Here is a 48,579-nt window from a genome sequence, read left to right as displayed (position 1 = left end):
CTCTAGTGAATAACGGAAATTTCACCCTTTTTAGTTTAAATGTTTCCTCTGAAATGAGACGAATAAAATGGGTTTTAAACTGGCAAGATTCTTCTGTTAATTTTAATTTAACTATAATAGATCCGAATGGATCAATTTTAGATATTCAAAACTTAAATACTAGTGGTATTGTACCAATTTTTCTCTCTAATCTCAAATCCGTTCTTCTTGATTTTCCTCAACAGGGTTTATGGTACTTTAACCTAACTTGGAATAATATTTCAAATCCTGAGATCATTAAAAGCCGGTTATTAACGTATGATCCTCCGATCTATATTCAGTCAATAATCCAGTATAATTCATCAGAAAATTCTATCTTAATGAATCAGATTAAGGAAGTTAAAGATGCAATTAACTCTCAAACAAAGGATTTTCTCTCAAAAAAACTTACTCAATTAAATAATTCCATAGGGAATCAATCAGTAATATTTTTAATTAATGTTACAAATAAGAATCCGCTTTTTACTTATCACAATATTACTCCTTATTTATTAGGTAATTTTTCTCTCTATAATTTAACAATTGAATGGATTCCACCCGTAGCATCGAATTTAACAATTGGCCAATTCCTAGTTTTTCAATTTAACCTTACATTTCTTGAACCAACTCTTCTCCAAGGAACACTTTTTTTCAAAGTTAATTGTACCGAAGGTTATTATGATGCTATTGCCCAAGATGTTGCTCTAGATTATCGGGTAATCACTGAAAATGTTACTATTGAAACATACCTTGAAAATCAAACCATTACAATAATTGAAAATCAAACCATTGTTGTTACAGAAAATCAGACGATTCAAACAACTATTGTATCTCAAATGATGACTATGGTCACTAAATATACGTACAATAAACAGGTATTTGATACTCTGAAATGGGCAGGTTTTTTCATCTCATTAGGATTAATTATGTCTTTTCTTGCGGTCTATGTTTCAGCACAAGCAATTCGGATTCGAAGTTTTGCCAAGATGTTTCGTTCTAGATTATTCCCTGATCAATCTGCGTTAGAATTAGCCTTACAAGAGCAAGGTATCGATGTTTCTCCAACAGAATTATCCGCTGTTATAGATAGTACGGTGAATCTTGACCAATTTGGTGAAAATATTTTCTCTCTAACTGGTAAACGACTTACTCCCGAGGATCTAATTCGACTTACCTCAGGAGTTGCTATTGATCAAATTATTAACCGATTAAGTTTTGTTACTGGTCTTTCCCCATCAGAGATCGCTGAAAAATTACAAGCTGCTCCTTCTGTCGAACATTTAATACGTGAACTAAATCTTGACCAAGAAAAATTCTTAGATATCATCACGAAGGATGAGCAGGTCATAAAGTTCCAAGATAAAATTTCCTCTTTAATTGGTCCTAAAGTCATTATCCAATCTGACGTTGTAGTGAATGATGATATAGACATTTTCGCCTTTAGAGGAAAAATCCGTCGAAAATTTAGCTAACCTGAAAAAATTTTCTCTTCCAAATACTTCTGTTGTTCTGAACTCACTTCACGAAAGATTTCTGTATTATTAGCTAATTGTGAGATCATTTCTGTTGTAGCTTGGAAATCTTTAGCACTTTTTACACTTGGATAGTTATCGAGAGTTGGAATATCATATTGAGTGGCAATCTTGTTAAATTCAGAATCATCTCTAATCATCCCTAAAACTGGATATGAAAAGTTCTGCATAACTTGATTGATCCATCTTTCACTTAATACCTTATCCGTTATTTTATTAAAAACTAATCCACTGATTGATATCGCTGGTTTGGCATATGCATTGTAATCAATAAGAAAATTCTCCAAGGCATGAATTTCGTCCTGTATTTGGTCTATTTTTGCTTTATTCACATCGATTATTCCAACAATTAAGTTTGAATTGAGTAACGCAGCCAGTTCAAAGTATTTCTTAATCTTTGGCTCAATCAGAGGGAGATCATAGAAAATAAATTTGGTTCCTGCCTTTTCAATTGTCATAGTAATTTTCCAGATGTTTTGAGCTAATTCCAAAGTTTCTGATCTTGATAAGGTAACGGAAACCGCTCGTTCAAATACAGGGATCATAAAAAATAATGGTTCGGTAGTTTTTTTATGTACAAACTTTGAGGGGAAACAGCACTTAGACCAATCTGGGTTTTCAGTCGTTTTTAATTCAGACAATGCTGTTAGTTCTCCCAGACGCATTAAAATTTTATCAGTAGCAAAAAATTGAATAGTGGAATACATCATTGAAAAATCAAAAACACTTGCAATAGGAAAATCGGGTTCTAGACCTGGATGATCTTTTAAATACTTCTTAACAAGTTCATAACTAAGTGTTGCCATAACAGGAGTTTGGGAACTCGTAGTGCCAGTGGAAACATAAGTTATTTTTAGCATCTCTCTTACCTATTAAGTAATGCTACTATTTCATATTTTTAAACGCTCACTTTTCAAATCAATCTAGAATTCTTTTAGGTCTTCAAAAATTTCTTTATTTTTTTCCCCTCTCCTATTTAAAAAGAGGAAATAGTTCTTCTTCCTTCTCTTTTCTTTTTTTATTATTATCTTTCAGTTTTATTTCCTATAAATAATTCAAAAGTTTTAAAATTCCTCATTATTTAATTCCAATTGGTGTTAGTCATTCCACATCGGTTTTTTGATTTTATTTCGCCTATTTATGATCTTCTTATTAAGGGTTCTACTCCTTCTGATCTCCTAACCTTTTTAAATCTTCAAGGCAACGAAAAGGTTTTAGAAATTGGCACTGGTACAGGCCGAACTGTTCAAAAAATTTCTTCGTTATGTGATCAACTTTATTTGCTTGATCCATCACAGCTTATGCTGAATAGAGCGAGGAAGAAAATCCCATGTGCAAATTTTTCAATAGGATATGCGGAACAGCTTCCTTATCCCAATAATTTTTTCGAACGAATATTTGCTGTGGATTCCTTTCATCATTGGAATAATCATCGTGAAGGCCTTGCTGAAGTCTATCGGGTCTTATCGTCAGATGATGGAATTTTTATTGTATTTGAATTTGATCCAAAATCACGTTTTGGTCATTTCGTCAGATCAATGGAAATGTTTTTTCGTATGGGGTCAAAATTCTTTACTCCCAGTGAGTTACGAGTTTTATTTGAAAAAGAATCATTTACAGTGACACATCAGCAATATATTGATAGTATGACTTATGCTACCATTGCTCAGAAATCAAAATAACTTCACCTTTCATGATCATTGAAAGGTTTCTTTAGTTTCACATAAAATAAGTATTCCTGTTTTCCCTTTATGATTTCAACTTCTTGATTCTCTTTTAGATTCCAATTTTCAGTTATTAGGGCTGGAATGATTAATTGATTTTTGGCCATGATTCCTTCATAACTGTCTTCTCCTTTAAAAGAGGGGGCTGGAACTCCACGAATTCTACTTCTAACTTGTTCTTGAACCATGATTGTTCCTGAAATCAATTTTCCTAATCTTTCTTCAAGTTCTTCTCTTTTTTTAAACCCAACTAATACAGCGAATTCTTCTCGAGTTATAGGCTTCAAATTCTCTTTAAAATGAGTCCATTTATCTAATGATAATCGTTTAACCGAACTCCCTTTGATATTGAGATTCTTAATTGAAGTTTTCATATCTTCCTCTAGACTCCCTTGGTTTATTTTAAAGAAAAGTCTACTGCCTCTCCCTTTTTCCCGCTGTTCTTTTACAATTTGTTTTAATAATTCATGCCGATTTAAATGAAAGATATAGACTCCAACTTTATTTTGTAAGTTCCTAGAGAAGGGAAATCTTAAAATTAAATCATTTTTGTGAAAATTAGATAGTTCTTGTTCTTGTACAAGCTTTAAATTATGGGTAACTAAGTAAAATTCATTAAAATTTCTTAACTGCTCTGGAGTTGTGATCTCTCGAGCTTCTTCAATGACCTCTGGAATTAGGGCTTTTCCCTCTTTAATTCGTGATTCAACCAATCCACTTGATAGAGTTAACTTCCCTGTTGAGGTTATAATAGAGATGATACTAACAAATAGACTACCGACAATTAAGGAACCTGTTAATAAATCTAGTTCCATTTGATCTAAAAGTATGAAAATAAAGGTTAGGAGAATCCATTTTGAGGAAATCAAGAAACTAGAAAAAAATAGAGAATTTAATAACTTTATAGGATTAAGAATAATATCTACATAATTTATTTTAACCTGACGCAAATAAAAGAGGAATAAATCGAAAAATCCAACACCTAAAAAGAATAAAATACCAATTTCTTTAAAACTTCGTAATTCCCTTAGATTAAAGAAAAAAAAAACTAATACAGCTAGTTTCCATAGATTTAATATAATTTTACTAAGATAAGGAGGTAAATTAAAGATTAATTCCTGAGAAGATTCCTGAGGAGAGATTATGAACCATACAAGAAAAGTTAGTGCCAGTAATAGTATCATTATATCTTGAACTTGAACCTCCGAGATTACAAGGGCTGATTTTTGATTATAAATCCAAGATGTAATTAACCATACCATTAAATACCCCTGTGTTCCCCCCTCCAGTCCTATTTGTGATTTTCTTTGTGCTCGGATTCGTAAAAAGACCATTATTAAAAAGTTAAGGCTTCCAAGAAGAATGAAGAGTTCAGGTTTTTCTTGAAGGAAAGTTATTAATAGCCAGAGCAGTGCAAGAATAACTCCAATGGTTGTCAAGCGTGAGGGTTGGAATTCTTGAAAATCTGATTTTTTAAAGGATTCTAATGACATAGATGAATGAAAGACAGTTCATTTTTTAACATGATATATCTCGGAAACTCTAACTATGGGGAAAAAATAATTTATGGAAATCCAAGATAGACAAGTATGGAAGTTATCTGATAATGACAGTTGATTTATTGGCACAAAACTATGTTTCCTCAAAGGAAATCGATACTATTCTTTCACTAGCCTTAAAATTAAATCGACCGATTCTTGTTGAGGGTCCTGCAGGGACAGGCAAAACTAGCGTGGCGATATCTATCGCTGCAGCTCTTCAATGGAAATTGTTTCGCATTCAGTGTTATGAGGGTATTTCTGTTGAAAATGTAATAGGTGAATTTGATTATAAAAAACAACTTTTAGCGATTGAGCTGGCTAAACACTCTAATAATGATTCTGACTTAGTATTGGATAATATTTTCACACGTAAGTATTTTATTGAGCGTCCACTATTTGAATCCTTTATCAATAATGAGCCAAATGTTCTATTAATCGATGAAATCGACAAAAGTGATGAAGAATTTGAAGCTTTACTCTTAGAAGCACTTGGTGAGCGTCAAATTACTATTCCAGAACTTGGAACATTTAAAGCTCAAAATGATCAACAATTAGTCATTTTAACGAGTAATAATTCTCGTGATCTCTCAGAACCTCTAAGAAGGCGATGTCTATATTTATATATTGATTTTCCAACCCGTGAGAGAGAAAAACAGATACTCGTTACTCATACAGGTTTGGAACTAGATAATCCTCTTATTCATGGTATTTCTGGCATTGTGAGTCAAATTCGAAAACATGATCTTAAAAAACTCCCCAGTATAGCTGAAACAATTGATTGGGCGAAAACATTAATTTATTTAGGCTATAATAATCTAGATAGAGAGATTTTAAAACAGACTCTTTCAGTTTTACTCAAACATCAAGAGGATATTGAAAGACTAGATCCTCAACTTTCAGAAATCCTTAGATTGGGAACTAATTAAAATGTCTATAATTCTCAATTTTGTTGCTAGATTGAGATATTATGGATTAGCTATTTCTCCTGCCGAAACCATTATGGCTCAAAATGCCTATCAACTAATTGGGGTAAGAAACAAAAATAATTTATGCCTTGGATTACGAGCTACCTTGGTGAAGAGACATCAAGATATTAAGATTTTCAATCATGTTTTTCAATTATTTTTCGGCAATGTGGTACCAATTGAAGATACTTCTCATAACATTGAACGATATAAAAAAGGAGAGATGAGATTTCTTAATCGATTACGAAATATGAATGATTCATATCTTCTTCTTGGACAGGCTCTATTGGAAGGACGTATTGAGGATGCTCATGGTATTGCAACCCAAATAAATATAATGGGAGAGGGGACAATCGGATCAGGAGGATCTGGAGGGTCAGGATTTACAAAATCGCTCATTCTCAATCTTCAACGGTTATTTCGATTATCTTTTGGAATACCTGTACCTATTCATGGCTTAACTTCTGAGCAACGGGATTCGATTCCTTTACCAACATTGAATTTAGCAAATAATCTGTATTCTTTTGAATTAGAAATGTTATCAGCTCAAGAACTACAACAACCTGTCTTCACTGAACCTATGGCAGATAATATATCTCAAACGAATCAATTTTTAGATTATGATCTAAACTATATTTCTACATCAGTTAGCAATGTTAAGCAACAATTAATTGAAATTGGCCACATCCTCGCTAGTCGAGAACGTCGTAAAAGGAAACAAGCACTTAAAGGGAAGGTAGATTTTCGGAGAACATTTCGGAGGAATCTGGTTCATGGTGGGACTCCAATTAATCTCATGTTTCGTAAAAAAAAGAAACAAGATCCTGAAATAATTATCTTGAATGATGTAAGCGGATCAACAAGCTGGGCAGCCTCCTGGTTTTTTGTAATTTGTTATGCGGCTAGAAATGTCTTTAGAAAAATCCGCATATTTGAATTCGATAATACTACAGTAGATGTCACTAAAGCATTGGAACTAAAGACGATTGACCGAGCACTTTTTGCACGACAAAATTGTTGGAAAAAAACTATTCGGCCTAGAAGAATTCATTCTGATTATCAATCTTCCTTTGAGGATTTATTTAAACTAGTTAATGTTAATTCTATTTCCAGAAAAGCTTCTATTTTATTATTAGGAGACTGTCGAGATAATGAGGGCACTTGGCGTTCTTCTGGTCCAATTAGTGCTGAACTACTTGAAAAATTAGTCTTAAAAGTTAAAAAAGTGTTAATTTTAAATCCTGAATCCAAAGCTTTATGGAACACAGGTGATTCCATTGTCAATTATTATCAGAATGTTGGGGCTAATGTATTCCAAGTAAGCACCATTCGTGATTTAGCAAGATTAATATTTGAACTGGAAGGTTAATATGTTACTTCGGGGCTTTTCTTAGAAGTTTGATACTTATTATAATAAATCCTAGGAAAAAAGTAGCTATACAAAATAAATAGGGAAAAGAGAAAGGAAATAATGCATAGAAAGAATTACCTACATTCAGAGGATAGAGTAGATCCATTTCAGGATAGAGAATAGCATCTAGAAATACATGTGAAAAAGTACCAATGAAACTACTTATCAGTGATTGAAAGAAAGAATATTCTCGAAAGATGAAATCGAAAGATGAACCAACATTCTTTTTTGCAAGAATTTTATTCAAACCCCAAGAGCTTATTCCTATTAAAACTCCTAGGATGAAAGAACCAGTAAATGAATGAAGTGGTCCATGAAGAGGTAGATTTGAGTTTGGAAAAAGGAATATCGCAGAAATTCCTTCCACGTCTGGAATAATACTTCCTACAAAAAGAGCAATAATATCTAAATAAGGAAAAATAGCAATAAATAAGAAACTAAAACCAAAATGAAATGGTGTAAAAGGCAATTTATTCCCCTTTCAATAAAATGATTTTTAATAACCTGATCTAAGAATGATATTAATGTCTAGTTATGATAATTTTAAATAGCTATAAAGGTGTCAAGTTCAACATTAATTACAGAGAGATTACAATGCCCTACACTCTAGCAGTGATATCTGACATTCATGCTAATTTAACTGCTTTGGATACAGTTCTAGAGCATATTAAACAAGAATATCCTGAAATAATCGAGATTTATTGTCCAGGAGATCTTGTTGGATATGGCCCTGATCCTTCCGCCGTTATTGATCGAATATTAAAAGAGAAACATGTAACTGTTATTACTCGTGGTAATCATGATCATGCAGTCGGTGGTGGTGGGCGAGATATTGCTAAATTTAATCCCTACGCTCAAAAAGCGATAAACTGGCAAGTTGTAGTTCTTTCACAAGAGGAAAAATCATTTCTATATCAGCTACCAAATTCTCGGACATGCATTCATGGATCGTTCCCTGCAAGAATAGCAATCGTTCATGGATCCCCAACCTATCCATTGGATGAATATATTCTTCTTGGGACGTCTCAGCAGAAGGATCTCTTTCCCTTTATGGATCTCTTTGAATTGGATATTTTACTCTTAGGACATACTCATATTCCATTTATTGACATTCAGATTTCAAAGGATTCAGGGAAAAGAATGATAATGATGAATTCTGGAAGTATCGGTCAATCTCGTGATAGAGACCCTCGTGCTAGTTATGGGGTAATTGATGTAGAAAAAATGAATGCAGAAATAATTCGGGTAGATTATGATATTGATCTGGTTGAAAGAAAAATTATTGAGGCTAGTTTACCCGAGTACCTTGGACAACGATTACATAAAGGAATTTAAGAAAGTTATCTAATTATGGGGGGCCTATCTATGGTTTTTGCTTTTTATTCTCCATATAATATAAACAAATAAATAAAAGGGAGGTGAAAGAAACATATCATAGGAGTTGTACTCATGGCCAATGATGAAGAAATGGATAGCATTCGAAAATATAAAATCATATTGGCAGGGGATGGTGCAGTAGGCAAAACAACTCTTATTAATAGATTTATTACAGGAAAGTTTGCGGCTGATTATAAGGCAACAATTGGGGTTGATATTTTTTCCAAACGTTTTAAGGTGGGAGGACAACATATTAATCTACAAATTTGGGATATAGCAGGACAATCATTATTCAGAAGTTTTCGAAAAAAGTTTTATTCCCAAGCTCGAGGAGCTTTACTTGTTTTTGATTTAACAATGCCAAGTAGCTTAGATAGCTTAAATAACTGGATTTCAGATATTAAAGAAGTAACTGGAGAAATTCCTTTGATTTTAATAGGAAATAAGTCTGATTTAATGGAATTACGTTCAATTACAGATGACAATATATCTAATTTTTTATCGCAATCAGAGATTGTAGATCATTTCTTGACCTCTGCAATGACTGGTGAAAATGTAGAAAAGGCATTTCATGAACTTGCATTGCATATTATTGCCTAATCTCTTCTTTTTTTAACTTGGTAGTGACCAGACAATCGCTTTCTTCTCCCGGGAGATTGTCTTTTTAATTTGTCCTTTTGCAGCAAGCTCTGCAAGAGCTGAGGGCATTTTGTCGGGACATTCGGCTAATCCAAGTAATGTTGCTTCATCGATAAGTTGTTTGGTTGTAGCTTCATGCATATCTTCTAATAATAAAATTATTAATTGCATGACCTTTTCTTCATCTTTAAATGCCACAAGATATTCCTCATTAAGTCAGCATACTAATAATTTCTTCGAGTGTCGCAATGAAGATTTCTATTTCCTCTACTGTATTATAGAGATACCAACTTGGTCTTAGTGTTCCCTCATTAAGATTGATTGTATGATGCCAGTAATGAGCACAGTGGTACCCAGATCTAAGAAAAATATTATTCATTTCATCCATGAGAATTGCTACTTCATGGGGATTTATTCCTTTAAGATCTATAGCAGCCAATGCAGCTCGGTGTTTCGGATCTTTTGGGCCTAATACTTGGATTTTTTTCCCTAAAGTTTCTTCTAATCCTGTAAGCATTTTATTTGCTAGGTGAACTTCATATTCTGCAATATTTTCCATTCCTACCGAGTTCAAATAATCAATTGCTGCTCCTGAACCAATGGCCCCCGCATAATCTTGAAGACCAGCTTCAAATTTTGAGGGTGGATTAAGCAATTCAATGTTAACTTTTCCTGAATTTAATGCTTTTACATCAGAGACGGTTTCTCCACCTAGAATAAGAGGTTCTAATTTTTCAAGTAAGTCATACTTCCCATATAATATCCCCACTCCAGTTGGTCCGAGCGCTTTGTGCATGGATGCTCCAAGTAAATCGATTTCCATTTTCTGAACATCTATTGGTGTATGGGGGAATGATTGGGCCGCATCTAGTTGGAGAATCCCCTCATTTTCATGTACAATTTTACCTAGCTCTTTCACAGGAATTTTAGCTGCGGTCACATTACTTATATGATTTAGGCTCGCTAAGAAGTTTCTAGGAGAGCATTTTTCTACAACTGAAGTAAATTTCTCTATGTCAAAGACACAATCAATGTGGGTTGGAATAATAATTAGATTAATTTTACCGAGACTTTCAAGACGTACCCACTTAACCAAGTTTGAATTATGTGATTCTGAGGTCGTTATTATAGTTGGTTTCTCCTTTGAGTTTAGGTTTAATATATTACCACCTAAATTTAAAGCTTCAGTGGTATTCTTTACCCAAACAACTTCTGATGCATCCTTAGCGTTGATAAAAGTAGCTATTTTTTTCCGTGATTCATTATACAACCTTGTTGTCTCTCGTGAAAAAGCATGGGGACTTCTACCAGCACAGGCAGTATAATGTGAGTAATAATCAACTAAAGCATTAATTACTTGCTTAGGTTTTAAAGACATACAAGCTGAATCGGCGTAAATAATTGGTTTCCCATCTTTTAATTCATGAAGAGCGGGAAAGTCTTCGCGAATACTTGAAACATCTAACATTCATTTGAACCTCTTAGATTTTAACATTTAGATTAGTGAACTACAGTGGTCCATATTATTCATCTTCTTTTGCAACAGTTTAGTCAGTTTTAATTTCTAATTCTAAAATATCTGACCTATTGATAAAATATTCTACAACCGATTAGAAAATATCAGATTTTTATCTTTTAGTGAGTGTTATACAATTTTTTAAAATAATCTTTTTCAAAAAAGCTTTTCATTTTCTCTAGTGGGATATCATTAATAAATACATACCAAGATTTCATTGAATAAACAAGGATGTAAACTCAACAAACTAATTACTGTACCAGAAAGATTAAATCATAATTCAATTTGTATAGTTTTATGGTTCATTATGTAATTGAAATGAAAGATGTTGAAAAATCTTTTTTCCTTGGAACAGAGAGAATCAATATCTTCACAGACCTGTTTTATCAATGCAGAGAAAACAGTTTTTCATTAATAAAAGGTCCAAGTGGTTGTGGAAAATCTACTCTTATTGCATTGATAGCAGGATTAACCTTAGTTAATTCAGGAAGTATTAGAGTTTTTGATCACGATCTTCATGCTATGAATACAGAATCATTGGCAATTTTTCGCTCTATGACTATTGGAATAGTATTTCAAATGGGTCATCTAATTAGTAGTTTAACAATTAAAGAAAACATACTTTTGCCAGTAGTTTTAACAGAACGAGATGAATATGACTACGAACAGCGTGCAAATAATTTAATGAAAGAATTTTCCTTGATCCATAGAAAAAATTCTCTTCCTCGTCAAGTAAGTGGAGGAGAATTTCAAAGAGCTGCTTTCGTTCGTGCTTTAATTCTTGATCCTCCTTTACTACTTGTTGATGAAGCAACTTCGAATCAAGATCAAAAAACAAGACAAGTAATTATCGATAAACTCACAGAATTAAAAGGAAAAAAAACTATTGTTGTTATTAGTCATGAACCCGAAATTGAACCTCTAGCTGATCAAACTCACATCCCAATCCATGGATGTTTACAGCAAATATAGGGGATAGAATTGGGTAATTTAACGCTTGCTTGGAAAAACATATCACGTAATCCACAAAGGTCACGAATTTTTATATTTACTCATTCTCTGTCAATGGCGACTGGAGGTATATTCTTTTTATTATCAAAAGGTTTATACTCTGAAGTATCTTCATTTCAAATCAAATTTAATATTAGTATTTTAAATCTAATGACTAGATATTTAGAATTTACACAGTTCTTTGCCCTTCTTTCTTCAATATCAATTGCTAGTGTCTTAGCATCTTTATTAACAGTTTCCCAGATGGATGATTTCAGTGTGCTTTCTGCCCTTGGTGGAACGTTTAAAAAAATACAACGAATCCCTCTTACAAACGTTTTGTTAATTAATTGCTTTTCAGTTCTATTAGGAGCGATAGAGGGATTGATTGGAGGACTTATTTTTCAAATTTTACTTGGATTTAATATAAACCTTACTATAGGAAAAATTATTGATTATTTTATATTTGTTGCTTGGTTCTTTTTTCTTTCTATTGCTGGAACCTATCTTATCTCTGGTTTTCTAATTAATATTTTAATTAAAAGAAAATTCCAAGAACTGGCTCTTAGTCAATATGCGATTGAGTCAAATTCTGATCAAAGAAGAATACTAGGAATATCAACTAAGAAAAAGCCTGCTTTTTTACTTGGGTACTTATTTCAAAAAAGGTTCAGGTTGATATCTCGTGTCGTAATTTTTGGAATACTGACTTTATCCTTAATTAGTTCTTTTGGCTTGCTTGGTGGATCTATTATTCAGGAAACCTCCAATGAATACATTAATCATGGGTTTTCATCTGACGTAATTATCATAACTCCTTCTTTGGATTTATCAATCCTTCTTAAAGATCTCTACAACCCTTTTAATAGAATAAATTTCAATTTTTCAATGAAAATAAGTAGCGAATCGATTTCAGAACAATTTATTAAAGAGATTCAAGAGGAAAATAGTTCCTATGAGAAAAGATGGTTTTCATTGGGTTACATATATTTTATTCCAGGTATAAATTATGAGGATATTTGGACTGGAGCAGAAAATACAACTTTTCCAAGTTATTTTTGGGTTATCGATGAAATATCAACAATCTTCCAATATTATTCTTGGAAACTTCCATATGATTCTCCTCCAGAGTATCAACCTATAATCATCGGGGATGGGTGGAAATATCTCGTAAGGAAAAATACTATTACCTCATTAATTCCAAAACAAATAAATGGTATTGATCTTTCCGTTAAACGCTTTGAAATAGAGAAGACAGTCATTGATCCTTTTGCTAAAGGTCATTCAATTTTTTTATGGAGATCCAGTATGCTGGAATTATATCCTGAATTATCTGTAAATTTTACAAATGTATTATTTGTTAAAAATCCAACAAGAAGGGTTTACACCTTAATTGAAAACTATAATTTGCATTGGTTTTCTTTAGAACCTTTTAAACAGCTTTATCATGAAGATACGAGGAATTACTGGTTTTATTCTAATCTTGCATTTACCCCCGTATTTGTTTCAGCTTTTCTTTCCCTTTCTACTTTTCTTGTTATACTTTGTAATGTTTTAAATCAAGATCTTTCTATTATTAGGGCTGTGGGTGGTCGAAATCTCATTATTCAAAGAATTTTATTATGGATCATAATTTTTCTGTCTTCTCAAGGTTTTTTTTACGGAATAATACTCGGATTTTCGACTTCTTATTCTCTAATTATATCCAATCCTGCTTTTCCTGCCCTTTCTTCTTGGTTAGTTTTATTTGGAGCATCAATTATTGTTGGTCTGGCAATATACCTGTATGTAAAACAACTCGCTAAAAAAATTATTTAATTAGAAAACAGTCGGTCTAATTGCCAACGTTTATTTTCAACCATTTTTAATCGTTTTTTGGATAAATGAGGAAACAAATTACTGGGCAGATCGGGAAAAGTGTCACGGACAGCCTTCAAACAAATAGCTTTGCTCCAAATTTCTGGTTTTTTCAGAAATCTTGTCTTTCTCCGTGATATAAAATCTCGTGCTAGTAATAAAACACGTTGTTTAATGTGAAATTTTTCTAGTTGTGAATAATGAGTTAAATTTAACTCCTCATTCATTGTTTTAACACATATAACTATAAATGAGGATTCTTGTATGTTTTGTTGCATAATCTGATATTTTTTACGGAGTTCAGGAATAGAAGAAAGGATCTTGAGTTTCCACTTGATTATCTTTGGCTTATCAACATGAAGGCCAAAATCATGGTTAATCTCATTAATTACAGACTCAAGAATTGTTAAACCTAAAAAATTCAAATATACCTCAATAAATCCTAAATAGGAATTAATCCGATTTTGGAAACTTCTTACGCCCAAATTGATATCAGAATCTCGGTAACAAATTGTAATCTCATTCAACCAAAGTTTTGGGAAAAATCGGCAGAGTAAGGATGAAACTCGGGAGTTTTCTTTAAAACGTCTGTCAAAATGCGTTTCTTGATGAGTTATCTGATTGTGTAATAATGCAATACGTGAAGGAAAATTTTCGTTATTTTTTAGTATTTTTGCTGCCAGGATTGATCCTGTGAAACTAATTACTTCATTTTCGTGATTTTGATAGAAATCATCGTGACAAATTTCATCTTCCCATTTAATTTCATTTCTTCTTAGCACTTTTTTATTCCATTCCTTTTTTATAATCAATATTTATATTATACATAACTTAATATTTAGGTGCTTAAAAAGTTTTGTATTTTATAAATTATTTATATACTTCTCACTTTTTTATTATAATAAAAGATATATAGTCAAAAAAGTTTAGATCTACAAATATCTCCCTCTTTAATGACCCTTTTAATCAAATTCTTAGTAATTTAGCAAAATTTGACTTTAATTGAGCTTTTTTGAGGAGAATTTTTTTAGTTTGCTTAATTAAGTTCTTTTTTAAGTTAGAATCCTTTGGAATAGGAAGTAAAAGCTCATTAATTCGATTTCCTAAAGTTGAAATTGTAGCTTGGATAAAAATTTTAGATTTTATCTGATTCTGACAAATCTCAGTGTTTAAAGCCCAAAATAGTAAGTATTCATTAAAGAACTCAGAATTAAAATTGACTCGAAATTTTCGTATATGGGATTGGATTAGAATCTTGGTTTCATATGGGGTAACTAATGCACATCTCCCAATTAAAAAGGTTCCATCATTGACAAATAGAATATCTCCAGCTTGGATATCTTGTTTATCCTTATATTTGTTCCAGATTTCTTCAGAGACCTTTTTGATTGGATTGAGATTTATTTCCCAGTTAAAAATATCAGAGGTTCGTATAAAAGGGATTTCACCTGTTCCATAACTCTTTACTCCTATTTCATGTCCACGATTGACTTTAATAATTTTAGCTTTAACCAGATCACCAAAACGGATTAATTCAAATTTATCTTTATTAATTTCTTTCAATTGATTTTTAATATCTGGATTATAATATTCAGGAATTAATATTAGGTTTTTCAGTTCATTAATGTTTAATACAAATCCAAATTTAGACGAATCAGGTAAAGATCCACTATTTTTTAAATAAATCTTGTAATTATTAATTACTTTCGAGATATCGGAATTATTATCCTTATCATATAGTTTAATTGATTCTATTATTCCCATAAAGAAAGAGTAATTAACAGGTGGTGGAGATTTTTCAAGAATTAAGATATTTGTTTTTACAAAAGTATAAGGTAAAAATGTAGCCTGAGGACAACTAATAATAGCTAAAATTGTTGAGCATTTTAAAATAAATTGAATAATGTACCTATCAGATGGATTTGATAATACACCTTCAGGTAATATAATTATCATTTTCCCTCCAGATTTCAAGAATTCTAAACAACGTTCAATAAATAAAATTTGAGGAGCTTGGGATTCTCTCAATGCTACTTTTTGCCAATCACCAGTATTAGGGTCTTTTTGCCATTTAAATCCTAGCTGAAACTGCTGAAGAATTTCTTTATCATTAACAGGAATTTTTGCTCCAAAAGGGGGATTTACTAAAATCAAATCAAAGAAATTAAAGTTAATGTTTATTTTTAGTTGATCAGACCATGACTGATAAGTTGAAAGGGCATTACCTTCAATAATTCTCTTATTATTAGATCCAAGGAGAATTAAATATAGTTGAGTTATTTTTGCAAGAAAATTATCTTTCTCTATCCCCCAAATTGAATTATATCCATTTAAAAACGCATTGATGAGAATATCTCCTGTACCACACGCAGGATCTAATATTTTGATATTATTATTCGAATTGATTAACCCCAATAGTAATTTAATTATAGGGGCTGGTGTAAAAAATTGGCCTTTATCACCTCTTAAATTAGATCCCATAAATCGTTCAAAAAGAACTCTAAAAATAGTTTCCTTTTTAGAAACGATAGAAATGTTTTCTAATTTTGAGACTACAAATTCCAGTGATTTATCATCAAATTTTATTTCATCTCTGGGTTCCATAATTGTCGGATATTTTTTATGGATTTCTTTGAAGAGAATATTAATTCTTTGTTTAAGAGTAAGCTGATTGGGATATTTTGTTTGGAAAAAAACTGGTTCTTCAAATTTCGTTTCCTGTTCATCCTTGAGTTTACATATGAGTAAAAATAGCATCTGCTCTACTAAAAGGTCATCTTTAGTTGTTCCAGCTAAATTTCCTGCTAAATAGTTTCGGATTTCGATAAAAATTGAATCAGCTTCATAAGAGTCAATTAGATCTTTTCGACATATGAAATTACCCGAAAGCACCCGAATGAAACCACCAAATAAATAAACTCTTTATATTTAGATTAAACTAAAATATTGTTGATTATCATCAGTAGATTTCATTAAAGTAAGATTCTTATGATTTATGATTAGCAGTACTCTTCAAGAGATTTGATGTGATTGAATTGTGTCCTCCCATGCTTGATTTTCATTTCGAAGTCAGGAAGCTTGAGGACGAAAATGTACCCCTTTTTAAAAAATTTAATGAATTAGAAGTAAGACATCTACTTAAAGAATTTTTCGGTTTAGATGATGATCGTTTTTTTGAATTTTATGAGGTAAAACGTCCTGGATATGGAATAGATCGTTCTATTCCAGTTTTTTCACCTTCCCCAAACCATGAATACTTTACTCTTCGAGCATTTCCTAAACCTGAAATTGGAAATGAGCCTGTGTTTAATCAAGCTGTTTATCGAAGAGATCGTGTAAAAACTTTAATTGCTGCACTTCGAGATCATTATCCTGCTACTTATTTTCTTGATACACGTGACTTTTTATTAATTTTACAGCGTTTTGTTTTTTCTCCTGTTTGTCAATTTGAGAACATGTCAGAAATAAAAGAATTACTAGAAATAATTTATCTAGCTTCTTCAGCTTGTATTCTATTAGACTTCAATGAAAATCACTGGTTAATAAAGGGAGATGGAAGACTAATTTACACTGATACTGATTATATGGGCCCTGGTCCCTTAAAAGACAGTCAAAAAGCTTTAGAAGAAAATTTCAACCAGTCTATGATTTTTTTCAATGAAAATAATTGTCATCTATTATCTGATGCTCTTCATCAATTATCTAAGAAAGAAACTGGGCATTTAAATTTTGTTAGAGACTTTATTAAGACTCTAGAAACATACTTGGTGAATTGGAAATCAATTGATATTACTTCAGAATCTCTGAAGAAGAAAATAATTTGTTTGGAGCAGGTGGTAAATAATACAAAGCTTTAACCACTTGATTTTAACTGGAAAACCAGGTACTGGAAAGACTACTCTAATTATAGAATTATTGGAATTTCTTAGGACTAATCATCCCCAATGGAGAATAATTGGTTTTTATAGTAAAGAAGTGAGGAAAAAAGGGAAGCGAATTGGATTTGACCTAATAAGCATTGATGGGAAAAGAGGTACACTTGCTCGGACAGATGAGTTTTTTACTGGCATTAAAAAAACTAAATTTGGTCGATATTATCTTAATTTGGACGAACTAGATAAATTTTCTTCAAAGTTAAGTATGAAGGCGGATCTGGTAGTTATCGACGAAATCGGGAAAATGGAAATAATGTCATCAAAATTCAGATCAAATGTTTTGTGGTGTTTTCAGAACTCACGTGTCTTGTGTACTATGGGTCAGTTTTTTAATCCCTTTATTGACCAAATTCTCCAATTTCCGAATATCATAATATATACTATTACGAATGAAAATAGGAAAATTTTAATGACGAATATTCTTAATCAAATATGTGAGGATACTGGTTGAAATGAAAGAATTCTTTTTATTCGATTGATTAGTTCTTCATTACTTGACCAAGGCTTTTTTACGAAGTCAAGAGCTCCACATTTTAAACCCCGCTCAATATCTTTTTTAAAAGTAAGTGCTGAAATAAACACAACTGGAATTTTTGAAAAGCTTACTCTTTCTTTGATAAATTCACAAAAATCATATCCATTTATTCCAGGCATTTTAATATCTAGGAGAATTAAATCTGGTAGTAATTCCTGATTATTATATCGATTTATAAGAATAGAAGTTGCTTCCTTTACATCGCTTGCTGTCAAGACCTGATAATTTTCACCTGTTAATAATAACGTTAGTAAATCTAGTGTATCTTTTTCATCATCAACAACCAAAATAATAAAGGATAAATTAGTTGACATTACTAGTAAATCTCCAAAATAATTCTTCATAAATTTTTAATATTTTAACCGATTTTGTAAATTCTTTATGCTTTTAAGTGTCAATTAGAGATAAAATTCACCTGTTGGCTGAAAACCAAAGCTACGAATAAAATTTATCGATACTTCATTTTCTTCAAAAACCTCACAGATTAGCTCATCAACAGAATTTTGTATAAAATACTCTGCAGCACGGACTGCTAATGAAAATGCTATCTTTCGTCTTCTATATCGGGGATCTACTCCAATTCCTGCTATGACTCCTTGATGTCCTATTTCTTTATCAAATTTTATTAATGGTTCAATTGTAAGAAAGATGAATCCTACGAGTCTTCCATACAATTTTGCTACAAATGTTGATTCTTCATTAAAAAGAGTAACATCTTCATAAGTTAAAGATCTATAGGGATCAGGTGCAGTAATAAATGAACGATTATAAAGACGTATAAATTCCTCAGAGTCAGTGTCTAATTTTAGATTTCTAATTTCTATTATGGAATGATACTCATCATCTCTAATAATTTTTTTAATATTTTCGATTGCTTCTAAACCTTGATCAAAAGTCATTTTCATGACTATAAACTTATACTTTTCTTTTTGTAATTCGGTACTTATAGTTTTAGTTGTATCTTCTCGTAAAAAAAGACGACGCAACTTTACTGATTTTCTCTCATCTTGATTTGAGCTTGTTGGTTGAGAAGGCATTATTTTACCCTTTTAAAAGATACACAAAAGTCAAAAGATAATGAATAAAACTATTTCGCTTTTACCTTCTTTTCAAATGAATCGGAATGGTACTATAGTAGATGCTCATGTACATCCAATAAGGTCGTTAGCTACAGGAGAATCTATCATTAAAGAAATGAAGGAGGCGGGTGTCAAAAAAGCAGTCTTATTAGCTCTTGATCTTGATAAGAATGTTTTAAATGACGATATTGAACTTAAAAATCAAATAATACAAGATTTATGGGCATATTCTCTTTTTATTGACCCTGAAAAGCTTATTAATGTTATGTATCAAATGTTAGACATTGGTACTACTCCTAATTCATTAATAGCAAAATTGGTGGCGGATTTCCCTGAATTTTTTATTGGATTTGGTTCAGTTAATCCAAGAAAGAATGAGGAGACCGTAAAAAATCGGCTTGACGAGATTAAATCATTGGAATTAAAGGGAATAAAACTTTTACCAACTTTACAGTTTTTTAAACCAGGTTCCACCTTAGAGATAATAAAAAATAGACATCAGAGACAAGTAAATGCGAATATTAAAAGAATCTTCTCTTTTGCTAAAAAAGAAAACATTCCTGTTCTTATTCACCCTGGAAAAGATCCTGGTCCATGGGAAATTCATACACTCCGTTGTGTTCAAGATTCACACCCTAAAATCTGGCGGAATATTCTCAATCGTTTTAAAAATAATAAATTTATACTTGCTCATCTTGGATGTTATGGATGTGATTCCTATGATGATACTTGGTTGAATGAAGCAGTTAATTTAGCAGCTTCCTTACCTAATCTTTATCTTGACACATCAGCTGTTCCTTATCATCTTGAGAATAAGCAAATAGTCAAATTGATACGAAAAACATGTTCTTTTGAGAAAATTATATTTGGTTCTGATTCACCTGTAGTATATAGGTCTTCTATGTTACATAGCATCAAAATTATCGAAAATTCACCTCTATTAACAGAATTAGAGAAAGATTTAATACTTTTTGGGAATGCGCTTGAATTTTTAGAACTTTACTAGGCAAGGTAGATTTTTTTGTTCAAAGTTTGTGTTCTAGGATCAACGAGCAAAGGTAATTCAACATTCATTAAAATTAATACTACTTCTTTTTTAATAGACGCTGGAATTAGTGCACGAGTAATATCAAAACGGATAAGAGAAATCGGGGAAAAAATGAGTGATTTAGCAGGTATTATTATCACTCACGAACATAATGATCATATCAAAGGCATAAAGGCTTTAGCTAAAAACAATCGAATTAAATGTTATTTATCTGACGAAACTTTTGGTAAATTGAAAAATAAATTAAAAAATATTGATATAGAGCTGATAGAAATTGGAAAATCTTTTAGCTTAAGTTCCTCCAACTTAGAAATTATCCCCTATGAGAGTTCGCATGATTCTGTTGACCCATTAGTGTTTCGTATTGATTATCATCAAATTCCATTGATTGGTTATATTACTGACTGTGGTTTTCTCAATACCTACCTGATTGATGGATTTCGTGGTGTTAAGATTTTATTTATTGAATCAAACCACTCTTTTGACCATCTTTTACAGAGTTCTTATCCAGAATTCCTAAAAGTGAGAATTCTTGGTCGGAAAGGCCATTTATCAAATTGGGCTGCTGGAGAATTCATTTACGAGGTTAAACCACAAATAGCAATACTTGGTCATATTTCAGAAGAAAATAACAGTCCTGAGGAAGCATTAGCTGAAATAGAAACGGTCTTAGCTGTCAAAGAAAGGTTCAATCTTCCTTTTCTAGTTATTAGTCCAAATGGTTCACGAAGTACTGTGATAAAGGGGAAATTATAAAGGGAGATTCCCTATGTATTGGATTTGAATCTATGTTTTATCCAATCATACCATGTAGTACGAAGAATAAACAAAAATGGGAAAATAACCCAGAAGAACAAAAAAAGAAATCCTACAGGCATTGATTCGATAGCAATTGCATTTTGAGGTGCATTTGGACCTTCAAATATAGGAATACCTAATGGTACTAAGATCATAAGTGCTATTAATCCGAGTCCTAGTAATAATGAATTAAAAATGGCTAATAGAACATTGACCCACCATAAGAATAAATTATTAAATAACCACGTTATTTGATTTGTTGAAAAAGCAGCTGTCCATAGTCCTTGAGTTGCATCTCCGAGGAAGCTTCCTTCTAACACTTCTATCATATTTATATTAAAAAGCATCTTCGAAACGCCAAGAAATGCTGTTCCTATAAAGAATAAGATCTCTGCTATTACGAAATTTACAATAAATCTGACTATATCCGAATTGCGATTGATTACGACCATCTAATGTCATCCTTTTAGAATTGTCAAGAAATTGCCAACATAATTAATCTTTTAAACTATAAAAAGTGCTATGATTAATCTTTATTAAAATTTTCCTGAGCTAAGATTTATTTACTGTTCATTAATTACTTTTTATCCTTTTTATTCTTCGAATATTTAAAATTATAGCAATTAAAATGCTTTTTTGGTAGGTTAATCCTATTGTTCATTAAATAATAGAAGAATAGGCCCTGTTTTTACAGATTTAAGGATCAAAAGCTGATGTTTCGTTCTTATAAATCTCACGTATTGAAATCAATTCTCCCTTAGTCAGAGTCAAAATACCTAATTTATCAGCTAATTCTCTTGCGGTACCAGAAAATTGATTTGCTACAACCATAATCTTGGAAAGATTAGGAGCATTTTCTTGTAATCGTTCTGCTTCTATAATAACGTTATAACCACAAGACCTAGACCAATCTTTAACAACAACACCAATTTTTCCAGAGAAATCTGTTCTATTATCGCGTGAACCATCTACTAAATAAGAAAAACTTAACTCACGATCATTTTTACCAATAACTGTGACATTAGATTGAAAATCAAAATTTCTAAAATTTAAAAAATCTTGAACAAGCTCTGATAACTCATAATCCATCTTTCTTGAACCCAACCTTTGTATCGAGTCATTTAATTTGGTGAATATTTATTATGGACTAATCCTTTAAAAATATTACCAGTTAATTCTTAGATATTACCTAAATAATACGTATTAAATCTTTCATCAAATTCCTTACAATTACATGAAGAATATTTTAAAATTTCATATTTTTTGTCGGTTTTAAATCCATAAAGAGAAAAATAAATTCTAATTCAAATAATGAAGAAAATTAAACAATTAAGATGATAGCTCCGTTCCACAGTGAATACAACGCTTGTGAATTGTGTCCTTTGGATATTCTGAATAACATGCTGGACATTTTATTGTTGTAGATATCTTTGGCTCAGATCTATGTGATATATTAGCCATTCCCTCCCTTTTAATTGTTCCTACATTCTCTTCAGATTGATGGGTTTTTCTTTGAAAAATATTTTGAAAAAAAATTCCTAATTTATTTTTATACAATTGGTAGAAAATTGAAACAAACCCTGAAAGACCTAGAATTAAAAATAACATTGCAGCCACAAAATATGCTGAGATGGTTTCATACAGTATTTGAAGATAAAAACATATTATACTAAGGAATATAAAAAAAGTACTTGATAGAAATTCTCTAAGATATTTTTTTTGCTTTAGAAATTCTTTCAATTTGTGAAATAGGGGATTTTTTGTCATTTTTAAATAAGATTCCTATTATTTGTTTTTATGGCTTATTATAAGTGCAGTAATTTCCTAAACTCGTGCCCTAGATTTTTTCGAATACTGATTTAATACCTGGCTCAATACCTTGGAATATACTAAAACCAAATCTTGTTTCTCGATCTGTAATTTCCCCTGCAATGTTTGTTTGCATTATTTGTTTTATTTCACTTAAATTAGGTGGAAAACCTGTATGACCCAAAGCCCAAATTAATTTAGGATATGCAGCTTCTGGAATCATGTTACTACCTTCAATAACTCCTCTTGCTAACATTTCTCTACCAGTTTCATATACTCTAAGATGACAATATCCCCATAAAGGTTGTACTACCATCACAATTGGAATTTGCTCTTCCTTTGCTCGATCAAGTGCGTTATATAATTCTGTACTGACATGGCCGAGTCCTGTACCGATTATAACAACTCCATGGTATTTTTTGTCAATGACTGAATGTAAAATGTCAGGATTCATTCCAGGATAGAAATATAACATTGCAACACGAGGGTCAATTTTTACATCCAATAGAAATTTTTCAGGTAAATTTCTAGGTTTAACTGGTCGAAAGTATGTAATTTCTTGTGTTAACCAATCAATTTTTCCTAAAGGGGGGACTCCAATACTACGAAAAGTGTCTCTACGACTGCTATGCATTTTTCTTACTCGTGTTGGCTGATGTAAATAGTCATACTTATGTGAAGTAGAACCTAACATACATACAAGAACCTCTCCACAATCAGCATACCCTGCAACAGTAGAGGCATTTAATAAATTGATAGCAGCATCAGATGATGGCCGATCTGAACTTCTTTGAGATCCAAGTATGACAACGGGAATCGGTAGGTTTTGTAAGAAATAAGAAAGAGCTGAACCAGTATAAGCCATCGTGTCAGTGCCATGGCCTATAATAACACCATCAACTCCCCTTTCTATCTCTTTTGCTACTTCCTGAGCTGTCTTAACCCACCATTCAGGTTTAAAGTTTTCGGAAAGTATCTCAAAAAGAGTCCTTGGAGTTAAGTTTACTCTTGATTGGATTTCTGGTACAGCTGCGAATAGTTCTTCAGGAGTAAATGCAGGTAAAACTGCACCTGTGCGATAATCTAATCTGCTTGCTACGGTTCCACCCGTTCCTAATAATGTAACATTTGGAATTTGTGAATTTCGTTTGACCTTTATTGATGGAAGCCTATAATTTCCTTGAACTTCTCCAACTTTTTGAAATTTGATATCTTTTGTTATTTCTATACCAATATTATAGCCTGTATCTAAAACTCTAATAGTAATAAAGTCTTTTGCTGTAAAAGCAGCTCTTGGAAGGAGTATTCCATGAAATCGGGCTCCATTTGGCTTTGTAAGAATAATTTCAGACCAAACTATAAGGTTATTATCTTCTAGTACCTTCCGGACTTCACCAGAATAACCAGGTAAATAATCCTTTTCTTTCTTCATTAATTAATCCCTCCAATCATTTTTTCGATTGCTTTAGCAATTTGCTCACTTTTTAACATTGGAAAGTGAGTTTTTATAACATAAAACATCTTTTTTCGATTATTTTGGTTTAATGAGTTTAGTGTCTCATCTAGAATGACTTTTAACTTTCTATATTGATCTAGAGAAATTTCTTGGATAAAAATGTCGTATTTTTCTTTAATTTCATCATATGAATATCCACTATCTATTTTAACTAAGATATCTTTTAATGAGTCTTTAGAAATTTTATTAGTAATTAAATCCCGAATTAGGTTAGTGTAACCGTGTTTGCTAAGAACTTGTCTCCCTAGATTTTGTTGATGTATTATACAAGAAATTTTTTGAAAATGTCCAAGGATTACGCGTGTATTTTCTGGGTACTCCTTTACAAGTGTCGTGAAGTCAGAATAAAATTCATTATCAAAAAGAAAATCCAGGTCAAATACATCTATTGGAAAATTAGCAAAAAGCTCCCATGGTTTGATTAAATCAACTGAATGGAACTTCATTTCATCAGATATTGAGATGGGAGGTGTATCTGTATCACTATACATTCGATCTTTTCCATGAATTACTCTCAGAAACTCATTATTACCAGTTATGGAATTAACTCGTCTTGTTTCTTGTGGTATACCTTCCAGAGCCTGAATCATTCTTTCACGAAGGCGATTTAGTGCATGAAGGACTGATTTCTGATCACCTTTAATAACAACAAACGCATCTTTTTCATGTAAATTTAGCACCTCATTTATTCGGAGTAGATCAAGCCAAGATGCTGGATCATCTGAATGAGTCATGTTTCTCATTGGAATTCCAGCTATTAATTCACATCTGTCAAATAATTCTTCGCTGAATGTTTTTTCTGGTTGAACCTGTCTTATAAATATCCCTTTACATTTTGGTAAGCGAACAGCGAAAGCAACCATTGCTTTTGTAAGATCCCTAGTTGCAGATGAAACATCAATAAAATTAGGTTGAAAATCATTCTTATTAATACCTCGTTCCAACAGATCATTTTTTATATCAAGGAGGGCGAGTTGACGAAAAATTTCCCGGTCAACATATTTTTTGATTTGTCTAAAATCTTGAATCCCTTTTAGTTCAACTCTTGAACCCCCACTGACAGAAATGTTTACATCCTGTCTAATAGTTCCTATACCTCGTTTCCCAACTCCAAGTATTCGAAGTGATAATCCAATAAGCATTCCAAGTTGTAATAATTCCTCAGGAGTAGTGCAATCTTCATGATTGGTAATTATTTCAGTCAAAGGTATTCCTAAGCGATCTAAATTAAAATAAACGTTTCTATCTGATCTATCATAGAATCTAACACGTCTTGCAGCGTCTTCCTCTATTAAAACGTTATTAATTCGCACATTTTTATCTTTTAGATTAATAAATCCATCACGGGCAATAATAGCCGTACGTTGAAATCCTGTAGGTATTGATCCATCTAAATATTGTTTTCGATTAAAAATAATCTCGTCTACGGGAGAAGCACAATTGAAAAAACTGCTAATCTTAAATCCATTTTGAATGGTTTTCATACATGGCATAAAAGGAGGAGTTTCGTCCATTTCATAAGTACAGATATTATAGTCATTAAATGTTTCATAAATGACCCTATAGGATTTTTCAAACTCAACGAGCATCCCTGAATCAAAGTCCCCCATTTCCCCTAGAACTGGTCTAAATCTACGTTCAAATAAATAATCTGGTTCAAGATGAGCTGGAAGTAGTTGTGGTTTACAATGGCAGAAAAGTTTTCGATTAGAGATTAACTGGGCATGTACTTCAAGACCTACCTTTAATCCAATTTCTGAATAGTTATAGTTTAATTCTTGAGTTACCATAATTACAACTCTTTCTGTTCTAGGCAAGGATAGTTATGTATTTTATTTAGAAAGGTTTTTTTCTAATCCAGATTTAAATTTTATAGAAGGATTATTTACTAAAATCAATCCATTATTAAATAATATAATTTCGATGTTGAAAAGAATGGTGGAATGCTTTTTATAAATCAATTAATTAATATGATATAGGAAGTAAGGTGTATTCCTAAGATAAGACTAGCTTTTAAAGCTTAAGGATAATTAATCCCTTAAAAGAATCATCTAATTTTTATATTAGGCTGATTATTTGAAATTCAAACCGTTAAAGCGGAGAATTATTTCGGAATGTCGTTTAATCAAAAAAATAGTGAGGAAAATTTCACTGGATTTTCAGAAGTAGAAATAAAGAAACTTTTACGTCGAACAGGCATTCCACGTATTTCGAAAGAAAGTATTGACACGTTAAATAAACTTTGTAGTGGTAGAGCAAAGCAAATTGCTGCCAAAGCTGTACAAATTGCATTAGAGAATGAACGTGATGAAATTATTGCTGATGATATAACACAAGCTGTTGGATTATCCTCACCTCTAATAACTTTTGAATCATCACCTGAGGACCCACTTGTACATTATGTCTGGTTTCTTAGCTCTGGTGGGACTTGTCTCCTTAGACGTTCTTATTCTGGTCTCGAATTTCCTGATACTATTTTTGCTGGACTTTTAACTGGAATTTTAGACCTTATGTCAGAAGTTACAGGTAGATTAATTGAAAAGTTCTCAACTGATGATCTCATAATTCATATACGAAGAATTGGAGACATTACGGTAGCTGTAATCTGTGATAGTGATCGTGATGAACCGATTGATGAACTTACAGATTTATTAGCTGTTCGATTTAAGGAAGTATTTTCAGAAGAAATCCAAGAAAGTGTTATTGATACCTCAGTATTTGATGAATTCACTCCAGTATTGGATGCTCTAGTTTCTTCAGCAGGATTGAAAATACCTCAACAGATGAGTAAGGTAAGGAGAGAGGGAGCAGCGTTATCTGATAGGCAAATTGAAGAAACCATTGATGCTGCTGCACTTAGAGAAGCAATGAGAAGAGCAAAAACTCAAATTCAAGATTTTGCAATATTTAAAAAAGATGAAGATAAAACCACAATACCAGTAGAAGGATTGCTAGATGAACCACCTGATGTTCGTGAAATTAAAGCAGTTCTAAAACAAGCTTCACAGGACTTACGTACTGAGTTAAATACTGAATCAAATGGTTCGGAGGCTAAAGAGGTATTACGGAATGAAGTCATGAAAGAATTAACATCAGATTTTCCTGAAGCATTCCAAAAACAAACAGTTCTGAAGAAAAAGATTCCTTCTGTACCTCCTAAAAGTATCAAAAGTAAACCAAAAAAAGTGAAAAAAAGAAAAAGCAGAAGAAAGAAATAAATCAATAATATAATTAGTAACTTTTTCTTAATTCTAATTCAAAATTTTTTCCTTTAGGATATAGATTAAATATTATTGAATCAATTGTTGCACGAGTCCTTCTTAAGTATTCAATTTCATTGAAAAGTTGTTTTTGAAGATATTTATGAGAATTAGTTCTTTTGAGGTCTCCAAAAAATTGATTTGCGTTTGAACTTAACCAAAATCTCAAAAAAGTGTTTTGCCTATTAAATTTATTAACATCTTCAACTTCATATGTATTCCAAATTCTTTCTAAGAAGGAAGATATTTTTTTCCCCGATTCAAGGGCCAATTCTACTGCAGTTTCAAGCTCAACCATAATCTTACTGTTTTGAGGATTAATAATAGGTATAGGTAAATTCTTTAGATCATTAATCCTAATTTGAGGGTAACGGTTTTTACCAGATGATCTTATAATATTGAGTTCATGACCAAGATATGTAGCAACTGATGATGCTAAGAATCCTAAAATAAACTTCAATGTATAAGGTTGTTTTATTTTATAAATGATATGTGTATTACGAAGAGAAAAATATTGATTTTCATCTAATGTACAAATAAATCTATTCGCAGATTGGCGTAGAATTAATTTAGGTTTAAGAAATCGGTTAATGTCTCCAGAAATTAATAAAACTCTTTTTCCATCAGGGCTATAGTTTTGCCGATTTTCATATAACTCATTTTCATAAACTTTATCAAATCGACAGAAGCTATTAGGCTGATCTGGAACCCAGAATAAAATGAAGGAGTCGGGAAGGCCATGACTACCATCAATTACTGGATGCCAATTGGGATCAAGAGGATAACGCGATAAAAAATTAGTTTTAAGCAATTTTCCATATTCTAATCCACACTTTATAGAAGCAATCCTTCCTAATGGAATAGAATTTTTTAATACTGATGAGAGTAGAGTTGGATCTTCTTGATATTTAAAAAAATAATTTAGATTTTTCATAAAATCCATTTGTCTTATTATTTTACAAGTAGACACTTGAGAATATTGGAAAACTAGAGTATTTTGGTCTTTTGGATGAGTTTTTTTTAGAACTAGTATTCCAAGATCAACAATTGCTTTTGGTCTATAATCATAATTAATTAGTAAAAATTTAAAAGAATAATTTTCAATTAAATGTTTTCTAACATGTTTATATGATGGAAGATCAAAAAAAGAGTTGTCTAATACGAATCCAAGTAGTCCTCTAGGCTTTAAGAAGTAATCAAGACAGATTCCAAGAAAATAGAGATATAAATTATCTCTTCGTCCAGTATATTTTCCTAATCGTTCATTCAATATTTTTTGGGTTTCTTTATTGATAATATTTTTAATAAATCGACTATGTAAAGCTAAATATGGAGGATTAGATAAAATCACATTAAATTCGTTTTTTAATTTACTATTCTTTGAAATAAATTCTTCTATAATATCAATTGTTGAGAAATAATTTTCAGATTCATTTGCTTCTTGACCACAAAATTGATTTAATAAAATCCATCCCAGTTTAACTGAATCTTTATTATAATCATTTCCTGAAATGCAAGAGTTAAGGATATCTGATCTAAGAGATAAAAGGGAAACCTTTTTGGAAGTACTCTTAAGGGAGTAAAATGCTAGCCATTCTAAGGCAAAAATCAAGAGAATCCCAGTTCCCATAGCAGGGTCAAATAAATGGAATTCTTGCAAGATATCATTATTTAATAAATAATTTCCTAAAGTACGTTCTATTAGCTGCATAGTAAGATCAATGGGAGTATAATAAGCCCCCTCTCTTGATTTATTGGAGTTTTTATCTAATGATGGGTAAATATTCAAAAAATCAATGATTTTTGAATCTATTAGCTTTAATATATTAATTTCGTTTGAATCTGGGGTTTTAAATAGTGTTTTAAGAAATTCAGGATTAAATTTACCCTTATTACTCAAAATAATTTTTAAAATTAAATTATTCAAGTTGTTAGATGAAAGAAAACGTTGAATGTGAATTAATTGATTTCTTTCTTGAATTTGTTCCTTGAAATATGATGATATTTCATCTGAAAATAAAATTTTAACTTCTTTCAATTGCTGGATTACTAGTGGAACAATTTGACTATAAGGTTTTTCTGAATTTTGATAGTATGATTCTAGTAAATGATGTAATTCCGGATTTGGATAATTTTGATTCGAAAAAAGTTCTTGATCAGTGAAGGATTGCAATTTAGTTGGATTAAGGACGATCGAAGCAATAAATAATGAATCTAGAGGAGAAAATAGAGGACTCCACCATATAAAATCGCTGATTTTGGATTTTGTAAAACAAAAAAGCTGAGATTTGGGATCTAAAACAAAAACCCATTTTACAGAAGTTTCATGCAAAATCTCAAAAATTGTCAACAATTCAATAGAATTTGAATAAAATAACTCAGAAATATCACTAGTAGATCTTAAAAACCCTAATTCTTGATATATTCGGATATTTATATTATTAATTACTTTTTTATGAATAAAATTCTCTTCAATAATATTTATAATGGAATTTTTTAAAGTCTGATAAAATAACTCTTCCTTATAGACATCTTGACTTGTGAGAAGCACATCAATAACATCTAGGATGATTTCAATTTGAGAGGAAATCGAAATGGAATGAAGCAAACTTTGGGGTAGAGCATTATACATATCTTGGAATCTCAATTAAAGTTAAATTTGTGTAAAAAGGTACTTAATGATAATTATTAATCTTATTATTGATTATTCACTTCATTCGACTTTATTAATTCAGAATAAAATTTACTGGCAAGATTTCTTAATGTTCTATCCCTATCGTAAAGTATTACCTGTTCAAGAGTGTTAAGAACACTTTCCAGATTATTTGTATCAGCAATTTTCCAAAGTTCTTGGATTGCTTCCATTCGAATAATCATATTTTCCGCTGAGGTCGCTTGACGTATTAGAAATGATAAATCAGTTTCATCTTCATTTAAATGATTATTGGCATCCGGATGAACAAGTAATGGTAAGGTAATCGTTACTGTAGTACCTCTGTTGAAACCCTCAGAAAAAACTGTTAAAGTACCTCCATGATCTGAAATTATTTGTTTGGTTAGAAATAAGCCTAATCCTAACCCACTTTGAGAAGAATGAAAAGTTACAAATGGTTTACCAATTTCAGGAAGTTGTGAAGTTGTGATTCCTACTCCTGAATCTTTAATTTTTAGTAACATTAACTGATTATTTAAATCAGTTGTTAGAGATATATTAATCGTTCCATGACCCGTGAATCGTATTGCATTGTCTAAAACATTACGTAAAGCTTGAATTATCCGATTTCGATCAAAATTAACTATTAAGGGGATTTGAGGATATTCAACTATCAAGTGTACTCTGTATTGTTGTAGAAGAAATTCAATTCCTTCTAAGGCACGTTGTAATGTTGGGATAAAATTTTCTCCACGTAAATTACATTTTAATCGTCCCTGCCTAATTAAAGCGATGTCATTTAAATCATCTGTCAAAGAAACCATTCTGTTAATATTTCTTGACAAAACATCTAAGAATTTTAGCTCTAAGGTTTCCTTTTCTTCTTCACTTATGTCTTTTTCGATTCTTTTTTTATAAAAATCAAGATATGCCTTCATATTTGCAAGGGGTGTTCTTAAATGATGTTGCGATAAGGTTAGAAAGTCAAATTTCATTTCCTGCAATTCTTTTATCGAAGAAAGGTCAACTAGGACTCCCTGAATAATATAATCTTTCCCCAAATAGACTTTTCGGACTAAAGCATGTACAGGTATTCTTGTTCCGTCTTTAGCTACCAGATCAAATTCTGCTTTTTGTTCAGGTAACTCTATATAATTATCGGCCTCAACATTACCTTTGATCAATTCTCGTTTTCCTTCAATTAGAAATTGACCAATTTTTTTTCTATCTTCTGGTGCTACGAAAAATGTAGGCATAGCTTTCTTTGCATCAATTTCTTGTCTAGTATATCCTAGTCTTTCCACAAATGCAGTGTTATAATAATCAATAACACCATTTTTGACAATAAAAATAAAATTTGGTGCTTTTTCAATCAAATATTGGTACTGGGATTCTGTGAGTGATACTTGTTGAGCAAATTTCTTTAGTTTACCAATATTTCTAACAACAACGATATGATGTTTTAAATCTAATCTACCAACTCGTATTTGGATCCAAGTGGAATCACCATTAATGGTTTTGGCTCTCCATTCAGTTATTGGAGGGAGGTTATAATCCTTCTTTTCAATAATTTGAAGAAGTCTGTCATGTTCTGAAGGATCTAGAAATGATAGGAACTCCTGGATAGATACTTGTCGGTCTTCTGAGAGATTTAAATCATTCTTATACTTCTTATTATAAAATACAGGAAGTAAATCCTTAAGGACAATAACCCCTACAGGTAACTTATCCAATAGGTCCCTATCATATGGCCCTTTTTCTGGTAACTCCATCAGCTGAATACCTTTATCCGAAGTGTTTTCATTATGATTAGCTCAGATAAATAGGATGCTTTTTTAGCATATATAAAATATTAATTCTTTAAGTTTTATTTAGAAGTTTGTGATATCATACTACATAAAATCATTTAGAGCGAATATTCAAGGATTGGGTTAATATGGAACTAGATGAGAAAATAAAGGAAATTGAGGCTAAGGGGAATTATATTGAAGTTTTTAAAGAATTACAAAAATATGAAGCTCAGTTAGCTGCTCATTATAATCGATTGGGATCAATATTTGGAGAAAATTTACCAAACCTAGAAGGAATCTTAATTGGCTTGGGAGAGATTTCCATGACTGCTGCGACTTTATTGAGAAAATGTATAATTCGATTAGAAGATGAATCAATTGAGACTCCTCCTACAGATGTAACAACTAGTATCCCAACCTCTACTACTCCGATAACAACAGGGGCAACCAGAGACCGTGATAATATTTTTACAAAGGGAAATCTAAAGGAAATCACAGTTGAAGCGTTAGTTATCACTGATTCAGATAAAATAGAAAATATTCCGCTGAAATTTTGGTATATAAAAGAAGGAAAAAGTGAAGTAATTGAGTTTTCTAGCTCGAGTAATGAGCCATTTGTTAAGGTGTTAATAAAAGTGTTAGATCAAATAAAAGCTTCTACAACAGAAAAGTTCTCAATAAGTCCATTAGGTTTTGAGGAAATGTTGCGTCATCAGTTTGAATCTTCACTTGGTAAATTGGTTAAGCTCTATGGTACTGAATTTACTTTGATAAAACTCTTCACCTAAGTATTTACTAGTTTCTTACTAATAAGTTTTTAAGAGGACCTTTTCATTTATAATCAGAGTCCCACGACTGTTTTGAATCGATCAAAAAGAAGTGAAATAGTAATGAGTATTGATGAATTAGAAACTTCAAAGACAATAAGTGTTACAGCTGACCTAGCTGCAAGCTTGGTTCAATATATGGATTACCTTATTGAACGCGGGTATTATTCGACGCGAGAAGACATCCTACGACAGGCTCTCATTGATTTGTTTTTTGATAAGTTTGAAATCAGTCTAATAGACCTTGAACCAGATTTATTCGAATTTCCAGATGTTGATGACTTAGATACTGAGGAATAAATACCAAATACTACTTTTCATATAGGTTTCGTTTTATGATAGACTTACATCTTTATGGTCATTTGAAAAAATTATATGACCCAAATTTATCTTATTTCACTGATGAGGGAGTAAAAATCGCTTGGAAATCGGATGAGACTGTTGAAGAATTAATTTTACGCTTAAATTTAAGTATTGAACGAATTGGAGAATGTTTTATCAATGGTACAGTAGTAAATGATCTTGAAACTACAATAGTACCTTCTAATGCACGTGTTGCCATCTTTCCACTTGGAATGCACTTATTATGTGGTGGCCAGCATTTAAAAGGCCATGGATTCATTACAAAGAGACCTAAGGTGAAATTAAACTATTATAACGAGGAATAAATGATGAATATAACTGTAAGGCTTTATGCTACACTTCGAAAATTCGGACCTCCTGATTTAAAAATTGGGGAGAGCTTTAAACGCGAAATTTCACGAAATTTCAACGTTCAAGATTTATTAAACCAATTAGGAATTGAACGAGAACAAGCGAAAATTATTATGATCAATGGAGTGGGAATAACTGATGTTTATTATATTTTGAAAGAGAATGATGAAGTTGCCATTTTTCCTCCAGTAGGTGGAGGATAGATAATCATTCTTCCCATACCAGATAATTCATTACATTTTCTGAAATATCACGGGAGTATTCACCAATTCGATGGATGGATTCTAGAATATTATCTAAAAAAATAGCTAAAAGTGACTCTTTACTTTGAGTGATGTAATCTAATAATTCATTTATCTTATTTTCAAAGTTTCTAGTAGCTTCAATACTATCATTAGCTTTTTTCAAATCACTTTCAAATAAAGCTTGCATACTTGTCTCGAAGACCTCAAAAGACAGATTTATTGCATTTTCAATTTTCTCAATTAAAATTTCATCAATATTTTGTTTTTGAATTTTTAAGACATTCTCCGATATCCGAACAACATGATCTGCGATCCGTTCTATATGTCGTGAAACTAAAAATAAATTGGCTGCGAGATCTGCTGAAATTCCAGTCAGATCACTCATCTGACTATCTCTTAGAATCATATTTGTCAATCTGGTGGATAACCAGTACAATGTATCGACCTGATTATCAGTCTCAGCTATTTTTTTGATTTGTTCTGTACAATTTCCAGAACATCCTTTAAGTGCCTCAATTGTTTCTTTTGCCATGTTTTTTGTGGTTGTAACTTGTCTCTGTAAAATATTATAAAAAGGCATTTCTACTGGGTCTAATACATCCTTAATATGAATAAATATTTCTGTCTCTTCGATAATTACCATTGCTATGACCATACGAATGAATTCACGAATTGTATGCCTATAGGACAAAGGGATGGCATATTTAGAATTAATATAAATTTCAGAGAAACCCGCAATATAAGAAGATATTAAATATCTGAAGAGAAATGTTTCATCAGAGATTGTTTCCAGATCAATGTGTTTAGAACGAATTACTTTACGTCCTTCTGGATATGGAGTAATTAGTAGTGTATTATCTGGTTGTGAAATTAAACCAAGTTTTAATTCCCGAAAACTTTTAGGATCATTTACATCTAAGTCTTTACGTTCTTTGATTAAACTTTTCAACCATTCCTTAGGTAAAGTAATTACATAGGAAGACCCTCCCGTTTTTTGAGGTCTTCTAGTTTCATAATTTATTAAAGATGACTCTTTTTTTGCCATGTTAAACAAAATCCATATCGTGTCTTGTTGAACAGTATAAATTTCTAAGGAAGAATGTAAAATGAAAAATTATATATGCATATGTATTATTGTTATAGCTCTATATATAGCTAAATAGGAAAAGATCCTTCAATATATGACTTTGAATCAATAGATTGATTTCTAGATTAAAATATTGATAGAACAATGACAGTTTAGGAAGCAATAAAAGAAATATGCATTCCAGAGGTAAAGTTTTCATTCAAAAATAATTTAAAAACCTTAGTGAAACACAGGAACTGAATTTCTTTTAGCTAATAGTTTTCAATATTATAGAAAATGATATTATGAAGGAAATAAATGCAAAATTACCTTCACAATTAATCTCAACAACCTTTTATTTATTTGATTTTGATGCAAAGTTTAGAAGGACAAATGTAAGTATAGCACCAATAAATCCACCATAAAAACCAAAATCAAACCACCACTCTGATTCATCGAATAGCATAAAAACAATAAAGATAAATGCAACAGTAAATTGCATTCCTATTGAAATTAATGCAGCAAATTTACTATATTGAAGATATCGAGGAGGTAGCTCACCTCTCAAGGCAATAAAAGAGATATATGAACATAATAATAAAAGAATGGCTGCTGTCAGTAAGAAAGGAGCAACGAGGAGGTTATCAAAGCTAACATCAAGCCATCCCCTACCTTCAACTCCTAAATAATAATTACTCCAATACCAACCCGCAAAGTCAGCTAAGATCAGAGCTGCTGCCCCAACTACACTTGTAATTAAGGAACCAACGAAAAAATTGTTCTCTTGATAATTCTGTAACATTTATTTCACCAAATAAAACGTTTTAAGAAAAAATGGGCAAATACTTTATCAATTTATCTCTCTGAGATTTTAAATTATCAAGAGTTATTAAAGCTGGATAAGGCTGTTTAAATTCTGTATGAGTTGAGAGGGGGAAGAAATTTTCATCTCACTTAACTTTTGAAGACTTTTTTGAAAACGGATTACAAACTCTTTTTGTGTCAGTTCTGAATTAAATTCTCTTGATAAAGATTCTAAATCGACAAATGATCTCTGTGTATTGTTAACTCGTTCACAATAGATATCTAGTATGATACTTGCACATAAATTTGTAAATTGTTCCCCTATTGTCTTATGTAGCATTAAAAAATGTGGTTCTTCTAGATTAAGACTTAAAAACATACCAATCTTAGTTGCAATAACTTCATCAACCTTGTTAACCAGAACTCGATATAATTTATTTTCATCTTCACTAATGAGATTATCCTCACTTAATCGTTTGTAGGTTTTAGTGACGATACTTCGAAGAAACGATCGTTGTTGAATTAATAAAAGTTGTAATCCAGTCTTTGTGATTTTACTTGATCCTGGGAGAGTAAAAGTGGAAGAATAATTAGAAAGATCATTACGAACTCCATCAATAATATATTGTTCTTCCTTAGTAATTTTTAAGTCTTTAACCGCTTCTTCTAATATAACTCGAATAATTTCATCTGAAGGTATTGAAAGCAGATAAGATAATTCCTTCTGATAATCCATCACTAAACCTCGAGAATAATTTAATTAAGATAATACATTTTTTGGATTCAATTTTAAGATTTGCATAATTACAATAATCTAAGTCTCTTCTTATACCACAAAAGAATTTAAAGGAGGATATGTCTATTATTACGCAATCCTAAGTTCGGGCGCGCAAGCTCCTATTTGGGCAAAAATTAATGGAGAATGATTCAATTTGGGAAAAATTCTACGTATTAATATGACAAAACTAGAAACAAAATTTGAGGAGGTTGCTGAGAAATACAAAACTTTAGGTGGGCGCGCGTTAACAAGTCAAATTGTTCTTGATGAAGTTGATCCAAAGTGTGATCCTCTTGGGCCTAAAAATAAGTTCGTGGTTGCACCTGGGATTCTTGCTGGAACTAATGCTCCTAGTTCAGGACGAGTGAGTGTAGGTGGAAAATCACCATTGACTGGTGGAATAAAAGAAGCTAATGCAGGAGGATTAACAGGTCATAAACTTGGTCATTTAGGAATAAAAGCTATTATAATCGAAGGACAGCCTTCACAAGATAAATGGTATAATATTTTTATCTCAAAAGATAAATGTACAATTTTGGATGCCTCTAAATACCATAAAATGGGATTATATAAACTAATTGCTGAAGTATGGAAAGAATTTCCAAATAAACCTGGTATCATGGGATGTGGTATTGCTGGTCAGAGATTAATGAAAGGCGCTGGTGTTTTTGGAAATAATGTAGAAAATACGGATCCTGGGAGATATGCTGGTCGAGGTGGTCTCGGAGCTGTACTCGGATCAAAACGAGTTATTGCTATAATTACTGATGATAAAAATACAGAACGTGTGAAACCTAAAACAGCAGATCTATATGAAACTGGTCGGAAAAATCTTATTGATGCACTAAATGAACATGCTGTAACTGGGGTATTAGAAAAAGATGGTCAACCCTATGGTGGCCTTAAAAATTATGGAACAAATGTCTTGCAAAATATTATCAACGAAGCAGGTGGATTACCCACTCGTAATTGGCATGAAGGTAGATTTGAGCATGCTGCCAAAATTTCTGGTGAAGCAGTTCATGAACTTATTGACGCCACAAAGAAAAAGTTTCCCGATTCATCAGCTAGCTATAATCATTCCTGTCATATCGGGTGTATAATCCGGTGTTCTAATGTCTTCCCCTATAAAGATACAGGAAAAATGCAAGTTAGTCCTCTTGAATATGAATCTGTTTGGGCATTAGGGACTAACTGTGGGATTGGTGATCTTCACTATGTTGCGGAATTAAATAGAGTTTGTAATGATCTTGGTCTAGATACAATTGAAGCTGGAAATACTATCGCCGTGGCAATGGAAGGAGGAATGTTTAAATTTGGTGATGGTCCTGCAGCAGTTGAATTCTTAAAGAAAGTGGCATCAGATGATAAGATTGCCAAACATATTGGAGATGGTGCATTATCAATTGGTAAACATTTAGGTGTAGCTCACGTTGCTCAAGTAAAAGGTCAAAGTCTACCTGCTTATGATCCTAGGGCAATAAAAGGAATTGGAGTAACTTATGCAACTGGTCCTCAAGGCGGAGACCATACCCAAGGTTATACAATTGCCCCTGAAATTCTTAAAGTGGGTGGTAAGGTTGATCCGCAAGATATTTCTAAAGCTGAATTATCACGAAACTTCCAAGCATCCACAGCATACATAGACTCTACAGGTTATTGCTTATTCATTGCATTTGCAATATTAGACATTGAAAGCGGCCTAACAGGTATGGTTGAATCAATCAACGGATTTTTAGGAAAAGAGATAGATGTTACTAAATATGGAATGAATATTCTTAAAAACGAGCGAGAATTCAACAAACGAGCTGGTTTTACTAATAAAGATGATCGTTTACCCGAATTCTTTTATAAAGAACCCCTACCTCCCCACAATACAGTTTTCAATGTTTCTGATGAGGAATTAGACAAGGTTTATGGGGAATAATCCTTTTCCATTCCTTTTTTTTTACATCTTTACCTCCTAGATTAATTCATATATATCCATTAATTACTGGTTTTACTCTTCATTCTATTTTCTATGGTAGAATGATATTAAAAGATGAGGAAAAGCCACGAAACTCAATCATTTTTTGGGATACAATTATATATAAGAATTAACACAATTTAAATATAATTTCGAATGAATCAAAGATTCTGGAAGAGAAGAAAGCTTGACAAATAAAGAAAAAAGTACCAAGATTGATCGAATCTATACATTTGATTTTATAAGAGGTGGTGCCATAATTGCTGTAGTATTCATTCATCGAATTCTATGGGATTATTACTTTGGATTCTATTCAGGGGGTGCTATTCATCCAGAAATTGCAATCATGTACCTATTTATTACAATGGCAGGTATTTTCTATGTGATATCAGGTGCAGTGAATGCGTACATGATTTACAAGAGACTTATAACGGGTCAAATTAAATCAAAACTTGTTATAATTAGTGGATGGATAATGGGCCTTTTAATGATTGGGTATAGTTTCTTCTATCGTGCTTTTTTAATACGGTTTTTAGATGATTCAATGCCAGTTGTTATAAAGGAGGAAACTTTGTCCAATGGGACAGGGATACTTCCATATTTACTTCTATTTGGTAGACTGCCAGATCCGCCCATACCTGTCATGATTTTCTTTGGAATGGGAACACTCTCAATGATTGGTGTTATTATTATTTTCATCTCCACATCTATGGGATTTCTCCATAAAATGAATGGAATGACGAACCGTAAAATTATTTATGGTTCATTAACATTAATTGGAATTATGATTTTTATTATATCCCCATTCTTGAGAATTATAATTGGGGAGACAATACGAAATGAATATTTGAGTGGAAATCTCCTTCTAGCATTTTTCATGGAACCATTGACAAATGGAATGATGCCCATATTTCCACATCTCTCGTATGGTTGTTTTGGAGCAATTGTAGGAATTGCGATCGCTAGAGAAGAGAAGCCTAGAACAATACTAACTGGAATTGGCATATTCGCCTTAACCACATTTATAGCTGGCATCATGTTTATTGAGGAACCCACAAGTCCTTATGGTTTTGAACCATTTACTTGGGAAGCCAGTATTGCCCTAATGGCACAGAAATCATTACAACTTGGTATGTTTTTCTTCTTGATATTCCTCGGACTTGCACTATTAGATTATCGCTCTCCAACTACAAGGGAAAAGTGGGCGCAGGTAGCAAGAAAGGTTCCTGATTTTGGTAAACTTGCCTTAACCGTCTATATGTGGGAAGGTGTTCTAGCAGCAGCTCTCCAAGTAGTAATTCGCCCACTCTGGTCTGAATGGAATGCCAGTTTTCTCAACATCACAATATTTGCTTTAATTAACATTCTAGTATGGTCGGTAATCCTCATGCTTTGGGAACGTGTAGATTACAAAGGATCTATGGAATGGAATTTAGTTTGGATTGCTCAAAAACTCTCAGGAAAACGATCTTCTCGATTTCGGGATTAAGTAGAATATAATTTGCTAAATCTAAATGTTCTGATTGATTACCCTATTTGTGGTTTCTGCTATTTTAGATATTATGAGTTGAATTAAGGGTATAATTGAAACAATTCGTGGATCTCTTAGAAAAGAACTAAATGTTACTCATTATAAAATGAATTTTGTTAAGAACGAGCGTAAATTCAACAAACAAGCTGGTTTTACTAATAAAGATGATTGCTTACCAAAATTTTTTTATAAAGAACCCCTACCTTTTCACAATACAGTTTTTGATATTACTGATGAGGAATTGGACTAGGTTTATGGGAAAAAATCCTTTCCCTCTCTTCTCTTTTTTTTCCCACCATTAAATCTAGAGAGTTTTTCTTAGAATTCTTGTAATTCTTGTTATTTTATAATTATTAATTCCATAATAAGAAGTAGAATGATTATTAAAACTTTTTAAAGCATCTATATTTAAGAAAAAGGATATAATCTTACTTTTTGATAACCTAGATTTTTTTTTGGTTTTTTTTTATCATTAATGCATGAAATCGATCTAAAATAGGCAATGAAATAAAAGTTTACGTGTGTGAATAATTATTTAAATGTATAATTTATATCATATATTGACTACAAATTACATTTATCTATCATTATAATGAGTTAGAGAATAAAATGAGGTGATTTTAAATTGATTCCTCTTTCTTTGCTACGGGATGGTGAATATGCTCAGATAATTACAATTAATGGAGGTAAATTAGTTAATTTGAGGATGAATGAATTGGGATTTAACAGTGGAGAATATCTTAAAGTCATACGTAATGTGGGGGGTGGGCCAATAATGGTTGAGCTAAAAGCAGGAAAAATTGCTATTGGAAGAGGAGTTGCGAATAAAATCTTTTGCGAAAGGACTTTTGACAAATGAAGATTGCTTTGGCAGGAAATCCTAATGTTGGAAAAAGTGTCATTTTTAACGCCTTAACAGGTTCTCATCAGCATGTGGCAAATTTTCCTGGATGTACAGTAGAACATAAGGAAGGTAAATGTGTATTTGGAGAAAAAACATTAACAATTCTTGATTTACCTGGGACATATAGTTTAAGTGCTTACTCTGAAGATGAAAGAGTGTCTAGACATTTTTTAATAACTGAAAGACCAGATCTGGTAATAAATATTATTGATGCTTCTAATTTAGAAAGGAATCTGTATTTAACGGTTCAATTACAAGAGTTAGGACTTCCAATAATAATTGTATTAAATATGATAGATCTTGCAAAGTCTAAAGGATTTGAAATAGACATTAATGCTTTAAAAAGCAAACTAAACCTTCCTGTCATTCCAATGATAGCAACGAAAGGAAAAGGAACGGTTGACCTTCTTAATCTAATATTAAATTATGATATAGCAAACACCAAAACATCAACAGGTTTTAATCAGAATCAAAAATGCATTAAAAAGTATGAAGATAAATTAACTGAAATTCTTGAACAAATAGATGAGCAAGGGCAGTTAAAACGGTTTAATTATCATTGGTTAAGTTTGAAACTGTTGGAACAGGATTCTTTAGTTTTAGATCTAATTAACCAAATTATTTTTGAAAAAGCAGCTAGTAATGAAAAATATAATACCTTGCATTTAAAAGGAATTGATCAATTAATTCACTCTTTTAAAGATGAATTAAATATTGAAGACACAGCTGTTTATATTACAAATGAACGTTATAAATTAATTATGGACATTATTAGTAGTACTTTAATTAAAAGAGGGAAAGCATCCACTAATCTTACTTCAATGCTTGATGATGTTTTAACTGACAAATACTTTGGGATTCCAATATTTTTTGTAAGTTTATGGGCGATATTTACATTTACATTCACATTATCTGAACCTTTTGTATTTATGCTAGAAGGATTTTTCTCCTTATTAACCGAAATAATTAATAAAATTGTTATTAATCAAAGTATTGCTGGCTTGATGATCGGAATTATAAATGGTCTTGGTGCTATCTTAGTTTTCATCCCAAATATTTTTCTCCTTTATTTTGCCTTAGCTGTGTTTGAAGATTCAGGTTATCTTTCAAGAGCTGCTTTTATAGTTGATAAATGGTTAGAAAAGATTGGATTGCATGGGAAGTCTTTTATCCCATTAATGCTTGGATTCGGTTGTACTGTTCCTGCGATAATGGCGACAAGATCGATCAGAAATAAAGCAGATAGAATGATCACCCTCTCAATAGCTCCATTTATTTCTTGTTCAGCTCGATTACCAGTTTATGTTCTTTTTGCAGGTATTTTCTTCCCTGATCATGCATCATTAGTAATATTACTTATGTACATTATAGGAATTATAGTAGGTATTATTACAGCAAAAATTTTGAATACACGTTTTTATCAACATGAAGATCATGGTTTCATATTAGAGTTACCAGAATTTCAAAAACCCCAATTGAAGACAGCTCTGAAAGAAATGTGGTTACAGGGTTCTCATTTTATAAAAAAAGCTGGTACTATCATATTTCTTGCTTCATTTCTAGTATGGATTATGAGTAATATACCATTTGGAGCTTCCCTTGATAAAACTGTTCTAGCTTTCATTGGAAAGTTCATAGAACCTCTTTTTTCCCCTTTTGGGTGGAAATGGGAGTTTATTTCTGCTTTATTACTGGGATTACTTGCCAAAGAAGTGGTTGTCGCAACACTAGGAATTTTGGGTGGTAGTAATTTTTATGAATTTATCTCAACTGCCATGACTATAAACCAAGCATTTTCCTATATGGTCTTTATTTTACTTTACACACCTTGTATCGCAACTTTAGCTGTTATTAAGTCAGAGACTGGTTCATGGAGAACAACATTATTTCTTGGTTTAGGTTATATTTTTGTGGCTTATACCATTGCATTGTTCTTCAAAATGATATTGATTCTTATTGGATTTTCTTAGGAAGTTTAAAATTTGTATAATAACGAAAATAACAATAGAATAATAAAATATCTAGCTATTCTTTATGGATCTATCTATACAATAGTTGGTTTACTTGGCATATTCTTTCTTTTTACATTTAATTCATCAAAATTTCCAATTTTTATTGATCCTATAGAACAATTGGTATTAATATTAATTGGAATTATTTTTATTAGAGGATTTTTTAAACTTCATCATCAAAATTCATCTGGGAAGGCTTTCATCTTCGTAGCTACTATTATTGGTATTATATTAGGAGCTTTATCGTTTTTCAACTTTCTTTTCGTCGGAGTGATTAATGGTTTGATAAATGATAACACTTCACCAAATTTTTATTCAAGAATCCTTTCTTATCTCTTTGATCCTGCTCTACTATTGGGATTCTTAACATTCATACCGCAAAGATTAATCAAATACAAAGAGGAATTAGTAATTGATTAATGAAGTTTTATCTTATATTAAACATAAAGGAAAAAACTTTTCTTTTTATGAAATAAAGAAAGATCTAGGATTGACTGATGGACAATTAGAGATAATTAAATTACAATTATTAGAACTAGGGTTTATTAAGGAAATTAAACATCATGAAGGAGAAGATGAACTCAATCCTATTATCTGTCGGAATTGTCCTGAAAGTAGTTCATGCATAGAAAAAGATGGTTTATCGATTAAAGTGTATCAATTAACTCAGAAAGCATTCGAATATAAGATATAATTGATTAAAAAAGCATTTGAACGAATTATTTACCAAATAAACCAATTATTTATTTTTCATCAGTTATAAAAACATAATTAAACAATATAATATATAAAATAATTATGGATATTAAAACTCGCTTGCATTGGAAAGTCATTGATTACTATCAAAAGACTTTAATTGTACAGAATGAACTTAATAAACAAAAAAAGGATTTATACAAGCATTTGAAAGAATTTAAAAAGGTTTCCTCCTTTTTAAATGAAATTAATTACATTATAGATAGAATGGTCTCTATAAAAGAAATTTTGATTCCAGAGCTTGAAGAAGAACTTAATTTATCCTTTCCTACTTCAGAATTGATGTTGATTGCCCTCACTCGTCCTAGTATTCGCAATATTTTTTCTGATTTGAAAATTTATTTTTCCCAGAAAAACAATTGCCCTATTGACTTAACAGATTTCGATATTCTGGCATCTACTGGGTATGCTGCTAATGTTTTAGCTCTATTGGGTGATGCAGTTCTAGATCTCGCTGTAATAGAGATCACGTGGGATCCTTTAATATCAACCACAGGAGAATTAACCATTAAACGAAAGAATTTGGTTTCAAATGAAAAGTTAGCTAAAGTTTGCGATCGATTTGATTTAAGGAGTTATAGTCTAAAACGTCTAAATGATCCTTCTCAACGTTTAATCAAAGGAAAAACTCTTGACCATGAGAAAGGAACAATAGTTGAGGCGATCTTAGGAGTCATATATCTAGAACGTAACCTTGATGGTGTTGTGAAAGTTCTCCCTGATTTAATCGACCTTTAATAAAGTAAATTTATGTCTGGAATAAATCAGAGTATTTAAATAGGATATTTTTTCTTTTCTAAATTTGTTCTTCCTTATTCAATGATAAAAAAGGAATTATTCTTCTCATAACAATGTCAAGTATAAATTTGAGATAGAAATATGCATTTTCTTTGATTATTTTCTCTATTGAAAGTCTTTGATTTACTTTTAAGTTTTATTCGTTTAAGATACTTGACTGTGATTATTCATTCTTTAATTAAAAGCTAATTAATAGGAGATCCGCTATCGCAATATTATGGTGAGATTCTCTTAAATTTACATTCCTAATATTTCAGAAAAGTCGTCAAACTCAACTTTGACGACATATTCATTGAATTCTAGGGGTATAATAAAGTAATTTGATAATCATAAAAGGAACAGGCAGCTAATAATAACCCAATAACAGTATAGAAAATAAGAAAACCTAAATAATAAATGAAATGTCCTTTCATTCGAAAATTTTCAGGGGTACGTAAATAGATTGATGTAAAATATGCAGCTAAAATTATTGGAAAGATTATTACAGAGAGAATAAGGATATCAAAATTAAATTCAAGATAAATCTTGTAGGTGAAAATTAAACCAGAAGAAATCAATAAAGAAATAATAAATATCAAAAGTTCTTTTCGATTCAAGCTCATAAATATGACCACATCTATTATTTGAAAAAACATGTATAAAAATTAATTGAAGAGATAAAATATTGATTATATAATGCTTAGAAAATTTATCATTGAAGCTGGATTATTAAACAATGGGATGTTGGTTGTACGACGACAGTATATTGATACAAATGATTTATTAATTCATCCAATTCTCGTAGGTGAAATTCTTTCAGTCATTCAACACTTTTCTGAAACATCCCATGATGCACCTAATGTTATACAAATAGATCCATTCCTTATTTGCTTACATCAGTTCATTGTTAAAGAAAAAAGTAACTTTCTTCTTTATACGATTTGTCAGGTGAATCCTCAATCTATACATAACTTATTAATTAACCTAGCGGATGAATTAAAGACTTTTGAACCAATTCTCTTAAATTGGAACCTAGACACAGAAAGTATTGGAAATTTATTCCCCATTTTTGATGAAAAATTTATGACTATAAATAAATCATGAGGTTATGAGTAGTTTTTAACTTCTATTACATCTGTAGTGCTTAATACTCCTACTTGAGCATCTTTTACTTCACCCCCCAAGTTATGCACTGATAAATTTAAGGAATCACGTAATTCTTCCATTTTTCCTTCAAGATGACGATAAGCAGTTTCCAAATATTGTGTTTCAGTAAAAAATACACGCACGATAAACTCATTTTTTCTTGTTCTAATGATTTCTCCTGGTAAATGATCAAAAGGACAGAGAGAAAGTAAAACTATCTGAATATCATTTTTAGAAACATCCCTTTTAGACAATCTGTTAGATAAATCAAATTTTAAGAAGAATTCAATATATGGTTTCATTACACTTAAATTCCAATACTCATCTATATATAGCTTGAAAAAATTGTAAAAAGAAAATAAAGTTATCTAGAGAAAGTACTCGGTATTATCGTTTTGATAAATATAAAATTTTGAAATGATATTACTTTAAAATTCGTTCAAGTATTTAAGAAGAGACTCGCGATATTTTATAACTAAAATTATTAATAAGCTTCCACAGATTAACGAATAGAGAATAATAGCATTTCCCATTAATAGAAAGTAAGCTTCTAACGGAATATCCCACGTATCTACCTTAGGAAGTAGAGGGGAGGTATAATCAAGGATTTTATAATAAACTCTAGCTGAAGTAGAATTTAGTGAGGTGGCGAGTCGGATTTTAGTTGTATGAAATTCATAAGAATAATTACCAGCTTGGGAAATATCATCAGAGAAATCATCACTGATAACTTGATGTATCAGGGTAATCGGTCCCCCAGAAATGAGTGAAATCTTTACTGAAACCCTTTTTGTCCATTTTTCAAAAATTACAATGTCCTCGTTGATTCCTATGTCAATAGTGCCTTCTGTGGTATCGTAAACTATAGGAAGAAAATAAATTGCATTAACAAGTCCAAAATAAATTATTGATAAGAATAGAAAAGATAATAAATAATATCGTGGTTTCATGATTCTCTTAAACTATATTGTGACATTATCCTTTTATTACCTTTATTATTCAAACATTAATAGAAAAACTTTGAAGGTTTAATTTTGTAAAAAACGAATGATTCAATTATTTTTTAAAATCTAGTACTTCACATCCTGCTTTACAATCGATTTAATTCATTTTCTTTTCAAAAATAATCAGCAGTTTAGAAAAATAAACAGAAGAACCAAGAAAATTACACTTCTCGAATATTCGGAGAGATTGTCTGGTAACTCTTTTATGAATGCTCACTAGAAATAAAATCAGGATTATAATATAGATAAAGTGATTTCTATGCTCCAAAACCTATTTGAGACAAATGATCATTTATTTAAAGTATGTCTCATTGGTGATGGGGGAACGGGAAAAAGCTCCATTGTAGAGCGTTTCCTTGGGAAGGGATTTAGTATTGGTTATAACTTAACAATTGGTACAAATATCTGTACCCATACCGCAACGGTAGATGATCGGGAAATAAAATTTCAAATCTGGGATCTAGCAGGCCAACAACGATTTGAGTTTGTTCGTAGCACATTTTATCGTGGATCACAGGCAATAATGATGGTATTTGATCTGACACGACCCGAAACCCTTAAAAATCTTCGCGAATGGAAACAAGAAGTTCTCAAAAATATTGGTTATAGTGTCCCTTTCCCTGTTGTCCTTCTAGGAAATAAGTGTGATCTCCAGCAAAAAATAGTTATAACTCAAGAAGAAATAACAAAATTCCGCAATGAATTACGGATCGATTTTCGTTGTGATGTACCTTTTCTTCTCACATCTGCTCTTTCTGGAATGAATGTCTATGAAGCATTTGAAATTTTGGGGTACCAAGTACTTCAACACCGACAAATTATGCCTCCTACAAAAGTCGTAACCAATTGCTAGAATAATTTCTATTCACTTGAAATAGCAAAGAATTAGGTAACAAATATATCATAAACCAATCATGTTTTCTATTTTTTCCCTGAGTAAAATTTATCTAAAATTAAGAAAACTTTCATCTATGAGCTTTGAAATTATTGATGTGAACTCAAAAAATTTGGATAAGGTTGGCCTCTTCTGTAAACAATCTCAAAAAAAAGAGGAAGGGTATCAAAATAAAATCACATGGATCAAGGAAAGATTTCCCGAGGGATTGAAATATAAAATTCTGAAAGTTAAAGAAAAGACCAAGTACTCTTTTCGGGGATTTATTGAATATATACCCAGTAAATATAATTGGAGGGGAATAAATGCAGATTATTTCATGGTAATTCACTGTTTATGGATTGTTGGTCAACATAAGGGTAAAGGATATGCAACTACAATGATCCAACTTGCAATTGATGACGCTGTTGCTTTAGGTATGAATGGAGTTATTGGTATGACTGCTGAAAAAGGCGGATGGCTACCAAATAAGAGAATTTTTGAAAAAATGGGTTTTCAGCATGTAGATCAATTTGATGAAAATATTGGCCTTTATGCTAAATTTCTGAACAATTCTGCTCCCAAACCCTCTTTTTATCCGATTTATAATGACTATTCTAAAAAATATAGTAAAGAAATCTTTGTTGCATATTCTCATCAATGTCCTTATATCCCTGCATTGATTGAAGATATTAAAGAGTTTGCTAGGAATAACAAAGTGTTATTTCAATCTAAATTGATAAATTCTGCTTCTGAAGCACAACATAATGCGATTCATCCCTATGGGACTTATGGAATCCTCTTGAATGGGAAATTAATTTCTTACAAGCCTGGAATGCGCAAGAAAACAGTTGAAACATTACAGTCAATGACTTAGTGCTTAACTCAATTCAGAGTACTATAGACACTAACTTTTTCCCTACCTACTTACAAGTATTCCCAGATAATATTTTTAATCCAAAAATTGAGATTGAATTATCCGTTTCAAAATAGAAAGGAGTTCAAAAACGTGTTAGAAGATCCTATTACCATAGGTTTATTGTTAATTACAGGTATTGTCGCTCTTTTACTAACCCTTTTATTGTTTAAAAAGTTTTTAGAACTAAAACGTCTTAATCATTTATTTTGGGCCATTAGTTTTCTTGTACTCTTTATCTCTGGAGTATTAATTATCCTCCTTGG

The 48,579-nt window shown here is 31.4% G+C and carries 49 protein-coding genes; 27 read left to right on the top strand and 22 right to left on the bottom strand.

Annotation, left to right across the window (positions count from 1 at the left end):
• Positions 1-1,490: hypothetical protein (locus tag ACWVCY_RS09050; RefSeq protein ID WP_455142237.1), on the top strand; the 1,490-nt coding region annotated here is incomplete at its 5' end.
• Here ACWVCY_RS09050 and ACWVCY_RS09045 read toward each other — a convergent pair.
• Complete coding sequence (locus ACWVCY_RS09045; RefSeq protein WP_455142235.1) at positions 1,487-2,410, bottom strand: hypothetical protein; 924 nt, start codon at positions 2,408-2,410, stop codon at positions 1,487-1,489. The genes ACWVCY_RS09050 and ACWVCY_RS09045 overlap by 4 nt on opposite strands.
• A 234-nt stretch (positions 2,411-2,644) precedes the next feature.
• Here ACWVCY_RS09045 and ACWVCY_RS09040 point away from each other — a divergent pair, with 234 nt between their 5' ends.
• Positions 2,645-3,232, top strand: coding sequence for a class I SAM-dependent methyltransferase (locus ACWVCY_RS09040; protein WP_455142234.1), 588 nt, complete (start codon positions 2,645-2,647; stop codon positions 3,230-3,232).
• Positions 3,233-3,234: 2 nt separating this feature from the next.
• On the opposite strand, the gene ACWVCY_RS09035 is transcribed toward ACWVCY_RS09040, so the two are convergent.
• On the bottom strand, positions 3,235-4,767 hold the full coding sequence (locus tag ACWVCY_RS09035) for a hypothetical protein (protein WP_455142232.1): 1,533 nt from the start codon (positions 4,765-4,767) through the stop codon (positions 3,235-3,237).
• 113 nt (positions 4,768-4,880) lie between these two features.
• On the opposite strand from ACWVCY_RS09035, the gene ACWVCY_RS09030 reads away from it, so the two are divergent.
• Both ACWVCY_RS09030 and ACWVCY_RS09025 read left to right on the top strand, forming a co-directional pair.
• On the top strand, positions 4,881-5,741 hold the full coding sequence (locus tag ACWVCY_RS09030) for an AAA family ATPase (RefSeq protein WP_455142230.1): 861 nt from the start codon (positions 4,881-4,883) through the stop codon (positions 5,739-5,741).
• A 1-nt stretch (position 5,742) separates the two neighbouring features.
• Positions 5,743-7,149, top strand: coding sequence for a VWA domain-containing protein (locus tag ACWVCY_RS09025; protein WP_455142228.1), 1,407 nt, complete (start codon positions 5,743-5,745; stop codon positions 7,147-7,149).
• A 4-nt stretch (positions 7,150-7,153) separates the two neighbouring features.
• Here ACWVCY_RS09025 and ACWVCY_RS09020 read toward each other — a convergent pair whose 3' ends face one another.
• Complete coding sequence (locus ACWVCY_RS09020; protein ID WP_455142226.1) at positions 7,154-7,660, bottom strand: metal-dependent hydrolase; 507 nt, start codon at positions 7,658-7,660, stop codon at positions 7,154-7,156.
• 125 nt (positions 7,661-7,785) lie between these two features.
• Here ACWVCY_RS09020 and ACWVCY_RS09015 point away from each other — a divergent pair, with 125 nt between their 5' ends.
• Both ACWVCY_RS09015 and ACWVCY_RS09010 read left to right on the top strand, forming a co-directional pair.
• Positions 7,786-8,526 carry a metallophosphoesterase family protein gene (locus ACWVCY_RS09015; protein WP_455142224.1) on the top strand — a complete coding sequence of 247 codons (741 nt, stop codon included), beginning with the start codon at positions 7,786-7,788 and terminating at the stop codon, positions 8,524-8,526.
• Positions 8,527-8,640: 114 nt separating this feature from the next.
• Positions 8,641-9,168 (top strand): Rab family GTPase, encoded by a 528-nt coding sequence (locus ACWVCY_RS09010; RefSeq protein ID WP_455142222.1) that lies wholly within the window; start codon positions 8,641-8,643, stop codon positions 9,166-9,168.
• Between the two features lie 12 nt (positions 9,169-9,180).
• On the opposite strand, the gene ACWVCY_RS09005 is transcribed toward ACWVCY_RS09010, so the two are convergent.
• Together ACWVCY_RS09005 and ACWVCY_RS09000 are read right to left on the bottom strand one after the other, a co-directional pair.
• The gene (locus tag ACWVCY_RS09005) at positions 9,181-9,405 is read right to left on the bottom strand and encodes a hypothetical protein (RefSeq protein WP_455142220.1); all 225 of its coding nucleotides are present in this window, start codon (positions 9,403-9,405) and stop codon (positions 9,181-9,183) included.
• 13 nt (positions 9,406-9,418) lie between these two features.
• Positions 9,419-10,675, bottom strand: coding sequence for an aminotransferase class V-fold PLP-dependent enzyme (locus ACWVCY_RS09000; RefSeq protein ID WP_455142218.1), 1,257 nt, complete (start codon positions 10,673-10,675; stop codon positions 9,419-9,421).
• Between the two features lie 345 nt (positions 10,676-11,020).
• On the opposite strand from ACWVCY_RS09000, the gene ACWVCY_RS08995 reads away from it, so the two are divergent.
• Together ACWVCY_RS08995 and ACWVCY_RS08990 are read left to right on the top strand one after the other, a co-directional pair.
• A complete protein-coding gene (locus ACWVCY_RS08995; protein WP_455142217.1) occupies positions 11,021-11,695 on the top strand; it encodes an ABC transporter ATP-binding protein in 675 nt (224 codons plus the stop codon).
• Positions 11,696-11,704: 9 nt separating this feature from the next.
• Positions 11,705-13,531 (top strand): hypothetical protein, encoded by a 1,827-nt coding sequence (locus ACWVCY_RS08990; protein ID WP_455142215.1) that lies wholly within the window; start codon positions 11,705-11,707, stop codon positions 13,529-13,531.
• Here the strand turns inward: ACWVCY_RS08990 and ACWVCY_RS08985 are convergent.
• Complete coding sequence (locus tag ACWVCY_RS08985) at positions 13,528-14,352, bottom strand: hypothetical protein (protein WP_455142213.1); 825 nt, start codon at positions 14,350-14,352, stop codon at positions 13,528-13,530. The genes ACWVCY_RS08990 and ACWVCY_RS08985 overlap by 4 nt on opposite strands.
• Before the next feature lie 184 nt (positions 14,353-14,536).
• Complete coding sequence (locus ACWVCY_RS08980; protein ID WP_455142211.1) at positions 14,537-16,462, bottom strand: N-6 DNA methylase; 1,926 nt, start codon at positions 16,460-16,462, stop codon at positions 14,537-14,539.
• A gap of 134 nt (positions 16,463-16,596) precedes the next feature.
• Here ACWVCY_RS08980 and ACWVCY_RS08975 point away from each other — a divergent pair, with 134 nt between their 5' ends.
• Together ACWVCY_RS08975 and ACWVCY_RS08970 are read left to right on the top strand one after the other, a co-directional pair.
• Entirely contained in the window at positions 16,597-17,427 is an 831-nt protein-coding gene (locus ACWVCY_RS08975) for a hypothetical protein (protein WP_455142209.1), read from the top strand.
• 4 nt (positions 17,428-17,431) lie between these two features.
• Complete coding sequence (locus ACWVCY_RS08970) at positions 17,432-17,956, top strand: nucleoside-triphosphatase (protein WP_455142207.1); 525 nt, start codon at positions 17,432-17,434, stop codon at positions 17,954-17,956.
• Here the strand turns inward: ACWVCY_RS08970 and ACWVCY_RS08965 are convergent.
• Positions 17,932-18,354, bottom strand: coding sequence for a response regulator (locus ACWVCY_RS08965; RefSeq protein ID WP_455142205.1), 423 nt, complete (start codon positions 18,352-18,354; stop codon positions 17,932-17,934). The genes ACWVCY_RS08970 and ACWVCY_RS08965 overlap by 25 nt on opposite strands.
• Before the next feature lie 84 nt (positions 18,355-18,438).
• Complete coding sequence (locus ACWVCY_RS08960) at positions 18,439-19,077, bottom strand: GNAT family N-acetyltransferase (protein WP_455142203.1); 639 nt, start codon at positions 19,075-19,077, stop codon at positions 18,439-18,441.
• Between the two features lie 40 nt (positions 19,078-19,117).
• Between ACWVCY_RS08960 and ACWVCY_RS08955 the strand changes: the two genes are divergently transcribed.
• Both ACWVCY_RS08955 and ACWVCY_RS08950 read left to right on the top strand, forming a co-directional pair.
• Entirely contained in the window at positions 19,118-20,125 is a 1,008-nt protein-coding gene (locus tag ACWVCY_RS08955) for an amidohydrolase family protein (RefSeq protein WP_455142201.1), read from the top strand.
• Between the two features lie 15 nt (positions 20,126-20,140).
• Positions 20,141-20,923 (top strand): MBL fold metallo-hydrolase, encoded by a 783-nt coding sequence (locus ACWVCY_RS08950; protein ID WP_455142200.1) that lies wholly within the window; start codon positions 20,141-20,143, stop codon positions 20,921-20,923.
• Positions 20,924-20,934: 11 nt separating this feature from the next.
• Here the strand turns inward: ACWVCY_RS08950 and ACWVCY_RS08945 are convergent, their stop codons facing one another.
• The 5 genes from ACWVCY_RS08945 to gatE all read right to left on the bottom strand — a co-directional run bounded on the left by ACWVCY_RS08945 (position 20,935) and on the right by gatE (position 26,080).
• Positions 20,935-21,417 carry a hypothetical protein gene (locus tag ACWVCY_RS08945; protein ID WP_455142198.1) on the bottom strand — a complete coding sequence of 161 codons (483 nt, stop codon included), beginning with the start codon at positions 21,415-21,417 and terminating at the stop codon, positions 20,935-20,937.
• Between the two features lie 244 nt (positions 21,418-21,661).
• Positions 21,662-22,054: a restriction endonuclease gene (locus ACWVCY_RS08940; RefSeq protein WP_455142196.1), complete on the bottom strand. Its 393-nt coding sequence runs from the start codon at positions 22,052-22,054 to the stop codon at positions 21,662-21,664.
• 240 nt (positions 22,055-22,294) lie between these two features.
• The gene (locus ACWVCY_RS08935; RefSeq protein WP_455142194.1) at positions 22,295-22,732 is read right to left on the bottom strand and encodes a hypothetical protein; all 438 of its coding nucleotides are present in this window, start codon (positions 22,730-22,732) and stop codon (positions 22,295-22,297) included.
• A gap of 70 nt (positions 22,733-22,802) precedes the next feature.
• A complete protein-coding gene (gene gatD / locus ACWVCY_RS08930; RefSeq protein ID WP_455142192.1) occupies positions 22,803-24,206 on the bottom strand; it encodes a Glu-tRNA(Gln) amidotransferase subunit GatD in 1,404 nt (467 codons plus the stop codon).
• On the bottom strand, positions 24,206-26,080 hold the full coding sequence (gatE, locus tag ACWVCY_RS08925; protein ID WP_455142190.1) for a Glu-tRNA(Gln) amidotransferase subunit GatE: 1,875 nt from the start codon (positions 26,078-26,080) through the stop codon (positions 24,206-24,208). The genes gatD and gatE overlap by 1 nt, the downstream gene beginning before the upstream one ends.
• 324 nt (positions 26,081-26,404) lie before the next feature.
• Here gatE and ACWVCY_RS08920 point away from each other — a divergent pair, with 324 nt between their 5' ends.
• Complete coding sequence (locus ACWVCY_RS08920) at positions 26,405-27,508, top strand: histone-like protein (protein ID WP_455142188.1); 1,104 nt, start codon at positions 26,405-26,407, stop codon at positions 27,506-27,508.
• A gap of 13 nt (positions 27,509-27,521) precedes the next feature.
• Here ACWVCY_RS08920 and ACWVCY_RS08915 read toward each other — a convergent pair whose 3' ends face one another.
• Positions 27,522-30,182: an Eco57I restriction-modification methylase domain-containing protein gene (locus tag ACWVCY_RS08915; protein WP_455142186.1), complete on the bottom strand. Its 2,661-nt coding sequence runs from the start codon at positions 30,180-30,182 to the stop codon at positions 27,522-27,524.
• Between the two features lie 65 nt (positions 30,183-30,247).
• Positions 30,248-31,975 (bottom strand): ATP-binding protein, encoded by a 1,728-nt coding sequence (locus tag ACWVCY_RS08910; protein ID WP_455142184.1) that lies wholly within the window; start codon positions 31,973-31,975, stop codon positions 30,248-30,250.
• Positions 31,976-32,139: 164 nt separating this feature from the next.
• On the opposite strand from ACWVCY_RS08910, the gene ACWVCY_RS08905 reads away from it, so the two are divergent.
• The 4 genes from ACWVCY_RS08905 (at position 32,140) to ACWVCY_RS08890 (ending at position 33,737) form a co-directional block, all read left to right on the top strand.
• Positions 32,140-32,781, top strand: a complete 642-nt coding sequence (locus tag ACWVCY_RS08905; protein WP_455142182.1) for a hypothetical protein — start codon at positions 32,140-32,142, stop codon at positions 32,779-32,781.
• 102 nt (positions 32,782-32,883) lie between these two features.
• Positions 32,884-33,120, top strand: coding sequence for a hypothetical protein (locus tag ACWVCY_RS08900; RefSeq protein WP_455142180.1), 237 nt, complete (start codon positions 32,884-32,886; stop codon positions 33,118-33,120).
• 35 nt (positions 33,121-33,155) lie between these two features.
• Positions 33,156-33,488, top strand: a complete 333-nt coding sequence (locus ACWVCY_RS08895) for a hypothetical protein (RefSeq protein WP_455142178.1) — start codon at positions 33,156-33,158, stop codon at positions 33,486-33,488.
• Positions 33,489-33,737, top strand: coding sequence for a MoaD/ThiS family protein (locus ACWVCY_RS08890; RefSeq protein ID WP_455142177.1), 249 nt, complete (start codon positions 33,489-33,491; stop codon positions 33,735-33,737).
• Positions 33,738-33,741: 4 nt separating this feature from the next.
• On the opposite strand, the gene ACWVCY_RS08885 is transcribed toward ACWVCY_RS08890, so the two are convergent.
• The 3 genes from ACWVCY_RS08885 to ACWVCY_RS08875 all read right to left on the bottom strand — a co-directional run bounded on the left by ACWVCY_RS08885 (position 33,742) and on the right by ACWVCY_RS08875 (position 36,385).
• Positions 33,742-34,824: a PhoU domain-containing protein gene (locus ACWVCY_RS08885; protein WP_455142175.1), complete on the bottom strand. Its 1,083-nt coding sequence runs from the start codon at positions 34,822-34,824 to the stop codon at positions 33,742-33,744.
• Between the two features lie 376 nt (positions 34,825-35,200).
• Positions 35,201-35,647 (bottom strand): hypothetical protein, encoded by a 447-nt coding sequence (locus ACWVCY_RS08880; protein ID WP_455142173.1) that lies wholly within the window; start codon positions 35,645-35,647, stop codon positions 35,201-35,203.
• Between the two features lie 87 nt (positions 35,648-35,734).
• Positions 35,735-36,385: a hypothetical protein gene (locus tag ACWVCY_RS08875; protein ID WP_455142172.1), complete on the bottom strand. Its 651-nt coding sequence runs from the start codon at positions 36,383-36,385 to the stop codon at positions 35,735-35,737.
• Between the two features lie 196 nt (positions 36,386-36,581).
• Here ACWVCY_RS08875 and ACWVCY_RS08870 point away from each other — a divergent pair, with 196 nt between their 5' ends.
• From ACWVCY_RS08870 to ACWVCY_RS08840, 7 genes are all read left to right on the top strand, one after another.
• Positions 36,582-38,354 (top strand): aldehyde ferredoxin oxidoreductase family protein, encoded by a 1,773-nt coding sequence (locus ACWVCY_RS08870; protein ID WP_455142171.1) that lies wholly within the window; start codon positions 36,582-36,584, stop codon positions 38,352-38,354.
• A gap of 226 nt (positions 38,355-38,580) precedes the next feature.
• Complete coding sequence (locus ACWVCY_RS08865; RefSeq protein ID WP_455142169.1) at positions 38,581-39,882, top strand: hypothetical protein; 1,302 nt, start codon at positions 38,581-38,583, stop codon at positions 39,880-39,882.
• Between the two features lie 667 nt (positions 39,883-40,549).
• Entirely contained in the window at positions 40,550-40,783 is a 234-nt protein-coding gene (locus ACWVCY_RS08860) for a FeoA family protein (protein WP_455142167.1), read from the top strand.
• Complete coding sequence (feoB, locus tag ACWVCY_RS08855) at positions 40,780-42,798, top strand: ferrous iron transport protein B (protein WP_455142165.1); 2,019 nt, start codon at positions 40,780-40,782, stop codon at positions 42,796-42,798. The genes ACWVCY_RS08860 and feoB overlap by 4 nt, the downstream gene beginning before the upstream one ends.
• 12 nt (positions 42,799-42,810) lie before the next feature.
• Complete coding sequence (locus ACWVCY_RS08850) at positions 42,811-43,260, top strand: hypothetical protein (RefSeq protein ID WP_455142163.1); 450 nt, start codon at positions 42,811-42,813, stop codon at positions 43,258-43,260.
• Positions 43,253-43,534, top strand: a complete 282-nt coding sequence (locus ACWVCY_RS08845) for a hypothetical protein (RefSeq protein WP_455142161.1) — start codon at positions 43,253-43,255, stop codon at positions 43,532-43,534. The genes ACWVCY_RS08850 and ACWVCY_RS08845 overlap by 8 nt, the downstream gene beginning before the upstream one ends.
• 104 nt (positions 43,535-43,638) lie before the next feature.
• Positions 43,639-44,334, top strand: a complete 696-nt coding sequence (locus tag ACWVCY_RS08840; protein ID WP_455142159.1) for a ribonuclease III domain-containing protein — start codon at positions 43,639-43,641, stop codon at positions 44,332-44,334.
• Between the two features lie 359 nt (positions 44,335-44,693).
• Here ACWVCY_RS08840 and ACWVCY_RS08835 read toward each other — a convergent pair whose 3' ends face one another.
• Positions 44,694-44,996: a hypothetical protein gene (locus ACWVCY_RS08835; protein WP_455142157.1), complete on the bottom strand. Its 303-nt coding sequence runs from the start codon at positions 44,994-44,996 to the stop codon at positions 44,694-44,696.
• A 73-nt stretch (positions 44,997-45,069) separates the two neighbouring features.
• Between ACWVCY_RS08835 and ACWVCY_RS08830 the strand changes: the two genes are divergently transcribed.
• On the top strand, positions 45,070-45,477 hold the full coding sequence (locus ACWVCY_RS08830; protein ID WP_455142155.1) for a hypothetical protein: 408 nt from the start codon (positions 45,070-45,072) through the stop codon (positions 45,475-45,477).
• 2 nt (positions 45,478-45,479) lie between these two features.
• Here ACWVCY_RS08830 and ACWVCY_RS08825 read toward each other — a convergent pair whose 3' ends face one another.
• A complete protein-coding gene (locus tag ACWVCY_RS08825; protein ID WP_455142154.1) occupies positions 45,480-45,821 on the bottom strand; it encodes a hypothetical protein in 342 nt (113 codons plus the stop codon).
• A gap of 126 nt (positions 45,822-45,947) precedes the next feature.
• Positions 45,948-46,469: a hypothetical protein gene (locus ACWVCY_RS08820; protein ID WP_455142152.1), complete on the bottom strand. Its 522-nt coding sequence runs from the start codon at positions 46,467-46,469 to the stop codon at positions 45,948-45,950.
• Positions 46,470-46,782: 313 nt separating this feature from the next.
• Between ACWVCY_RS08820 and ACWVCY_RS08815 the strand changes: the two genes are divergently transcribed.
• Entirely contained in the window at positions 46,783-47,376 is a 594-nt protein-coding gene (locus tag ACWVCY_RS08815) for a Rab family GTPase (protein WP_455142151.1), read from the top strand.
• Between the two features lie 118 nt (positions 47,377-47,494).
• Positions 47,495-48,274: an N-acetyltransferase family protein gene (locus ACWVCY_RS08810; RefSeq protein WP_455142149.1), complete on the top strand. Its 780-nt coding sequence runs from the start codon at positions 47,495-47,497 to the stop codon at positions 48,272-48,274.
• Positions 48,275-48,579 lie beyond the last annotated feature (305 nt).

The organism is Candidatus Hodarchaeum mangrovi, assembly GCF_975850365.1.
This window is presented reverse-complemented; position numbering and strand designations above follow the sequence as displayed.

What these genes read in the sequence shown, in the direction of transcription:
- ACWVCY_RS09030 (WP_455142230.1), top strand. Translation starts at nt 4,881, where the DNA reads ATGACAGTTGATTTATTGGCACAAAACTATGTTTCCTCAAAGGAAATC.
- ACWVCY_RS09045 (WP_455142235.1), bottom strand. Translation starts at nt 2,410, where the DNA reads ATGCTAAAAATAACTTATGTTTCCACTGGCACTACGAGTTCCCAAACT.
- ACWVCY_RS08840 (WP_455142159.1), top strand. Translation starts at nt 43,639, where the DNA reads ATGGATATTAAAACTCGCTTGCATTGGAAAGTCATTGATTACTATCAA.
- ACWVCY_RS09035 (WP_455142232.1), bottom strand. Translation starts at nt 4,767, where the DNA reads ATGTCATTAGAATCCTTTAAAAAATCAGATTTTCAAGAATTCCAACCC.
- gatE (WP_455142190.1), bottom strand. Translation starts at nt 26,080, where the DNA reads ATGGTAACTCAAGAATTAAACTATAACTATTCAGAAATTGGATTAAAG.
- ACWVCY_RS08885 (WP_455142175.1), bottom strand. Translation starts at nt 34,824, where the DNA reads ATGGCAAAAAAAGAGTCATCTTTAATAAATTATGAAACTAGAAGACCT.
- ACWVCY_RS09015 (WP_455142224.1), top strand. Translation starts at nt 7,786, where the DNA reads ATGCCCTACACTCTAGCAGTGATATCTGACATTCATGCTAATTTAACT.
- ACWVCY_RS08820 (WP_455142152.1), bottom strand. Translation starts at nt 46,469, where the DNA reads ATGAAACCACGATATTATTTATTATCTTTTCTATTCTTATCAATAATT.
- ACWVCY_RS08835 (WP_455142157.1), bottom strand. Translation starts at nt 44,996, where the DNA reads ATGAGCTTGAATCGAAAAGAACTTTTGATATTTATTATTTCTTTATTG.
- ACWVCY_RS08900 (WP_455142180.1), top strand. Translation starts at nt 32,884, where the DNA reads ATGAGTATTGATGAATTAGAAACTTCAAAGACAATAAGTGTTACAGCT.
- ACWVCY_RS08965 (WP_455142205.1), bottom strand. Translation starts at nt 18,354, where the DNA reads ATGTCAACTAATTTATCCTTTATTATTTTGGTTGTTGATGATGAAAAA.
- feoB (WP_455142165.1), top strand. Translation starts at nt 40,780, where the DNA reads ATGAAGATTGCTTTGGCAGGAAATCCTAATGTTGGAAAAAGTGTCATT.
- ACWVCY_RS08875 (WP_455142172.1), bottom strand. Translation starts at nt 36,385, where the DNA reads ATGGATTATCAGAAGGAATTATCTTATCTGCTTTCAATACCTTCAGAT.
- ACWVCY_RS08960 (WP_455142203.1), bottom strand. Translation starts at nt 19,077, where the DNA reads ATGCCTTCTCAACCAACAAGCTCAAATCAAGATGAGAGAAAATCAGTA.
- ACWVCY_RS08940 (WP_455142196.1), bottom strand. Translation starts at nt 22,054, where the DNA reads ATGGATTATGAGTTATCAGAGCTTGTTCAAGATTTTTTAAATTTTAGA.
- ACWVCY_RS08915 (WP_455142186.1), bottom strand. Translation starts at nt 30,182, where the DNA reads ATGTATAATGCTCTACCCCAAAGTTTGCTTCATTCCATTTCGATTTCC.
- ACWVCY_RS08830 (WP_455142155.1), top strand. Translation starts at nt 45,070, where the DNA reads ATGCTTAGAAAATTTATCATTGAAGCTGGATTATTAAACAATGGGATG.
- gatD (WP_455142192.1), bottom strand. Translation starts at nt 24,206, where the DNA reads ATGAAGAAAGAAAAGGATTATTTACCTGGTTATTCTGGTGAAGTCCGG.
- ACWVCY_RS08905 (WP_455142182.1), top strand. Translation starts at nt 32,140, where the DNA reads ATGGAACTAGATGAGAAAATAAAGGAAATTGAGGCTAAGGGGAATTAT.
- ACWVCY_RS08955 (WP_455142201.1), top strand. Translation starts at nt 19,118, where the DNA reads ATGAATAAAACTATTTCGCTTTTACCTTCTTTTCAAATGAATCGGAAT.
- ACWVCY_RS08935 (WP_455142194.1), bottom strand. Translation starts at nt 22,732, where the DNA reads ATGACAAAAAATCCCCTATTTCACAAATTGAAAGAATTTCTAAAGCAA.
- ACWVCY_RS08895 (WP_455142178.1), top strand. Translation starts at nt 33,156, where the DNA reads ATGATAGACTTACATCTTTATGGTCATTTGAAAAAATTATATGACCCA.
- ACWVCY_RS09010 (WP_455142222.1), top strand. Translation starts at nt 8,641, where the DNA reads ATGGCCAATGATGAAGAAATGGATAGCATTCGAAAATATAAAATCATA.
- ACWVCY_RS08810 (WP_455142149.1), top strand. Translation starts at nt 47,495, where the DNA reads ATGAGCTTTGAAATTATTGATGTGAACTCAAAAAATTTGGATAAGGTT.
- ACWVCY_RS09000 (WP_455142218.1), bottom strand. Translation starts at nt 10,675, where the DNA reads ATGTTAGATGTTTCAAGTATTCGCGAAGACTTTCCCGCTCTTCATGAA.
- ACWVCY_RS08815 (WP_455142151.1), top strand. Translation starts at nt 46,783, where the DNA reads ATGCTCCAAAACCTATTTGAGACAAATGATCATTTATTTAAAGTATGT.
- ACWVCY_RS08890 (WP_455142177.1), top strand. Translation starts at nt 33,489, where the DNA reads ATGATGAATATAACTGTAAGGCTTTATGCTACACTTCGAAAATTCGGA.
- ACWVCY_RS09025 (WP_455142228.1), top strand. Translation starts at nt 5,743, where the DNA reads ATGTCTATAATTCTCAATTTTGTTGCTAGATTGAGATATTATGGATTA.
- ACWVCY_RS08920 (WP_455142188.1), top strand. Translation starts at nt 26,405, where the DNA reads ATGTCGTTTAATCAAAAAAATAGTGAGGAAAATTTCACTGGATTTTCA.
- ACWVCY_RS08880 (WP_455142173.1), bottom strand. Translation starts at nt 35,647, where the DNA reads ATGTTACAGAATTATCAAGAGAACAATTTTTTCGTTGGTTCCTTAATT.
- ACWVCY_RS08995 (WP_455142217.1), top strand. Translation starts at nt 11,021, where the DNA reads ATGGTTCATTATGTAATTGAAATGAAAGATGTTGAAAAATCTTTTTTC.
- ACWVCY_RS08945 (WP_455142198.1), bottom strand. Translation starts at nt 21,417, where the DNA reads ATGGTCGTAATCAATCGCAATTCGGATATAGTCAGATTTATTGTAAAT.
- ACWVCY_RS08825 (WP_455142154.1), bottom strand. Translation starts at nt 45,821, where the DNA reads ATGAAACCATATATTGAATTCTTCTTAAAATTTGATTTATCTAACAGA.
- ACWVCY_RS08910 (WP_455142184.1), bottom strand. Translation starts at nt 31,975, where the DNA reads ATGGAGTTACCAGAAAAAGGGCCATATGATAGGGACCTATTGGATAAG.